The 48,796-nt window shown below is 68.5% G+C and carries 43 protein-coding genes; 17 read left to right on the top strand and 26 right to left on the bottom strand.

What is annotated here, in order from left to right; translation table 11 throughout:
- Positions 1-274: 274 nt before the first annotated feature.
- From K6V06_RS19550 to K6V06_RS19560, 3 genes are all read right to left on the bottom strand, one after another.
- Positions 275-733 carry a nucleoside deaminase gene (locus tag K6V06_RS19550; protein ID WP_222245802.1) on the bottom strand — a complete coding sequence of 153 codons (459 nt, stop codon included), beginning with the start codon at positions 731-733 and terminating at the stop codon, positions 275-277.
- Between the two features lie 66 nt (positions 734-799).
- Positions 800-3,139 (bottom strand): glycoside hydrolase family 55 protein, encoded by a 2,340-nt coding sequence (locus tag K6V06_RS19555; RefSeq protein WP_222245803.1) that lies wholly within the window; start codon positions 3,137-3,139, stop codon positions 800-802.
- 143 nt (positions 3,140-3,282) lie between these two features.
- On the bottom strand, positions 3,283-3,987 hold the full coding sequence (locus tag K6V06_RS19560; RefSeq protein ID WP_222245804.1) for a putative glycolipid-binding domain-containing protein: 705 nt from the start codon (positions 3,985-3,987) through the stop codon (positions 3,283-3,285).
- Positions 3,988-4,176: 189 nt separating this feature from the next.
- On the opposite strand from K6V06_RS19560, the gene K6V06_RS19565 reads away from it, so the two are divergent.
- The gene (locus K6V06_RS19565; RefSeq protein ID WP_222245805.1) at positions 4,177-6,591 is read left to right on the top strand and encodes an ATP-binding protein; all 2,415 of its coding nucleotides are present in this window, start codon (positions 4,177-4,179) and stop codon (positions 6,589-6,591) included.
- Complete coding sequence (locus K6V06_RS19570) at positions 6,591-7,028, top strand: response regulator (protein ID WP_222245806.1); 438 nt, start codon at positions 6,591-6,593, stop codon at positions 7,026-7,028. The genes K6V06_RS19565 and K6V06_RS19570 overlap by 1 nt, the downstream gene beginning before the upstream one ends.
- A gap of 78 nt (positions 7,029-7,106) precedes the next feature.
- Here K6V06_RS19570 and K6V06_RS19575 read toward each other — a convergent pair whose 3' ends face one another.
- The 3 genes from K6V06_RS19575 to K6V06_RS19590 form a co-directional block, all read right to left on the bottom strand.
- Entirely contained in the window at positions 7,107-9,458 is a 2,352-nt protein-coding gene (locus tag K6V06_RS19575; protein ID WP_370637516.1) for an ATP-binding protein, read from the bottom strand.
- Positions 9,459-9,587: 129 nt separating this feature from the next.
- Positions 9,588-10,034 carry an acetyltransferase gene (locus tag K6V06_RS19585; protein ID WP_222245807.1) on the bottom strand — a complete coding sequence of 149 codons (447 nt, stop codon included), beginning with the start codon at positions 10,032-10,034 and terminating at the stop codon, positions 9,588-9,590.
- Positions 10,035-10,086: 52 nt separating this feature from the next.
- Complete coding sequence (locus tag K6V06_RS19590) at positions 10,087-11,046, bottom strand: tripartite tricarboxylate transporter substrate binding protein (RefSeq protein WP_255581981.1); 960 nt, start codon at positions 11,044-11,046, stop codon at positions 10,087-10,089.
- A 256-nt stretch (positions 11,047-11,302) separates the two neighbouring features.
- On the opposite strand from K6V06_RS19590, the gene K6V06_RS19595 reads away from it, so the two are divergent.
- Together K6V06_RS19595 and K6V06_RS19600 are read left to right on the top strand one after the other, a co-directional pair.
- Positions 11,303-11,605, top strand: coding sequence for a helix-turn-helix transcriptional regulator (locus K6V06_RS19595; RefSeq protein ID WP_222245836.1), 303 nt, complete (start codon positions 11,303-11,305; stop codon positions 11,603-11,605).
- A gap of 57 nt (positions 11,606-11,662) precedes the next feature.
- Positions 11,663-12,718, top strand: a complete 1,056-nt coding sequence (locus tag K6V06_RS19600) for an alkene reductase (protein ID WP_222245808.1) — start codon at positions 11,663-11,665, stop codon at positions 12,716-12,718.
- A 180-nt stretch (positions 12,719-12,898) separates the two neighbouring features.
- Here the strand turns inward: K6V06_RS19600 and K6V06_RS19605 are convergent, their stop codons facing one another.
- The 6 genes from K6V06_RS19605 to K6V06_RS19630 all read right to left on the bottom strand — a co-directional run bounded on the left by K6V06_RS19605 (position 12,899) and on the right by K6V06_RS19630 (position 19,856).
- Positions 12,899-14,587 carry a multicopper oxidase family protein gene (locus K6V06_RS19605; RefSeq protein ID WP_222245809.1) on the bottom strand — a complete coding sequence of 563 codons (1,689 nt, stop codon included), beginning with the start codon at positions 14,585-14,587 and terminating at the stop codon, positions 12,899-12,901.
- Positions 14,588-14,686: 99 nt separating this feature from the next.
- Positions 14,687-15,019, bottom strand: a complete 333-nt coding sequence (locus K6V06_RS19610; RefSeq protein WP_222245837.1) for a YnfA family protein — start codon at positions 15,017-15,019, stop codon at positions 14,687-14,689.
- A gap of 205 nt (positions 15,020-15,224) precedes the next feature.
- Complete coding sequence (locus K6V06_RS19615; protein WP_222245838.1) at positions 15,225-17,336, bottom strand: TonB-dependent siderophore receptor; 2,112 nt, start codon at positions 17,334-17,336, stop codon at positions 15,225-15,227.
- 215 nt (positions 17,337-17,551) lie between these two features.
- Positions 17,552-17,911 carry a DUF3325 domain-containing protein gene (locus tag K6V06_RS19620; RefSeq protein ID WP_222245810.1) on the bottom strand — a complete coding sequence of 120 codons (360 nt, stop codon included), beginning with the start codon at positions 17,909-17,911 and terminating at the stop codon, positions 17,552-17,554.
- Entirely contained in the window at positions 17,908-19,560 is a 1,653-nt protein-coding gene (locus K6V06_RS19625; RefSeq protein ID WP_222245811.1) for a PepSY domain-containing protein, read from the bottom strand. Before K6V06_RS19625 ends, K6V06_RS19620 begins: the two co-directional genes overlap by 4 nt.
- Before the next feature lie 2 nt (positions 19,561-19,562).
- Positions 19,563-19,856, bottom strand: a complete 294-nt coding sequence (locus K6V06_RS19630) for a DUF3649 domain-containing protein (protein ID WP_222245812.1) — start codon at positions 19,854-19,856, stop codon at positions 19,563-19,565.
- 316 nt (positions 19,857-20,172) lie between these two features.
- Here K6V06_RS19630 and K6V06_RS19635 point away from each other — a divergent pair, with 316 nt between their 5' ends.
- Both K6V06_RS19635 and K6V06_RS19640 read left to right on the top strand, forming a co-directional pair.
- The gene (locus K6V06_RS19635; protein ID WP_222245813.1) at positions 20,173-21,738 is read left to right on the top strand and encodes a methyl-accepting chemotaxis protein; all 1,566 of its coding nucleotides are present in this window, start codon (positions 20,173-20,175) and stop codon (positions 21,736-21,738) included.
- Between the two features lie 194 nt (positions 21,739-21,932).
- Complete coding sequence (locus K6V06_RS19640; protein ID WP_222245814.1) at positions 21,933-22,748, top strand: TonB family protein; 816 nt, start codon at positions 21,933-21,935, stop codon at positions 22,746-22,748.
- A gap of 161 nt (positions 22,749-22,909) precedes the next feature.
- Here the strand turns inward: K6V06_RS19640 and K6V06_RS19645 are convergent, their stop codons facing one another.
- From K6V06_RS19645 to K6V06_RS19655, 3 genes are all read right to left on the bottom strand, one after another.
- Positions 22,910-23,917 carry a Fic family protein gene (locus K6V06_RS19645; protein ID WP_255581975.1) on the bottom strand — a complete coding sequence of 336 codons (1,008 nt, stop codon included), beginning with the start codon at positions 23,915-23,917 and terminating at the stop codon, positions 22,910-22,912.
- A 350-nt stretch (positions 23,918-24,267) separates the two neighbouring features.
- Positions 24,268-26,643: a cytochrome P450/oxidoreductase gene (locus tag K6V06_RS19650; RefSeq protein WP_222245816.1), complete on the bottom strand. Its 2,376-nt coding sequence runs from the start codon at positions 26,641-26,643 to the stop codon at positions 24,268-24,270.
- Positions 26,644-26,716: 73 nt separating this feature from the next.
- Positions 26,717-27,754, bottom strand: coding sequence for a tripartite tricarboxylate transporter substrate binding protein (locus K6V06_RS19655; protein WP_222245817.1), 1,038 nt, complete (start codon positions 27,752-27,754; stop codon positions 26,717-26,719).
- Positions 27,755-27,905: 151 nt separating this feature from the next.
- Between K6V06_RS19655 and K6V06_RS19660 the strand changes: the two genes are divergently transcribed.
- Together K6V06_RS19660 and K6V06_RS19665 are read left to right on the top strand one after the other, a co-directional pair.
- Complete coding sequence (locus K6V06_RS19660; protein WP_255581976.1) at positions 27,906-28,739, top strand: IclR family transcriptional regulator; 834 nt, start codon at positions 27,906-27,908, stop codon at positions 28,737-28,739.
- A gap of 79 nt (positions 28,740-28,818) precedes the next feature.
- Positions 28,819-29,175: a cupin domain-containing protein gene (locus K6V06_RS19665; protein ID WP_222245818.1), complete on the top strand. Its 357-nt coding sequence runs from the start codon at positions 28,819-28,821 to the stop codon at positions 29,173-29,175.
- 185 nt (positions 29,176-29,360) lie between these two features.
- On the opposite strand, the gene K6V06_RS19670 is transcribed toward K6V06_RS19665, so the two are convergent.
- The 5 genes from K6V06_RS19670 to K6V06_RS19690 all read right to left on the bottom strand — a co-directional run bounded on the left by K6V06_RS19670 (position 29,361) and on the right by K6V06_RS19690 (position 33,157).
- A complete protein-coding gene (locus K6V06_RS19670; RefSeq protein WP_255581977.1) occupies positions 29,361-30,086 on the bottom strand; it encodes a DUF3299 domain-containing protein in 726 nt (241 codons plus the stop codon).
- Between the two features lie 70 nt (positions 30,087-30,156).
- A complete protein-coding gene (locus K6V06_RS19675; RefSeq protein WP_222245841.1) occupies positions 30,157-31,428 on the bottom strand; it encodes an FtsX-like permease family protein in 1,272 nt (423 codons plus the stop codon).
- A gap of 11 nt (positions 31,429-31,439) precedes the next feature.
- A complete protein-coding gene (locus K6V06_RS19680) occupies positions 31,440-32,168 on the bottom strand; it encodes an ABC transporter ATP-binding protein (protein ID WP_222245819.1) in 729 nt (242 codons plus the stop codon).
- 3 nt (positions 32,169-32,171) lie between these two features.
- On the bottom strand, positions 32,172-32,759 hold the full coding sequence (locus K6V06_RS19685; RefSeq protein ID WP_222245820.1) for a DUF2796 domain-containing protein: 588 nt from the start codon (positions 32,757-32,759) through the stop codon (positions 32,172-32,174).
- Positions 32,756-33,157: a Fur family transcriptional regulator gene (locus tag K6V06_RS19690; protein ID WP_222245821.1), complete on the bottom strand. Its 402-nt coding sequence runs from the start codon at positions 33,155-33,157 to the stop codon at positions 32,756-32,758. Before K6V06_RS19690 ends, K6V06_RS19685 begins: the two co-directional genes overlap by 4 nt.
- A 413-nt stretch (positions 33,158-33,570) precedes the next feature.
- On the opposite strand from K6V06_RS19690, the gene K6V06_RS19695 reads away from it, so the two are divergent.
- Entirely contained in the window at positions 33,571-34,335 is a 765-nt protein-coding gene (locus tag K6V06_RS19695; RefSeq protein ID WP_222245822.1) for a Crp/Fnr family transcriptional regulator, read from the top strand.
- A gap of 23 nt (positions 34,336-34,358) precedes the next feature.
- Here the strand turns inward: K6V06_RS19695 and K6V06_RS19700 are convergent, their stop codons facing one another.
- Positions 34,359-35,267: a LysR family transcriptional regulator gene (locus K6V06_RS19700; protein ID WP_222245823.1), complete on the bottom strand. Its 909-nt coding sequence runs from the start codon at positions 35,265-35,267 to the stop codon at positions 34,359-34,361.
- Between the two features lie 129 nt (positions 35,268-35,396).
- Here K6V06_RS19700 and K6V06_RS19705 point away from each other — a divergent pair, with 129 nt between their 5' ends.
- From K6V06_RS19705 to K6V06_RS19730, 6 genes are all read left to right on the top strand, one after another.
- On the top strand, positions 35,397-36,521 hold the full coding sequence (locus K6V06_RS19705) for a muconate/chloromuconate family cycloisomerase (protein WP_222245824.1): 1,125 nt from the start codon (positions 35,397-35,399) through the stop codon (positions 36,519-36,521).
- A 42-nt stretch (positions 36,522-36,563) separates the two neighbouring features.
- Positions 36,564-36,842, top strand: coding sequence for a muconolactone Delta-isomerase (catC, locus tag K6V06_RS19710; RefSeq protein ID WP_222245825.1), 279 nt, complete (start codon positions 36,564-36,566; stop codon positions 36,840-36,842).
- Between the two features lie 79 nt (positions 36,843-36,921).
- The gene (locus K6V06_RS19715) at positions 36,922-37,920 is read left to right on the top strand and encodes a tripartite tricarboxylate transporter substrate binding protein (protein ID WP_255581979.1); all 999 of its coding nucleotides are present in this window, start codon (positions 36,922-36,924) and stop codon (positions 37,918-37,920) included.
- Between the two features lie 35 nt (positions 37,921-37,955).
- Positions 37,956-38,741, top strand: a complete 786-nt coding sequence (gene pcaD, locus K6V06_RS19720; protein ID WP_222245826.1) for a 3-oxoadipate enol-lactonase — start codon at positions 37,956-37,958, stop codon at positions 38,739-38,741.
- 155 nt (positions 38,742-38,896) lie between these two features.
- The gene (locus K6V06_RS19725) at positions 38,897-40,060 is read left to right on the top strand and encodes a zinc-dependent alcohol dehydrogenase (protein WP_222245827.1); all 1,164 of its coding nucleotides are present in this window, start codon (positions 38,897-38,899) and stop codon (positions 40,058-40,060) included.
- A gap of 38 nt (positions 40,061-40,098) precedes the next feature.
- Complete coding sequence (locus K6V06_RS19730; protein WP_222245828.1) at positions 40,099-40,725, top strand: hypothetical protein; 627 nt, start codon at positions 40,099-40,101, stop codon at positions 40,723-40,725.
- A 5-nt stretch (positions 40,726-40,730) separates the two neighbouring features.
- On the opposite strand, the gene K6V06_RS19735 is transcribed toward K6V06_RS19730, so the two are convergent.
- Positions 40,731-41,801 (bottom strand): type II toxin-antitoxin system HipA family toxin, encoded by a 1,071-nt coding sequence (locus K6V06_RS19735; protein ID WP_255581980.1) that lies wholly within the window; start codon positions 41,799-41,801, stop codon positions 40,731-40,733.
- 90 nt (positions 41,802-41,891) lie between these two features.
- Entirely contained in the window at positions 41,892-42,206 is a 315-nt protein-coding gene (locus tag K6V06_RS19740; protein ID WP_370637517.1) for a helix-turn-helix transcriptional regulator, read from the bottom strand.
- A gap of 117 nt (positions 42,207-42,323) precedes the next feature.
- Between K6V06_RS19740 and K6V06_RS19745 the strand changes: the two genes are divergently transcribed.
- Positions 42,324-43,541 (top strand): serine hydrolase, encoded by a 1,218-nt coding sequence (locus K6V06_RS19745; RefSeq protein ID WP_222245829.1) that lies wholly within the window; start codon positions 42,324-42,326, stop codon positions 43,539-43,541.
- A gap of 263 nt (positions 43,542-43,804) precedes the next feature.
- A complete protein-coding gene (locus tag K6V06_RS19750; RefSeq protein ID WP_222245830.1) occupies positions 43,805-45,844 on the top strand; it encodes an alkaline phosphatase in 2,040 nt (679 codons plus the stop codon).
- Positions 45,845-45,854: 10 nt separating this feature from the next.
- Here K6V06_RS19750 and K6V06_RS19755 read toward each other — a convergent pair whose 3' ends face one another.
- The 3 genes from K6V06_RS19755 to K6V06_RS19765 form a co-directional block, all read right to left on the bottom strand.
- Positions 45,855-46,907: a GlxA family transcriptional regulator gene (locus K6V06_RS19755; protein ID WP_222245831.1), complete on the bottom strand. Its 1,053-nt coding sequence runs from the start codon at positions 46,905-46,907 to the stop codon at positions 45,855-45,857.
- Between the two features lie 79 nt (positions 46,908-46,986).
- Positions 46,987-48,198, bottom strand: coding sequence for an MFS transporter (locus K6V06_RS19760; RefSeq protein WP_222245832.1), 1,212 nt, complete (start codon positions 48,196-48,198; stop codon positions 46,987-46,989).
- A 221-nt stretch (positions 48,199-48,419) separates the two neighbouring features.
- On the bottom strand, positions 48,420-48,796 hold a 377-nt coding region (locus tag K6V06_RS19765), incomplete at its 5' end, for a transposase (RefSeq protein ID WP_222245833.1).

Here is a 48,796-nt window from a genome sequence, read left to right on the forward strand (position 1 = left end):
AGCGGGGACCCAGTGGCTTTCGAAGACGCTGGATTCCCGCCTGCGCGGGAACGACCCATTGGTGGTTCAGGCCCTGTCAGCAACCTGACGGCCCGAAGTGCAATGCGGCGGGCGGCTGAACTGCTGAGAACGCGCCGTCATCCCCGCGCAAGCGGGGACCCAGTGGCTTTCGAAGACGCTGGATTCCCGCCTGCGCGGGAACGACCCATTGGTGGTTCAGGCCCTGTCAGCAATCGGTGGGGTCGATCGGACCTTCTCCTTCGGGTCGCCCCCTTCACCCGCCGCCGTACACGCTGTCGGCGCTCACGCCCACATCGAGGCGGATCAGCGGTAGCGGTGGCCGCTCCAGCGTCAGCCGCAGCGCGCGGTAGGTCGCGTCGCTGGACATGCCGTACGGCTCGGCGTCCGCATTGTCGAAGGCGTAGTAGACCGCCTTCACCTTGCCGATGACCAGCGCCGCCAGGCACATCGGGCAGGGATGCCCGCTGGCATAGACCACGCACCCGGACAGGTCGGGCGTGCGCAGCGCGCGGCTGGCCTCCCGTATCGCTTCCATTTCGGCATGGCTGGTCGGGTCGTGGCTCTGCACGATGCCGTTCACTGCGCGGGCGACCGCGCGCCCCTCGCAAGCGATGACGGCGCCGAAGGGCCGCCCACCGTTGGCGCGGTTCGCTTGCGCGAGGCGGACGGCTTCGAGCAGCAGCGCGGCATGGTCGGTCGAGGTGTCTGTCATCCGGAGTATCCTGGTCGGTCGGGGCCCGTTCGCATACTACAGGCGATTGCCTCCGAGGACCGGGGCTCAACGCCCGTTCGGCCGGATCAACGCCCCCGACGGCCCGCTCGAGCCGCCGAACCAGGGCTCGACCGCCGCCTGGTTGTGCTCGACCAGCACCGAGTAGTTGTCCTTGAAGCTGTTGGGGAAGAAGATCCTGCCCGGCGTGGTGACCCGGTTGCCGCGCACCAGGATGCCGGACAGGGCCGCGCCCGGCATCCCCATCACCGCGATGCCGCGTGACACGTCCTGCTTGGCCGTGCGCATCAGGAACGTGCCGTCGCCGTCCTCGACCACGGTATTGTCGATGCAATCGACATTGAACGTCGGCAGGTAACTGTTGATGCCGTACGGACCGTAGGCAGCAACGGCGATGCCATCGCCCGCGTTCTCGTTGTAGTTGTGGTCGATGACGCTGTCGAACACGCCGCCGAAGAACAGCACCGAGTTCAGCGCGTGACCGTGCATGTTGTGGAACTCGTTGTGGCTGACGGTGATGCGCAGATAGCCGGTGGTGATGTCGATCACGGAACTGGAGTCCGGCACCACATCCCACGGCCGCTCCAGCTCCATGATGCGGCCACGAATGGACCGCAACGGCCGGTACTGGCCGACGCCGTGCCCGGCGACGATCGAGATCAGCACGTTCTCGGGATTGCTGGTCCCCACCAGGTCCCAGTTCGGATCGGCCGCGAGGATGACCTGGTTCGCCGTGGCCGAGGCGATCCGGCCCAGATACGCGCCGCCGCCGCCGTCCGTGGTGAAGAACTGATTGGTCGGCGTGTACGTCATGTTGCGGAACAGGTTGTAGCCGACGTACAGATTGCGCGCGGCATTGGCCGTGGTGCCGTTGACCATCGGGCGCGCGGCGCCGATCACCACCCCCTCGTTGATCTCCGTGGGCGATCCGAGCAGATTGCGCGTGATGACGACGTTCTGGCTGTTCGCGATGGCATAGTCGCCGCGATTGGAGCGAAGGCCGGAGAGCAGCACGCCGTCGCCATAGTCGATCAGCAGCGTCTTGGGCGCGTTCAGCGTGGAATTGAGGATGCGCAGGTCGGGACCGGACAGCTTGATCAGCCGGGTATGCTGCCCGCCGCCGGTGTAATCGGCCGACACCTCGATGGTGACGCGATTGATCAGCACGTGGCCATGCCTGTCCGGATCGCTGCCCAGGCTCGCGGCGCGGATCACGGCATCGCGGTGCGGTGCACGAATGGTCAGCGAGGCCACCCCGAAATGGCTGTCGCCGACCACCCACGCCTTGGGCGTGGCGCCCGCCGACGACGCCGTGCCGGTCAGCACGGTGGCAGCCTCGGATTCGCCCACCAGATGCTGGTAGCGGCGCAGCGACAGAGGCCGCGAGATCGCATACTGCCCCGCCGGCAACTGCACCACCACCGGGCCGTCGTTGCTGCGGTTGTTGTCCAGGCACGCCTGCAGTGGCCCGCTGTTGTCGGTGGTTCCGTCGCCGTTCAGCCCGCCACAGGTGACCACCCTCGGCGCCGGCGGCGCCGGCACGATGCGGACCGGCACCGGCAAGGAGGCGGTGGCGTCCTTGTCCGGCGAGCCGATCCACAGGTGATAGGGACCGGGCGGCAGATCCGCCGGCACGCTCGCGGTCAGCGCGGTGTCGTCGGTCTGCTCGACCGGCAATTGCACCTGCCGGTTGTCCGCCGATTGCAGGTAGACCTCCCGGGTACCGTTGATGTTCTTGCCGAACAGTCGCAGCTTGCCGCCGGCCTCGGCGCCGCAATTGACCAGCCGGTGCGCCGGCGCTTCCAGCGGCGCGTCGGTTGCCGGCGTGCCGAGGATCCATTGCGGCTCCGGCCGGTTGACGATCCCTTCGATCGGCGGCACGGCGGGGTCATGATCCTCGATGCGCCACGCGTAGGGCGCGTAGTGCAGCTCCGGCGGAATCTGGAAGATCAGGCCGGTGGAACTGAGCGGAATGGCCGGGGCGGTGATGTTGCTCTGCTGCACGGCAGAGCGCCAGTCGGTGGTGCCGCGCGACAGCGGCGCGATGCGCACGGTCTTGCGGCCGTGGGCGAAGGCGCCGCTCATCAGCACGTTCTGCCCGGGTCGGTTCTCGCGCGAGGTCCAGAACACCGAGTTGCTGCTGTAGACGGGGTCGTGCCCCGGACGCATGTTCTGCACGTCGACGAAGACGGCGGACTTGCCGCTTCCCCGGTCGCCATTGCGCCCGATCCGCGGATTCTCGCAGCCGCTCAGGGTGCCGGTTTCCCCGATCGGCGCCACTGGCGTCTCGGACAATGTGGCGGCCGAAGCCAGGCCGACCGTCTCCGCCTGCAACCACAGCGCCGCCGCCACGGCACATGCCGCCGCCCCAAGAACCTTGCCCTTCATGTTGCCCCCCGATTGCGTCCGACCGCCGCGCCCCCGGGGCACGCATTGCGGCCGGCCGGGGAACCGCAGCGGCCATCTTCACTGAGGCGGCAATCACTTACTGTTCGGCGAGGCACATAAGGCGGTGCGACGCCCCGTTGCAACTACCGTGCGGCTTGCATGGCAAGGGCTTGCGCAGCCGGCATGCGGCGCCAGTACGGTGGGTAATAGAGCACGAGACCGTTCGCGTCGACCACGATCTCGGCAGAAAAGCCGGAATCCTGATCGTGGTACTCCGCCGCTGCCGCTGCCGCACCGCTGCCCTGCCCTGCCCCGGCCTGGCCGTCGGACGCGGTGCCGCCAAGCGTTTCATAGCGGAAGCGGCGAGTGCCGTCCGCATCGTTCGCGAGCAGCGTGTATCGTTGCCGCACCGGCCGCACCTGCAGCTCGGGCAGCCGGACATAGGCCATGGTGAACTCGCGACCCACCCCGGCGGACCATTCCTCCTCCGCCACCGGCAGCGTATTGGTGATGGGCGTCGCCATGATGTCGATGAAGCGGGCCGCGGCAAGGTCCTCGCGGCGCCCGGCTGCGTCGTGCCAGCCCTCATCGTCGCGCCACAGCGACAGCGTCCGCGTGCGCCCGAGATAGACGGTGCAGGCGCGCAGTTGCCGGAAGGCCCAGCGCGGGCCGCAATCGAGGCGATAGGCCAGTTCGAGCGGCCCGTCGTCCCACTGCGCCTGCATGCGGCCGTGCACGGTCACGCCATCGGACGACGGCAGCACGGCGGCGGCATCCAGGCCGGTCTGGGTCATCCAGGACCAGCACACCAGTTCAGGGACGATGGGCTGCAACGTTGGCATCGACATAGGGATCTCTCGCGCGCGGAAACGAGGGCCTGCGCCAGGGCCATCATGGGCGGCCCTGGCTCGCACTGCCCAAGATAGGGCAGATTCGGCCGCACCGCCAACCGTCCGGCGCAAGCGCTACGCCACATCCAGGCGCATCGCCATTCCCCTATGCGAGAATGGCTGCCATAGCACACGGATGGAGCCACGATGCAGCAGTCCTCGAACACCGCCGCACGGAACGACGCGGGCATGGCCGACTGCGCCCGCGAGCCGATTCACATCCCCGGCGGCATCCAGCCTCATGGCTACCTGTTCGCAATCGATGAGGCCGGCACCATCGTGCAGGCGAGCGCGAACGTGGCGGAGCTGGCAGGTGGCGAGGTCCAGTCCGTGCTCGGCAAGCCGCTGCAAGACGTGCTCGGCGACGCCGCCGCTGCGGTGCTGCAGGCATTGCACCTGCCGGAGTCGGCGGGCACGCCCTTCTATGTCGGCTCCATCGAGGCAAGGCGCAATGGCGCGCTGGCAGCGATGGCGGTTCTGGTTCATCGCCATGCGGACGTCGCCATCGTCGAACTGGAACCGGCGCACGGGGCAATCGACGTGTTCCGCTCGATGTACCCGATGGTGCGGGCGTTCATCGAGAGCCTGCAGGGCGCCAGCACGGTCGAGGAGCTGGCGCGGCTGGCGGTGCACGAGGTGCATCGCATCGCCGGCTTCGGCCGGACCATGGCGTACTGCTTCGATGCGGCGGGAACCGGACGGGTGATCGCGGAAGTGGTGGAGCCCGGCTACGACTCGTACATGCATCACCATTTCCCAGGCTCGGATATCCCGCAGCAGGCGCGTGCGCTCTATGTGCTGAACCGCATCCGGCTGATCGCCGACGCCAACTACCGGGCTGCGCCGCTGGTGCCGCCCGTGCACCCGGTCACCGGTCGCCCCACCGACCTGACCTATTCGTCGCTGCGCAGCATCTCGCCGGTGCACGTGCAGTACATGAAGAACATGGGCACGCTCGCTTCGATGTCGATGTCGATCGTGGTCAAGGGCCGGTTGTGGGGCCTGATCTCCTGCCACCACGCCGAACCGCGGCTGCCGCCGTTCGAGGCGCGCAGCGCCTGCGAGCATATCGCCCAGGTGCTGTCGCTGCAGATCGAGGCCAAGGAGGAGCACGCCGAGGCAGCCTACCGGCTGCTGCTGCGCGAGCGGCTGTCGCGGCTGCTGGCGGCGATGGCCAATGCCGAGGATTTCGTCGACGCACTGGCGGGAGAAACGGACAACCTGCTGGCCCTGACGGCCGCCAGGGGCGCCGCGGTGGTGTTCGAGGGGCGCATCGTGCGGATCGGCGCCACGCCCGGGCAGCCGGTCATCGAGCGGCTGGTCAAGTGGCTCGATACGCGCGACGAGGACGTCTACTGCACCGACAACCTGGCCTCGCTGTGGAACGCCGAGGCCGGCGACACCGCGTCAGCTTCCGGGAGCGAGCCGGACCCGGATAGCGCCGGCATTCTTGCCCTGTCGATCTCCCGGTTGTACCGCAACTACGTGATCTGGTTCCGCCCGGAGACAGTGCGGACAATCGAATGGGCAGGCGATCCCGGGCAAAAGCTGGCGGGCCAGGCTTCGACGCTGTCGCCACGCAGCAGCTTCGAGACCTGGGTCGAGACCGTGCGCAATCGCTCGAAACCCTGGCGTCCCGCGGAAATCGAAATCGCGCAGGAATTTCGCGGCGCGTTGCTTGGCATCGTGCTGCGCCGGGCCGAGGAAATGGCCCAGCTGGCGATGGACCTGACCCGTGTGAATCGGGAACTGGAGGGCTTTTCCTACACGGTCTCGCATGACCTGCGCGCCCCGCTGCGCCATATCGTCGGCTTCGCCGACCTGCTGCGCGAGATGGAATGGGCCCGGCTGTCCGAGCGGGGCCGCCATTTCGTCGAGCGGATCACCTCGCAGGCCCGCTTCGGCGGCAAGCTGGTCGACGACTTGCTTGCGTTCTCCCGCATGAGCCGCGCGGCGCTGCATCCGCAGCGGGTGGACATGGACGCGCTGGTGCGCCGGCTGATCGCCGAGGAAGGCCGCGACGCCGCGCATCCGATCGACTGGCAAGTTGCCGAACTGGGCACGGTGACGGCCGACCCGCTGCTGATGGAAATCGTGATGCGGAACCTGGTTGCCAACGCGGTAAAATTCACTGGCCCTGGGCCGGACGGTGCCGCCCCGCCCGCAGCCCGCATCCACATCGGCCGCTCGCCGGGTGAGGGCCAGCTTGCGGGCCAGGACGTCTTCTTCGTGCGCGACAACGGGGTCGGCTTCGACATGCGCTATGCGGACAAGCTGTTCGGCGTCTTCCAGCGGCTGCACCGGAACGAAGAATTTCCGGGTACCGGCATCGGGCTGGCCAGCGTGCGCCGCATCGTCGAGCGGCACGGCGGCAAGACCTGGGCGAGTGGAGAAGTGGGCAAGGGCGCCACGATCAGTTTCTCGCTGCCGCAAGCTTATTCGCCGCAGCAGGTCGACCGGGAAACCTCGGCGAGCGAAACGGCGGCGAGAATCGCGGCTGTCTCCGCGACGCAGTCATACAAACCAGTGTTGAAAGATACCAAGAAAGAAGGGGAGCGGTGATGCTGAGGCCGATATTGCTGGTGGAGGACAATCTTGACGACATCGAGCTGACGCTGATCGCTCTGGAAAAATCGCGGATTGCCAATCCCGTCGTTTCCGTGCGCGACGGCGTCGAGGCGCTCGACTACCTGCGCCGGGAGGGCGAGTGGGCCGGCCGCGAGAAGATCAATCCGGCAGTGATCCTGCTGGACAAGAAGCTGCCGCGGCTGGACGGTCACGAAGTGCTGGCCGCGATCCGGGAGAGCGAGGAGCTGCGCCGGATTCCGGTGGTGATGCTGACGGCCTCGCGGGAGGAGAAGGATCTGCTGCGCAGCTACGACCTGGGCGTCAACGCCTATGTGGTCAAGCCAGTGGAGTTCGACGACTTCATGGGCGCCATCAACGATCTGGGCATGTTCTGGGCGGTGCTGAACGAGCCGCCGCCCTTCGGCGCATGATTGGGGCATGACTGGGCGCACGAGCCCACCGCATCCGTTGCACAGCCGGCGCCGCTAGCGGCGCCCGGCCATCGTCCGTCAGCGGAACCGGGGCAGGCGGACGCGGAAGGTTGCGCCCTTGCCCGGGCCGTCGCTATGGGCGCTCACCGTGCCGCCATGCAGCGCCACCAGGCTCTTGACGAGCCAGAGCCCAAGGCCCAGTCCCGAACTGCGGCGCACGGGGGCGCCACCCCTGGCCTGCTCGAACCGCTCGAAGATCCGGTCCAGGTCCTCCGGCGCAATGCCGGCGCCGGTATCGCGCACGGTCAGTTCCGCGTGCTCCTCGCTGGCGGTGACGGCGATCTGCACCGTGCCGCCTTCGGAGAATTTCACCGCGTTGGTGAGCAGGTTCCAGATAACCTGCTTCAGGCGGCTCTCATCCCCCAGCACGATGCAAGAGGCCAGGGTCTGCGCGACCAGCGTGATGCCGCGCGCTTCGGCATTGACACGAATGTCCTCGGCAACGATGCCTGCCAGCGCGCCCAGGTCGATCGGCTGCAGGTCCACCGACAGTTTGCCGGTGACGATCGCGCCGCTGTCGAGCAGATCGTCCACCATCAGGCTTAGCTGCCGTGCGTTGCGCTCGATGACGGTCACCGCACGGTCGACCAGCGAGGCGTCCGCCGCGCGCTGCAGCAGCGCCGTCCACGACAGGATGGCGTGCAGCGGCGAGCGCAGCTCGTGGCTGACCGCCGCGATGAAATGGTCCATCGCCCGCGTGGTTTCCTCGCTGCGCTCGCGCGCATGCTTCTCTTCCTGCGCCATCGCCAGGTGGCGCAACTCGACCAGCTTGCGTTCGGTGACGTCGAGCGTGAAGCCGACCAGCGACTGGCTGCCGCCGGTGCTGGTACGGGGCGCCCCCCGCGCCAGCAGCCAGCGCACCGAACCGTCCGGCCAGTTCACGCGGTACTCGACCTCGAAATAGCGCCCCTGCTCGATCGCCCCCTCAATCACGCTGCGCACACGCTGGCGATCTTCCGGCTCGATCAGATCGCCGAACAGCCGCTGCTCGGTGACCGGCTCGCCCAGCGACAGGCCGAGATTGCGGTAGCACTGGTCGGTGCAATTGAGCACGCCGCTGGACAGGTCCCACTCCCAGGCGCCGACCCTGGCGAAGCTGAGGACCTCCTGCAGCCGCTGCTGCTGGCTGCGCAGCTCGGCATTGGCCTCGTCGATCAGCACCTGGCGCAACTGCGCCTGCGAGCGCAGCTTGGCCCGCTCGCGCTGGCTGCGCTCGGTGTCGGCGACCGTGTCGGTGACGTCGCTGAGCGTGAAGATGACCAGGTCGGTGCCGCGCCCGGCCAGCTCCCGCCGCCCTTCGCCCACGGTCAGCGGTCCCGGTGAGGGAACGCGGACGGCGCGGGCCTGCCAGTAGCGCTCGGTCCGTGCGGGCTGCCCTTCCCCTTCCCCGTTGCCGTCCTCATCAGGCTTGGGAAGATCGTAGCGGAGCACCGGCGACTGGCGCCGTTCGCCCCGGTTGATCGTGCGCAGCGTGTTCTCTACCCAGGCGCGCCGCGCCGCGCGCTGCCCCTCGGGCACCTGCTGATTGATATCGTAGACAGAGCGACCGCGGATGGCATCGAGCGTTGCGCCCACCAGTTCCAGATACCGGTGGTTCGCCAGCACGACGCGGTCGTGCGCATCGACGATCAGATGCGCCTCGGGAAGGACGTCGAACACCAGCGCCGCCGCCTGCCGTTCCGCGGCCTCGTCATGCACCGTCGTCAGGCTGTGGTCGAGGATCTGCACCGGTTCGCCGGGGACGGATGCGTGCGGCACGACCGGCACCGGCTCGGTGCCGTCATCGATCAGCCGCAGCAGACGATCGAAGGCGTCCTGTGCACCGCGGCAGGCAAGCGCGACCTCCTCGGGCGTACGCACCTGGTCCCGCAGCGCGTGCAGGAACTGCTGCCAGCGCGGCCCCGGCGGGCCGTCGCCGCGCAGGTAGCGCAAGGGATGCGGGTGCAGCGCCTCGGACAAGTTGCGATACAGCAGGGCCCCGCCCAGCTGCGATCCTTCGATGACGTAGCACAGGCCCCAGCGATAGGCCGGCTCGGCCGCCAGCGGCATCCAGCTCGCGGCCCTGCGCTCGACCTCGGCGGGCAGGACGCCGGCCGGCATCGCGGGATCGGCGAGATCGGCATCGATCAGCGCAAGGCGCCAGCGATGAGGCAGCAGCGATGGCGCTTGCGGACCGTCGTCGAAACGACGCAGCCAGCTTTCCAGCGGCTCCAGCCACAAGCGCAGCAACAGCAGGTGGTCGCGATATTCGGTGAGGCCGGGATTGGACCGCGCGAGCGGCATGGCCTTGTCGAGGACGTGATGGCGCTCGCCCGTTGCTTCGCGCAGGGCTGACAGCACGTCCAGGGTGGGCACGGCTGATGCGGTCACGTAAGGCCTCGATGCGCGCGCGGCGGCGATGTTGTTATTCAGAACCTCGACATGGTACAGGAAGTCATGTTGTTGCCGCCTGCAGGACAGCCGTGCGCGAGGCAATCGCCCGCTCTCGCAAGGCCGGTGCTAGCCGGGCGAATCCCTGCGCAGATGGAGCAGCGGATACGGCCTGCCGTCGCCATCCGTTGCGGAGCGGCCAATGCGCACGAAACCGAGCCGCAGGTAGAAGCCGACCGCCTGCGCGTTCTGCTCGTTGACGTCGACCGTCAACGCGCCGCCATCGCGCCCGGCATGGTCGACCAGCGCCCTGCCGATGCCCTGCCCCCGTGCCTGCGGCGCGATGAAGAGACTGTCGATGTTCCGGCCGGTCATGCCCATGAAGCCTAGCGGGCGGTCCTCGCCATCGGGCGCGACCCATACCGTCGCGTGCGGCAGGTATTCAGTCGCCACCAGCCGGTGGATCTCGGCGAAGTGCTCGGGCGCGAGGAAGTCGTGCGTGGCAAGGACGGCCGCGCGCCAGACCTCGACGAGGGCGTCGAGGTCTTCAGCGGTGGATGGACGCAGGCGGATCATGGGCGGACTGCTTCCCTGCCCGGCCGGTCGCTCGCTTCCTTCCGGCGCGCCGTCACTCTACCGTGGCGCCGGACTGGCGCACGATGTCCTTCCACTGCTGGTATTCGGTGCGTACCTGCGCGCCGAACTGCTCCGGCGTCATGGCTTTCGGCTCGGCGCCCTGCTCGTGGATGGCCTGCACGAAGGCCGGCGTCGCCAGCAGCTTGTTGACCTCGGCGTTGACGCGGGTCACTACCTCGCGCGGGGTCTTCGCCGGCGCGAACACGCCATACCAGGTGCTCACGTCCACCTTCTTGTACCCCGACTCGGCCACGGTCGGCACGTCGGGCAGCGAGCTGCTGCGCGCGGCGGAGGTGACCGCCAGCGCGCGCAGCTTGCCGGCCTTGACCTGCGCCAGCGCGGAGGGCACCGAGGCGACCAGCAGATCCACGTTGCCCGCCAGCGCATCCATCATCGCGGCGTTCGACCCCTTGTAGGGCACGTGGCGCAGCTTGATATTGGCGGCGTTGCTCAGGATCTCGGCGGCCAGGTGAATCGTGGTGCCGTTGCCGGGCGAGCCATAGGTGATGGTGTCCGGCGCCTGCCGTGCGGCGGCGATCAGGTCGGCGAGCGTCTTGAAGCGCGAATTGACCGGCGTGACGATCACCACCGGCGTGAAGGCGACATGGGCAATGGCGACCAGATCGCGCGACGGCTCGTAGCTGACCGACTTGTAGAGCCACGGCGCCACCACCAGGTTGTCCTTCTGGCCCATCACCAGCTCATAGCCGTTCGGGTTGGCCCGTACCGCCTCGGCGATGCCGATGGTGCCGCCGGCGCCGGGCCGGTTGTCCGGCACGATGGTCCACTTCGCGGTCTGCGACAGCTGGTTCGATACCAGGCGCGCCAGGATATCGGTGCCGCCACCGGGCGGGAAGGGAATCACCATCCGGATCGGCTTGCTCGGCCAGGCGTCCTGCGCCATGGCCTGGGGCGCCAGCATGGCACAGGCGATCGACGCCCCCGCCAGCATGACCTTCATCGTTGCGCGCACTGCTTGCACATCTCTCTCCAGTTGCTTGGTTTTGGTGCAGCCGCAATCTTAGCCGATGGCCGGGGGAGCCGGCCGGATCGCGCCTGGGCACCGTTGCCGGGACGCCGCACAGAGCGGGAGAGACGAGCGTCCTGCAAGCCTTGCTCATATATCGTATAGTGACGATATTAATCCTGTACAAACCCGATCTATGGTTCGCTCCGAACCGAAACGACCGACGCCGGCGGCGGTGGAAATGGAGGTCGATGTCGACGCCATCCACAAGGCGCTGGCCAACCCGGTACGCCGCAACATCCTGGCGTGGCTACGCACGCCCGAGGCCTATTTCGCCGAGCAGGAATACCCGCTCGACCTGGGCGTCTGCGCCGGGCTGATCGACGCGCGTGCCGGACTGTCGCAGTCCACCGTGTCGGCGCACCTGGCGACGCTGCAGCGCGCCGGGCTGCTGAGCTCGCGCCGGATCGGCCAATGGGTCTTCTTCAAGCGCAACGAGGAAACCATCGCGGCCTTCCTCGACCACGTGCATCGCGAGCTTTGAATTTTTTGCGCTTACGGGCGCACCTCATCCCGTTCGACTCACCAAAAGACAAAACAGATGCCTACTCTCTTCGATCCCATTCGCATCGGCGATCTCGATCTGCCCAACCGCGTCATCATGGCGCCGCTGACCCGCTCGCGTGCCGTCGGCCCAGGCCGCGTGCCGAACGCGCTGATGGCGCAGTACTACGTGCAGCGCGCCTCCGCCGGCCTGATCCTGTCGGAAGCCACTGCGGTCACGCCGCAGGGCGTCGGCTATGCCGATACGCCGGGCATCTGGAGCGACGAGCAGGTGGCGGGCTGGAAGCAGGTCACCGACGCGGTGCATGCCGCGGGCGGCCGCATCTTCCTGCAGCTGTGGCACGTGGGCCGGATCTCCGACCCGATCTTCCTGAACGGCGACCTGCCCGTGGCCCCCAGCGCCATCGCCGCCGAAGGCCACGTCAGCCTGGTCCGTCCGAAGCGCGCGTATGTCACCCCGCGTGCGCTCGAAACCGATGAAATCCCGGGCATCGTCGCCGCCTTCCGGCGCGGCGCCGAGAACGCCAAGGCAGCCGGCTTCGATGGCGTCGAAGTCCATGGCGCCAATGGCTATCTGCTCGACCAGTTCCTGCAGGACAGCACCAACAAGCGCACCGACGCCTACGGCGGCCCGATCGAGAATCGCGCCCGCCTGCTGCTGGAGGTGACCGACGCCTGCATCGACGTCTGGGGCCCGGACCGCGTCGGCGTCCACCTCGCTCCGCGCTGCGACTCGCATACGATGGGCGACTCGAACCCGGCCGCGACCTTCGGCTATGTCGCCAGGGAACTGGGCAAGCGCCACATCGCCTTTATCTGTGCGCGTGAGGCGGTCGGCGAGGGCCGCCTGGGACCGGCCTTGAAGGCGGCCTTCGGCGGCGTCTATATCGCCAACGAGAGCATGACCAAGCAGACCGCCAACCAGCTGCTCGCCTCGGGCGAAGCCGATGCAATTGCGTTCGGCAAGCTCTTCATCGCCAACCCGGACCTGCCGCGCCGCCTGGAGCTCGACGCACCGCTGAACGAGCCGAAGCCGGAAACGTTCTATCACCCGGGCGCGGAAGGCTATATCGACTATCCGGCGCTGGCCTGAAGCGCCACGTCGCGAAGCGCGCCGCATGACGCGGCACGAGCACCGTCATCCCGGCGAACGCGGGGACCCAGTGGCTTTTGAAGGCGCTGGATTCCCGCTTTCGCGGGAATGACGGGGTGGTGGTCCAAGCTCGTCAGCAATCCGGCGGAGCCAATCGGCTCCGCGCTGTCTTTGTCCGGATCAGCGCAGGCGAAGCGCCGACGCTGCCGTGCCGGTGCTCGTGCTGGTGCCGATGGTGGCGTTCGCCGCCGGCGCGCGGCACAACGCGTCCTCCCAGACTGGCCTGGGCACCGCCGGCGTGCCGGCCAGCCATTGCGGCAGCATGCCGCGCCACGATGGCTGCCGCGGTGCCGTCACGGTGCGCATGCGTGCAGGCGCCATCGCCGTCTGCCCGGGCGGCAACACCACGATATTGGCCATCATGCCGCCGTCCTCGTGCTCGACGATATGGCAGTGGAAGACGAAGCGACCCACCATCAGCGGATTGGTGAAGGGAATGACCACCTTGACCTCGCCCGGCACGCCATTCTGCTGGTAAGGCAGATCGATGACGTCGCGCAGGCCGGTCTCGTCGACATCGTTCTGGTTGATCGACTGCACCAGGAAGTCCAGCTGGTGGATATGGAAGACGTGCCGCTCGCCGCTGACGTTGAGCAGCGTCCATTCCTCGACATCGCCCAGATTGACCACCACGTCGTCGCGCGCGGGGTCGTACTCCTTGCCATCGATGAAGAAGGTATTGCCGTCCTCGGTTTCGGAAAACACGACGGTGCGCCGGCGCGTGATCGGCAGCGCTTCGACCTGGGCCGGCGTCAGCGTATCGACGTTGACCGCGGGCCGGGTCAGGCCGGCGCGCAGCTGGGCGGCGATGTCGGCGGAATACGGCCGTTCGCCCTCGACAATCAGTGTCGCCAGCTGGATCTCGGGATTCGGGTCCCCCTGTGGGCCGGTATCGACGTTCAGGGTCCGGATCGCATAGGAGCCGGCGGCGTCGGGCGCCTGCAACACCACGGTGGAACGGGCGCCGGGCGGCAGCAGAATCGACTCGTTCGGCTCCGGTGCGGCACGCAGGTTGCCGTCGCGGCTCAGCTCCCATAGCGGCACGCCGTCGATCGACAAGTGGAAGTAGGCATCGGCGCCGACGTTGGCCAGATGCCAGACCTGCATCTCGCCGGGACGCAGGCGGATGACGCCGCCCAGCACGCCATTGATGGTCTTGGTCAATGGGTCACCGTCCTGCGCGCCCGGCAACTGGATGTCCTTCAGCAGGTAGTAGCGCTCATCCAGTCGCGCGAACGCCGGGAAGTGATCGAGCACGCCGTCGATCAGCAGCATGCCGGACATGCCGCTGAGGATCTGCGGCTCGACCAGGCCGTGCGGATGCGGGTGGTACCAGTGCACGCCCTGCGGATGGGTGTCCGGCACCTGCCAGGTGTACTGGTAGTCAGCCCCGTTGGCGATGTGCAGGAAGATGTCGTCCGCCGGCGCCAGCGGCGAGATCGACATGCCGTGGTAGTGCAGGTTGGTCTCTTCCGCCGCGTCGATTTGCACGTCCGCGGGGCCGATGCGGTTCTGCAGCGTCAGGTCCAGCCGTTCGCCGCGCCGCAGCTTCAGCACCGGGGGGGCGTAGCTGTCGTTGAAGACGTTCGAGCGAAAGGTCTGGCCGGCGACAGTGATGGTGGCGGGCGCCTGCCGCAGCGTGATGCGCAGCACACCGTCCCGGGCCGTGGCCACCTCCGGCTGCGGAATCGACCGGGGACGGCTGCCTCCACCGCCGCCATCGCCGCCCCCGCAGGCGGCGAACAACGCCAGCACCATTGCGGCACCGGCGACATGACCGGCTCTCGATGCAGTGTGGGACAGCGCCATGGTGACCTCCCGCCGGTTCGCCTGCCCGCACGACGCGTCGCAGGTGCAACTCGTTGCAATGGTAGGACATCGGACCGGTTGTGACGGCGCTTTATGTGGTCAGGAATGTTGCGGTTGCAGCACGATCACCGACATGCCGAGCAACGCCACGCCCGCGCCGACCACGTCCCAGCGCGTCAGCGGCACGCCATCGACCAGTGCCAGCCACGCCAGCGCGACGGCGATATAGACGCCACCGTAGGCGGCATAGGTGCGGCCCGCCGCGGTGGGATGCAACGTCAGCAGCCAGGCGAACAGCGCCAGGGACAGTGCCGCGGGAATCAGCAGCAGCAGGCTCTTGTGCTGCTTCAGTACGAGCCAGGGCAGATAGCAGCCGACGATCTCGGCGAGCGCGGTGAGCACAAACAGGCCGACGTAGCCGAGGAAGGACATCGCTGTCAGGGAAGTCTTTGGGAAGGAAAGCGATTGTCGCATGGGCGCTATCGCGATGGCCATTGCCCTCTCCCCCCCCGCCCCTCTCCCACAAGTGGGAGAGGGGAGAACATCGAAGTTCGCTCCCCTCGCCCGCTTGCGGGAGAGGGGCCGGGGGAGAGGGCACAGCTGCGCGGAAACTCGCGCCGCGGCAACCCAGGACGGATCAGAAATCGACCGTCATCGCCACCTTGAACGTGCGCGGCGCGCCCTGCACCAGATAGCCGCCGAACGACGACGCCCAGTATTCCTTGTCGCCCACGTTCTCGATCCCCGCCCGCAGGGTGTAGCGCTGCTGCCCCGACTTGAAGCGATAGCGCGCGCCCAGGTCGAAGCGGTTCCACGACGGCAGGCTGGTCTGGTTGGACAGGTTCTGGTACTGACGGCCGGTCTGCAGATAGCGGCCCGACAGCGTCAAACCCTGCATCCACGGCAGGTCCCATTCGGCGCCGACGTTCAGCGTGTAGTTCGGCACGCCGACGGCCTTGTTGCCTTCGGTCGCCGGATTGCCGGTGCTGGCCATCTTCGCGTCGATATAGGCAATGCCGGCCAGCAGGCGCACTCCGTGCACGGGTTCGCCGAAGCCGCTGAGCTCAACGCCGCGGTTTCGCTGCTCGCCAGCGATCGAGAAGATGCCGTTCTGCGTCAGGCCCGAGGGCTGCTCGATCTGGAACACGGCCAGCGTAGTGCCGAAATTGCCGCCGTCATACTTGATGCCGGCCTCGTGCTGCTTCGACTTGATCGGCGCGAACACCTCGCCGTAGTTCAGCGCGGTGGTCGGCGCGGTCGGCCCCTGTGCCAGGCCTTCCATCCGGTTCACGTACAGCGAGACATTGCGCACGGGCTTGACGACCAGGCCGAAGGCCGGCGTGGTGGCCGACTCGTTGTAATCGGCGTTCTGCACGCCGGAGTACGCATAACCGCGCACCTTGATGTTCTGGTGGCGCACGCCCGCGGTGAACAACACGCGGTCGTCGAAGAAGGACATGGTGTCCGACAGCGCGACGCTGCTCAGCAGCACGCGCTCGGTCACGCCGGGGTCCGACATGTTGCCGCCGGTCACCGTGGCGGCGGGCCTGGGCACCGACGGCGTATCGAACAGATCGGTGGGGAACGAGCCCGACAGCTCGTACGCGGTGCGCTTGCGCGATTGCATGCCGGACCAGGCGAGGTTCACCTGATGGCCGACCGGGCCGGTCTGGAAGGCGCCGCGGATGCCGACTTCCTGCGAGGTGGTGTCCTGCTTGTAGGGCACGGCCATGCGCGACGCCGTGCCGGCGCCGGTGCCGTCCACGGTCGGGGTCGAGTAGTTGCCGAACTCGTTGGTATGGCGCGCACCGAAGGCGGCATAGGTCGTCCATGCCGGGGCGAGGTCGTATTCCGCGCGGATGGTGCCGTAGGTGTCCTCCAGCATCGTGCCGGCCCAGGGCTGGCCGTAGTTGTGGCGCGACGATGGCACCGCGGGCAACGTGGTGCCGCGCAGGTTCACGTTCGGGCGGCCCTCGCGGATGGTCTGCTTCTGGTAGCCGATGTCGGCGTTGACGCGGAACTTGTCGCCCTGGTAGTCGACGCCAGCGGTAAACAGCCGCTGCTGGCGCGATTCTCGATCGATCGGGGCGTCTCCGCCGCGCGCCAGCGCGTTCACGCGCAGGCCGAAGCGGTTGTCCGGGCCGAAGCGGCGGCCGATATCGACGTGGCCGCCGACCTGCGCATCGCTGGTGTAGTCGAGGGTCGCCTGCGTGATCGGCTGCGCGGTGGCGAACTTCGGCACCAGGTTGATGCCGCCGCCGATGCCGGTGCCGGTCGGCGAGACGCCGTTCAGGAACGCGCTGGCGCCGCGGAATACCTCGACCCGGTCCACCCCCTCGACGGCGATCAGCTGACGCGGCGCCACGCCGTACAGGCCGTTGTAGCCGATGTCGTCGCCGGTCAGCGGAAAGCCGCGCACCACGAAGGACTCGGCGTAGTTGCCGAAGCCGCGCGTGGTGCGGATGCCGGGGTCGTTGGCGAGCACGTCGCCGAGGCTGCGGGCCTGCTGGTTCTGGATCAGCTCGGCGGTGTAGGACGTGATGCTGAACGGCACGTCCATCATGTCCTGGTTGCCGAGGATGCCGAGCCTGCCGCCGCGCGCGACCTGACCGCCAGCGTAGGCGGGGGGCGGCTGGTCGGGGGTGGTTTCGGCGCGCACGGTCACCGCGGGCAACTCCGCCTCCGCGTTGGCGCCGCTGGCGGCGCCAGCGGCATTCTGCGCTGGCGCGGATTGGGCCTGCGCGGCCATGGGCAGCAGCCCGCCCAGCGCGAGCGCGGCGACGAGGGGCCGCAAGGCGGAAACGGAACGGTTGGCGCGAGGCGAGTGGGCCCGGCGATTCGACGAGGACAAGATTGGACTCCAGGAAGAAATGCGTGCGCCACGCGCAAGCGCGATGGCTGACAGCGAAAGTGCAAGAAAACCAGGGCCCGCGGCGGTCGCCGCCACGGTGACAATCGGTCGGGCTAGAGCGAGAACCGCATGAACGCCAGCAGCAGCACGCCAACGGCGGCGCTGGCCTTGGCCAGCGGCGTGGCGCGCAGCGGCATCCAGCCAAGCACCGCGACGACCGCGAGCGCGGCGGCGGTCATCACGCCGATCCAGTAGACGGTGCCTACGGGCCAGCCCTGCGCGTCCGCCTGCGTCAGCCAGCACAGCAACAGCGCCGACCAGCCGAGTACATGGAGCCGGCGCGCGAGCCGGGGCGACGGTTCCCGGCCGCGGCCGTGGATGTCGGCATAGTGCCGGTCGATCGTCAGCGCCAGCGCGGTGAAACCGCTGAAGGCGAGTGCGAAGCCGGCGATCAGGGCGAAGCCGGGGCTCATGCGGTGGGCTCCGCGGCGTGGGCCGGCGAAGCCGAAGCACCGGCCCTGCTGCGTGCTGTTCGCGTCCCCCCCGGGGCGGCACAGGCGCGCTGCCGGCACAGTCGCCAGCCCGCGTAGCCGAGCCCGGCGCCAAGGGCGAGCACGACCAGATCGAACCCACCGACCGCCAGAGGGCCTGCCCCGGACAGCGTGACGCCGAGATGCGCGCCACCGGTCGCCCAGTTGAGCAGCGGCAGCGAGCAGAACAGGGTGGCAGCCAGGCCCAGCTGTACGGTCCACATGCCGCGCGAGGGGCGCATCAGCGCCAGCAGTGCCGCCACCGCCCAGGCAATGAAGAACGCGCGGATCTCCAATTCGGTACGCAGCGGCATGCCGACCGGCAGCAGGCGGTTGGCCCAGAAATAACTGGCGAAGGCAATCGGCAGGCCCGCGATCGCGCCGATGTTCAGCGCTTCGACCAACCACAGGCCGGGCGAGGGACGCGCGCCTGCCGCGATGGCCCGGGCCTGTTTCTGCCGCGTCTTGACGGCCCACAGCAGCGCACCCGTCGCCACCATCGCGCAACCGGCAAGACCGCACAGGAAGAACAACCAGCGCAGCGCCGGCTCGGCGAACTGGGCGACATGCAGGCCCACCATCACGCCGCGGGTGTGGTCGCTCGGACCGGGCGCCTCGCCGAAGGCGGCGAGCCGCTTACCGGTCGCCCCCTCGAACAGCAGCGACGGGGCATCGGCCGACATCGAGCGGCCCTTGTCCCGGGTCAGCGTGATCGTGGCACTGGCATCGCCGGGCTGCTCGATTGCCAGGCGCTGCACCGGCGCCCCGTCCCAATGCCGGCGGGCTTCCTCCAGCAAGGGCGCGAGCGGCACCAGCGGCGCGGCTTCCCCGGAGGCGGTGACGCGCGGCGGACGGCGTTGCAGTTCCGCGGCGAAGGTCTGATGGTCGCCCTGGTAGGCACTGTGCACGCCCCACGGCATCAGCATGAACAGCAGCGTCACCAGCCCCGTGTAGGTAATCATCAGGTGAAACGGCAGCGCGAGCACCGCCGTGGCGTTGTGCGCGTCCAGCCAGGAGCGCTGGCCCTTGTTACGGCGGAAGGTGAAAAAATCCTTGAAGATGCGGCGGTGCGTGACGATGCCGCTGACGATCGCCACCAGCATGAACATCGCGCAGAAGCTGACGATCCAGCGCGCCCAGATCGCCGGCATGTAGTGCAGGTCGAAGTGCAGGCGGTAGAGGAACTCGCCGCCGCGCGTCTCCCGGGCATCGGCAAGGACTTCGCCGGTGGCCGGATCGAGCAGCCGGGTCTCGAAGCGCCGCCGCTTGCCGCCCTCCCCGCCCGCCGCCTGCTTGGGCGGCAGGGTCCAAAGCACGCTGACCACCGGGCGGCGTTCGTCCGGCAGGCTGATGAACCAGCGCGGGGCGCCCGCGGCATGCCGTTGCAGATAGCCGATTGCCTGTTGGGTGGCCTGGGTGTCGGACACCGTGACAGGGCCGCGCCGGTGCAGCTCGGGCTTCATCCACAGGCTGATCTCGTCCTTGAAGTAGCTCGACGTGCCGGCACAGAAGACCAGGAACAGCACCCAGCAGACCAGCAGTCCCGCCCAGGTGTGCAGCCAGGCCATCGACTGGCGGAATCCCTCGCGCATCGTCAGCCTCCTGCAGCGGCGCCGCGCTGCGCCCACAGCGCCACCGCCAGCGCCAGCGCGGGCATGGCCAGGCCGGCCCACGCACGCCAGGCGGTGCGGGCGGCGAACACCCACATCACCGCGCCGGCATAGATGGCGAAGGACAGCAGCGTCGCCGCGGTAACCGCCTCGGCGCGGGGACCGGGCAGCGCCACCGCCAGCCATGCGGTGGCGAGGGCAGCGAGTCCGTAGCCGCCGGCGATCCCCGCTACGGCACGGGACGCGACACCAAGACGATAGAGCCAGGGACGGAGCATGGGAGACGCAATGGAATAGAAGTGCGCATGATAACGATTCTCATTACCTTATGAAAGGGCACGGTATTTTCGCGTTGCGCCGAGGCCACTTCCATCGATCGCCACGACGGCCGCGGCACCGCCGCTTCGGTAAGAGCAGCGTGGATAACATTTCATCCTGGGCACGAAATATTTCTGTCACATTGGCTGCAGACGCCGCAGGGCCGGCCGATATACGAGCTGGCATTCCCTCGGTCCTTCGGTCGAGGGATACGCCGGTGCCGGGCGCGCGGGTCGTGACCGGCTCCTCCTCACAACCGGCCCTTTCAAGATCGACATGACCCTTCGCACCCGAACCCTGCTGCTGTGCGGCGCTGCCCTGCTGGGCATGCTGCTGCTGGCGGCGATCTCGCTGTCCACGCTTCGGCAGACCATGATGCAAGAGCGGGTATCGCAGCTGTCCACGCTGGTGGAACTGGCGCATGCCTCGCTGGACAAGCTGCATACGCAGGAAAAAGCCGGCGAGCTCTCGCGCGAACAGGCGCAGCAGGAAGCCCGGCGCATCCTTGGCAGCCTGCGCAAGAACGAGCTGTACTTCTGGGCGCGCGGCTATGCCAACGACGTCAACTACATCCACCCGAATCCGAAACGCATCGGCATCGTCGACGCCAAGGGCGGCAAGGAAGCCGGCGAGCGCTACCGCGCCGCCCTGCAGGGCCAGCGCGTCGGCACCCTGACCGCCATGGGAACCCGTCCGGGCAGCAAGGACGAAGTGCAGAAGCTGTATGCGGTGATCCGCTTCGAGCCGTGGGACTGGATCGTCGGCACCGGCGACTATATCGACGACATCGACACCGCCTTCTGGCGCAGCACGTCGATCCTGCTGGCGATCGGCGGTGCGCTGATGCTGGTGGTCGGCGCGATGGGCTGGCGGATGGCGCGCAGCCTGTACCGCCAGCTGGGCGGCGAGCCGGCCTACGCGTCCGAGATCGTGCGCAAGATCGGTGCGGGCGACCTGCGCGTGCAGGTCGAGGTCGCGCCGGGCGACCAGCACAGCCTGCTGGCCGCGATGCGCGACATGCAGCGCAACCTGCAGCAGACCGTCGGCAACATCCGCGTCAGCGCGGACACCATCGCCATGGCGTCCGCCGAGATCGCCGCCGGCAACCACGACCTGTCCAGCCGCACCGAACAGCAGGCCAGCGCGCTGCAGGAAACCGCCGCCTCGATGGAAGAGCTGACGGCCACCGTGCGGCAGAACGCCGACAACGCCCGCGAGGCGCAGAGCCTGGCGGTGTCGGCCTCGGGCGTGGCCGGCAAGGGCGGTGACGTGGTCGGTCAGGTTGTGCAGACCATGGCCGCGATCAGCGCCTCCTCGCAGAAGATCGTCGACATCATCGGCGTGATCGACAGCATCGCCTTCCAGACCAACATCCTCGCGCTCAACGCGTCGGTGGAAGCCGCACGCGCGGGCGAGCAGGGCCGCGGCTTCGCGGTGGTCGCGTCCGAGGTGCGTGGCCTGGCGCAACGCTCCGCCGGGGCGGCAAAGGAGATCAAGGCGCTGATCGACGAGTCGGCGCGCAATGTCGAGGCCGGCAGCCAGCTGGTGGACGTGGCGGGCCGCACCATGAACGACGTGGTGGCGAGCGTCCGGCGCGTGACAGATATCGTCGGCGAGATCGCGGCCGCCAGCCACGAGCAGAGCGACGGCATCGAGCAGATCAACGGCGCCGTCACGCAGATGGACCAGGCTACCCAGCAGAACTCGGCACTGGTCGAGCAGGCCAGCGCCGCAGCCGCCTCGCTGCGCGAGCAGGCCGGTCAACTGGTGCGCGCCGTCAGTTCGTTCTCGATCGACGAGGGCGCGCCGGCCCGTCTTCGGGCCCCGGTCGCCGGACGCTAGCGGCACCGGCCGCCCCCTTGGCGGGGGTGGCAGCGCCGGTCGCGGCGCGGCATACTTGCCGCGCTCGACACGGCGCGAGCGCGGGGCGGGCGCGCGGTGCAGGCGCAAACCGCCGGCACGGCGCCCTCACGTATCCGTCCATCATGACAGGCCCACTCCATCGCTTGCGGCGCCGCTGCGCCATCCCGGCATTCTTGTCCCAAGCAGCGGCAGCCGCGCTCGCAACGCTCGCCCTCGCGGCGCCGCCGGCGGCGGCCGCTGAACCGGACGAGCCGCCGGCCGACGCCCAGGTTCGGCGTGTCGTGCAGACCTTCCACGGCCCTGCCGTGCGGGGCCGGCTGATCGCCGCCGCGCGGGACGCTGGCTATACCGGCGCCAGCGGCCAATTCGGTTGTGTCGCCGCCGTGCAGCGCGAAGAGGTGGTCGATGCCCTGATCCCCGCCGTGACGGCGACGCTCGGTCCCGACCAGCTGGAGCAGGCCGGCCGCTTCCTCGATTCGCCCGTCGGGGCCCTGCTGCGCTGGCGTGCGGCGACGCCGACCGAGCGTGCCGGCATGACAGCGCCAGCGGCGGTGCCGGACGCCGCCCAGGCGTGGCGCGACTTCGCCGCGACCGAGACGGGCGCAACGCTCGCCACACCGCCCGCCGCCGTGCAGGCGGCCGTCTCCCGGTTCGAGCGCGAGGTGCTGGGCCGCTGCGGCGGCATGCAGGGGGCCAGCGCGATGACTGCGGCACGCCCCGGCAACCTTTGCGTTCCACCGCGCCCCGTCTATCCCGCCTCGGCCAGACGCGAAGCCCGGACCGGTGCGGTCGAGGTATGGCTGATGCTGGACGACGCAGGCAAGGTCGCCTCGACGGCGGTCTATCGCTCGTCCGGCGTCGCGGCACTGGATGCGGCGGCGGAAACCGCGGTCCAGGCCATGCAATGCAAGGCTTATCGGGACCAGCAGGGCGCGCCCGCAGCCGCCGTCGCCCTGCAGCGAATCGAATTCAAGCTGGCCCCTGACTGACAAGTGGAGGGGGCGCTCCGCCCCCTGCCCCTCTACAACTCCAGCACCAGCTTGCACCCGCCCGCGGCCCGCGAGCAGCATGCCATCATCGTGCCGTTGGTTTCGCCCTCCGATGGGCCGGCGTCCCCCGACGACTCGTTCTGGCACGCGCAGCCAATCCCTTACCGCCCCAGCATGTCGCCTTGCCCGGACCCGCCGTCTCGCTCTTCCGGAAACGCCGCCCGTACTGCCGCGATGACATCACTTGCGACTTGCTCCTGCTGGAGGATGGGAAATTCTTTGGCCAGCTTGTTGCTCACCCGCCCCTGGTTCTCGCGTAATGCGCGGATGATGCGGTCGATGTGCTCGTCGGGGCCATCCAGCGCGTTCTTCACCGCTAACCTTGCCCGATGCCAGTTGCGCAGGTAGGCCGCCTCGTTGCGCATTTCTTCCGTAATGGTCAGGTTCACTAGACGGCCTACGTACTCGACCTGGGCAGTCAGATCCGGGTACCGCCATGTGTGGAGAGCATCTGCCTCGTCCGTAAAGACCAGGTTCGAACGTATGCCGTCGGAATAGGAGATTGCATCGCCGGAGAAGGCATACTTGCCTGCATACCGCGCCATGAACGGCCTGGAAAACGCCTCCAGAACATGGTCGTAGGCCGCGATATGCTGAGGCTTTGAAACAATGGCCGGGGAGACTGGCAGGACAAACGGTGGCGGCACTGCCCCATCTCGCCTGAGAATGTCGTTGATCAGGAAGCGGTGGATGCGGCCGTTGCCATCTGCAAGCGGATGGATGAACACGAAACCAAAGGCCACCGTACCGGCCCGGACAAGCGCCGACAGCCGCTCGGTCCGGTGAAGGAACGTGGAGAGCCCCTCGATCATTCCGGCCAGCTCGCGCGCAGGCGGCGCGATGTAGTGAACGACGTCGCGCCACTCGCTGCGGGCGCCCACGAACACCGGGGATTCCCGCAAGCCAAAGCGCAGGATCGTGGTGCGGTCTCCAACGATCTCGCGCTGCAACTCTTCGAGCGCATCGGCCTTGAGCGGATCGGCATAGGCGCCAACCCTGGCTTCCATCACCGCTGCAAAGCGCCGCACCCTGTCGCGCTGGTCCTGCTCATGCTCGATCCTGAACGAACTGAGCGATTCCTTGATGGTCAGCCATACTACGCTGCGCATCAGAACGTGAGACCCAAACTCGGCATTCAGCTCGTCCAGCCGAGCTCCACAGTCGTACTGTTCGACCGTCCGGACAGCTTCTGTCCGACGGATAACGGGGCAGAAGTGCCGGTTCCCGGGGTCAGGCATGACGCCGCCGAAGGCGCGGGCATCAAGTAAAAACGTGTAGGCGGATTCAAAAACGTATAGATACTACTCCGTTCGCTTAAAAACGTGTAGGAAAGGCCGGTGTACCGGCCAACGGGAGGAACACGACCACGAAAAGCCGGATGGAAACCGGCAGTCTCCGCCTGTCCGGGTCGGCGCGCCGGACCTGGAAGGAAAAAGCGGTCGCTCCGCCCCCTGCCCCTCTACAACTCCAGCACCAGCTTGCACCCGCCTGCGGCCCGCGAGCAGCATGCCATCATCCTGCCGTTGGTTTCGCGCTCGGCGCGCGTGAGTACCACGTCGCGGTGGTCGATCTGTCCCGACAGCACGTGCACCTCGCAGGAGCCGCACAGTCCTTCCTCGCAGTCGCTCTGCACATCGATATTGGCCGCGCGCAGCGTGGCCAGCAGCGTGCGGTCGGCGGGCACGGTCAGCGTCAAACCCGAATCGCGCAGCTCGACCTCGAACGGTGTCTCGCGCGAAGGGTCGAGCGTGCCGGCGGTCGAGGCGAAATGCTCGACGCGCAGGGCGTCCTCGGGCCAATGGGCGGTGCTGTCCTTGAGCGCATCCAGCATCCGCGTCGGTCCGCAGGCATAGATGTGCGTCTCTACGCGGGGCTCGGCCAGCAGCGCGGCGAAATCGTTGCGGCGGCCTTCGTCGCTGCAATACAGATGCAGCCGGTCGCCATGCAAGGCGCGCAGTTCGTCCACCAGCGCCATCGAGGACCGGCAGCGGCCGCTGTAGTGCAGCGTGTAGTCAATGCCCAGCTCGCGGGCGCGCCGCGCCATCGCCGCGATCGGGGTAATGCCGATGCCGCCGGCAATGAAGATCGCATGCCGGTCGGCCTCGTCCAGGCGGAAGTGGTTGCGCGGCCCGCGGATGCGCAAGCGGTCGCCCGGTCGCAACTGGCCGTGGACCCAGGCGGAGCCGCCGCGGCTGTCGGGGTCGCGCAGCACGGCGATCTCGTAGGTGCGCGCGTCGGCCGGGTCCCCGCATAGCGAGTATTGCCGCGAGAGCCCGGTGTCGCCGCACTCGATGTCGATATGGGCGCCGGGCGCCCAGCGCGGCAACGCCCTGCCATCGGCGGAGGCGAGGCGCACGCGCACGATCTCGTCGGCCACGCGCTCCACGCCTTGCACCACCACCGGACGGCTCGATGCGTGGCCGGCCGGTTCGCCGATCCGCGCGGGAATCGCCCGCGTCAGCAGCGACGGGTCGCTGCGTTCCGGGTTGCGCGACGGGTCCCACTCGACCCACAGGTGCTCGGGACCGCGGAACGAGGTGTTCGGCACATAGGTGAAGGTTTGCTCGGCGAGCCGCATATGCGGCAGCCGCCGCGTCAGCTCCTCCAGGAAGATCTGCATCTCCATGCGCGCCAGGTTCTTGCCCATGCACTGGTGCGCGCCGTAGCCGAAGGTCAGCTGGTCGGTAGCATTGTCGCGGCGGATATCGACGCTGTCCGCATCGGGGAAATGGCGCTCGTCATGGTTGCCCGACGAGGACACGATCAGCAGCTTCGCGCCGGCCGGAATCGGCACCCCACCCACCACGGTGTCGGCGGTGGCGATGCGGCGCCAGGCGGCCACCGAGCCGTTGTGCCGCAAGCACTCTTCCACCGCGTTCGGAATCAGCGAGGGGTCTTCGCAGATCTCCTGCCAGACCTCCCGATTCTCCAGCAGCAGCTTTACGGCATTGGCAGTGGCGTTGGCGGTGGTCTCGTGGGCCGCGACGATGCCGGCCATCATCATCGAATGCAGGTACGAGTCCGTGACGACGTCGGGCATCTCCTTCTGCTTGCGGATGCCGTACTGCATCCAGCCCGGGCCGGACGGGTCCTGCCGCATCTTCTCCAGGATGCGGCCGGCAAGCTGCCAGAAGTTGCCCACGGCATGGGCGACGGCGACCTGCTCCTCGGGCTTGGGCCGGCCCCAGGTGTTGACCGTATGCGCGATCGAATAGCGGCGCAGCAGGTCCATGTCTTCCTCGGGCACGCCAAGGAAATGCAGCGCGACGGTCAGCGGCACCTCCCACAGCATCTGGTCGACCAGATCGGCGCGGCCGTCGTCGATGAAGCGGTCGACATACTCGCGCGTGAGCCGGCGCACCAGCGGTTCGTGGTGCTTCAGCTCCTCCGGCGTGAAGGGCTGCATCAGCGCGCGGCGCCGTGCCATGTGCGCGGGCTCGTCCTCGTTGACGAGCGTCCGGTTCAGCGCGAAGCCATAGGAGGCGAGCACTGCATTGGCTTCGGGTCCGGTCGGGGTGATCTTCTCCAGCGCGATCGATGGGCTGAAGGTCCTGTTGTCGCGGAAGATCGCCTTGATGTCATCGTAGCGGGTCACCACCCAGTAGCCGAGCTTCGGGCTGTAGAACACCGGCTCCTCGTCGCGCGACCAGCGCAGATACCCGGGCGGGTCCTGTTGATAGCCATCCTCGAAGGGGTCGAACGCCGCCGCCCGCGGGCTGACCGGGCAACCCCCCGCTTGCGCCTGCTGCGCATGAAATGGACAGCCGGCCGGCACCGGATGGGCCGGGGCCGGTGCAGCCGATGGGAGCGAGGGGGCGTGGGTGGATTCGGACATGCTGGGACTTCCTTGCTTGATGCCTACCATGCGGGCCCGCGGCTCCCCGGGCGGGAGCCGGCGCCCGCGCCGCTCAGTCGAGCGTGATGTTCAATTCGCGAATCAGGCGGGTCCAGCGCGCCGATTCGTTCTTCAGCAGTTCGCCGTACTGCGCTGGCGTGTTGCCGACCGGCTCGACGCCGAAATCGACCATCCGCTTGTTGACGCCGGGCTCGCGAATCGCCGCGACGACATCGCGGTTGAGCCTGGCGATCACTTCGGGCGGCGTCGCGGCCGGCACCACCATGCCCACCAGCGCGGCGGCCTCGACGTTCTTCAGCCCGACCTCGGCGAAGGTCGGCACATCGGGCAGCTGCGGCAGCCGGGTGGCGTTGGCCACCGCGAGCGGCCGCACCTTGCCGCCCTTGATGAAGCCCGCGCCCGCCGCGTAGTCGACCATCATTGCCGGCACCTGGCCGGCGGCCACGTCGGACAGCGCCGGCGCGGCGCCCTTGTACGGCGCGTGCGTCAGCGTCAGGCCGGCCTCGACCTTGAGCAGCTCCATTGCCAGATGGTGCGGGCTGCCGGCGCCGGCCGAGCCGTAGTTCAGCCCACCCGGCTTCCTGGCCTGGGCAATGAAGTCCTGCACGGTCCTGGCCGGGCTGCCGGGACCGACCACCAGGATCATCGGGAAGCGGCCCAGCAGCGTGACCGGCGCCAGGTCCTTCGGGTTGTAGGCCAGCGACTTGTACAGCGCCGGGTTGAAGACCATCGTTCCGTTGTCGGCCGACAGCACGGTGTAGCCGTCCGGCGCCGCGCGCGCCGTCTCGGACGCGGCGATGGCGGTATTGCCGCCCGGCTTGTTGTCCACCACGACCGGCTGCCCGATGCGTGCGGACAGGCCCTGCCCGATGGTGCGGGCGAGGAAATCCGAGCCGCCACCGGCAGCGTAGGGCACGATCCAGCGGATCGGCTTGGCCGGATAGGCGTCTGCCGCGTGGGCCTGCGTCAGTGCGCCCAGCGAGCAGAGCGCGCCGGTGGCGCCGAGCACCAGCGTGCGCAGCAGCCGGACCGGCGTGGAGGAAAGACGGGAGGCGCCGCGGCGATGCGTGGCACGAAGGGCGAGCGACATGGGGTCTCCGATATTCGTTGTGTTGGCGACGGCGTGTGGCTCGGGCGCCGTCGTTTGCGTAAAGGATATACGCATTGCGTAAATAGGCGATCAGGGTTAACGTGAGAACGTGTTCGCCTCGCCGCGATCCCTTCCGCTTATCTGCTACGACATGCGACCTTCCCTGCCCACCCCCTCCGACGACGCCGTTCCTCGCCTGCGTGAACGGCGCCAGCGCGTGCAGTCGGCCGTCACCGGCATGGCCGTGCTCAAGGGGCTCGCCGCGCTCGGCGGGCGCGCCAGCCTGACCGCGCTGGCCGGGCGGATCGGCGAGAGCCCGCCCAAGGTGCACCGCTACCTGGTCAGCCTGATCGAGGAAGGGCTGGTCGCGCAGGAGGCGAACAGCCAGCAATATCACCTGGGGGTGGAGGCACTGCAGATCGGCCTGGCCGCGATGCGGCAGGGGGACCCGCTGCGGGTGGCCGAACCCGCGCTGGCGCAGCTGCGCGAAGCACTCGAGGTGACCTGCTTCGTCGCGGTGATGGGCAACCGCGGGCCGACCATCGTGCGCATCGAGGAGCCGGCGTTGCCGGTGATCGTCAACGTGCGGGCGGGCTCGGTAATGCCGCTGCTGTGGTCGGCGACCGGGCGCGCCTTCCTCGGCTTTGCCGACGATGCAACCGTGCGCTCGCTGGCGGAGGCGGAACTGGCCGCCACCACGCCGGCCGCCCGGGCGACGCTAGATCCGCGCGACCCGATCGGCGAGCTGCAACGGACCGTGCGGGCGCAGGGTTGCGCCGCGGTGCGCGATACCAATCTGAAGGGCATCAGCGCCATCGCGGCACCGGTGTTCGACTACACCGGGCGCGTCTGCGCGGTGCTGACTGCACTGGGGGCCACCGGCGGCTTCGATGCATCCGTGGACGGGTCGATCGGACTGGCCGTGCGGCGGCACGCGCGGGCGCTGTCGGTGCAGCTTGGCCAACCGGCGCGGCCGGGGGATTGAGCACGGCACGGCGCTGCCGTGGCGATCCGCTTCCGATTTGCTATCGTTCGGCCTCCGTCCCAATCGAACGACAGCGACCATGACCGCATTGATCGACTTCCGCTCCACGCCCACCCCGGCCCACGATCGCCCTCGCCCTGACCGGCTGGTGCAGGGCAACCCGGCGCGCACGACCTGGACGCACTACAGCGCCGCGCAGGGCGACTTCGACTGCGGGATCTGGGAATGCGAACCGGGCGCGTGGCGCATCGCCTTTCCGGCGGGCAAGGAAGAGTTCTTCCATGTCATCAGCGGGCGGCTGCGCATCGCCGATGCGGGCGGCAACGCGCGGGAATTCGGTCCTGGCGATGCCTGCGTGATTCCGGCGGGGTTCGAAGGCACGTTCGAGGTGCTGGAGCACGTGCGCAAGCATTTCGTGGTGGTGGACAGGGGATAGGTGGAAGGCGGTGGCTACGGCGCAAGCCGGGCTGCCCTCTCCCCCGGCCCCTCTCCGGCAGGGCGGGAGAGGGGAGAAAACCGGCGGCCTGTCCAATGCCGTGAGGTTGCTCCCCTCTCCCACTTGTGGGAGAGGGGCCGGGGGAGAGGGCCCCACGCCGCTTGCCTTTCTCCAGTGGCGCCCCGCTAGCGCCCCTTCTCCACATAAGGCTCCACCCTTGCCGCGCGCATGACGTAGCCGCTATCGCCCATCGGCGTCTGCGCGCGCTCCACCTGCAGCACGCCCTCGATCCATACCGGATCCATGGTGCGCGTGCCCTGCAGCGGCGCGCCGGCTTGCACATGCACCACCTGGTTGGCCGGCGGCGGCGGAACGTGGATACAGGCGCCGAAATACGGCACCAGCAGGAATTCGCGAATCGCCTCGCCCTCGCCGCCGAGCGAGACGACGAAGCCCGGCAGGCGCACCCGGGCGCCGTCCATCGACGGCTCGACCGGCGCTTCCTGCCAGTAACGCTTGGCCGTTTCCAGCGCCTGTTGCGCGCGCGGGTCCTCGTCCTGCATCTGGGCCAGGTCCAGACCCTTCAACGGCGCCAGCGGGTCCCACCCCTTGGGCACCAGCGCATCCCATTCGATCTCGCGGAAGCCGCCGCCCGCGTCGGCACCCGGCACGGGCGCGTTTGCCGACAGCGCCTCGCCGATCGCATATTCAGGCCGTGCCGCCGCGCCGGCGTCGCGGCCACGTTCGGCGGTCCTTTCCGCGTCCGCCTCTACGCGCTCGCCGCCCTGCTGGTCCAGATACCACCAGTATCCGCCACCGGCCAGTAGCACCAGGGCTGCCGTCGCGAGCATGCGGTTCCGGCGCGCACGCTTCTGCAAGGCGTGGGCCGTCCTGTCCGAGTCCATCTGCATATCGTCCTTTCCCTGCGCATCGCGCTCGTGGTCCCCAGTGCCGTCTTCGCGCCGTCGCGGCGCCGTGGCGCTATATCCGCGGGTTGAGCCCATCGGCGAGGCTCAAGCGATAAGCGCGCCACGCCGGCAGCAGGCTGGCGAGAAAGCCGGCGAGCAGCAGCGCGCCCAGCACCGGCAGCTCCTGCGGCGAGGGCCAGGCCACCGGCAGCGTGACACCCAGCCTGCCCTCGATCCAGCCCCCCAGCATGCCCGAGGCCGCCCACAGCAGCACCACCCCCGCTGCCGTGCCGGCCAGCATCAGCAGGATGCCCTCGATCGCCAGCAGCGCCAGAATATCCGCGGGCCGGGCGCCGGCCGCGCGCAGGATCGCCAGCTCCCGGCGGCGCTGCCCCAGCGCCGCGAGAATCGACGACGCCAGCCCGGCAAGGCCGACCACGGCGACCATCGCGGACACCGCCCGCAGCGCGTTCTCCCCGATGCGCACCACCTCCCACAGCGAATCGAGCGCCACGCCAGGCAGCACGGCCATCAACGGTTCGCGCGTATCCTGCGCGATCTCGCGCTGCACGGCGAACACCCGCGAGCGCAGCTTCAAGCCGACCAGCACCGCGGTGACGCTCGCCGGCGTCAGATCGAATCGGCGCACGTGCTCCGGCGCGATGCCCGCGCCGGGCAGGCGCACCCCGCCCTGGAAGTCGAGGTGGATGGCCTGCATCGCCTCCAGGCCGATATGAATGGTGCGGTCCACCGGTGTGCCGGTCGGCGCCAGGATGCCCACCACCGTGAACGGCTTGTCGTCATGCCCCTGCGCCAGCGCCGCCGGGCCGCCGCCCTCGCCATGCGTCAGCACGATGCGCTGGCCTGTCGTATAGCCGAGCCGGCGGGCGACCTCGGCGCCCAGCACCGCCTCGAACAGGCCGTCGAAGCGGCGGCCTTCGGCCAGCGCGAGGGTACGGGCGTCGCCGTAGCGGAAATGTTCGAAATAGCGCGCGTCGGTCGCCAGCACCGGAAAACCGCGATGCGAGTCCCCCAGCGACAGCGGGATGATCCAGTCCACCTGGGGATGCGCGGCGAGCCGTTGCACGCTGTCCCAGGTCATGTTGTTGGTCGCGCCGCCCAGCCGGAAGACGGCATAGAGCACCAGTTGCACGGGACTGCCGCGCGCGCCGACGATCAGGTCGGTGCCCGACACCGATTGCGAGAAGCTGCCGCGCACCTGATGACGCACGCGCTCGATGCCCAGCAGCAGCGCGGTGGACAAGGCGATCGCGATCACCATCCAGACCAGATTGGCGCGGCGGTTCCAGGCGCTGCGCGCCGCAATGCCAATCAGCGCGACCACAGGACTGGACATCATGGCAGCGCCTCCGAGGGCAGCGGCGCCATGTCCAGGCGCCGGTCGAAGCCCTCGGCAAGCCGTTCGTCATGGCTGACCATCACCAGCCCCGCGCCCGACGCCCGGCACTCCCGCCGCAGCAGCGCCATGAAGGCCTGCTGCCGTGCGGCGTCCAGCGCGGAAGTCGGCTCGTCGGCCAGCACCAGGTCCGGACGGCCCAGCAAGGCGCGTGCGGCGGCGACACGCTGCTGCTGCCCGACCGACAGCTCGGCCGCCGGCCGGCGCCACAGGTCCCGCGCCATGTCCAGGCGCTCCAGCAGCATGCCGGCCGCCTCGATCTCGCTGCCCGCCTGTTGCCGGGCGTGCAGCCGGCGCCGGCTCGAAAAGCGGCATGGCAACAGCACGTTCTCCAGCACCGACAGATACGGCAGCAGATTGAGCTGCTGGAAGATGACGCCGACATGATCCGCGCGGAAACGGTCGCGCCGCGATGGCGCCAGGCTGCGCAGATCGGTCCCCGCCACTTCGACACGGCCTTGCCGCGGCATGATGACGCCGGCCAGCAGCCCGAGCAATGTCGTCTTGCCGCTGCCACTGGGGCCCGACACGAACAGATGCTCGCCGCGCGCCAGCAACAGGTCGGGCAACGCCAGGGCAGTCCCCTGCCTGCCGGGCCAGCGAAACGCGATATCGATGGCGCGCACCAGCGGCGGCGGCGCCGTCGCGTGCGATTGCTGCTCGCCCATGCGCTACCAGCTCAGCCGCGGGTTGGCCGGCGTCAAGGTGGCGCCGGACTGCCGGCGCTCGCTGGCCAATTGCGCGCCGATCCGGGTCACCCCGGGAAAGGCGCGGAACAGCCGGACCTCCAGCGAATCGAGCGCCTGCGGACGCTCGCAGCGGAACCGGTAGCCGGCGTCCAGGTCCGCATGCTGGTGCTGGTGCGCGCCGGCGGCGGGCGGCTTGCCCTCCCCGGTCAGCCCATGCTGCAGGGCGCCGAAATCCAGTTGCGCCGCTTCCAGCCGGCAGCCGGCCTGCGCGGCGGGCACAAACAGCGCGCCACCATTGCGCAACCTCTGCAGCGCGGCCTGCACCTTGCCGCGCTCCTGCTCGTTGCGCGGCAAGCGCTCGAACCCGAGGATGTTGTCCAGCGGCGAGGCGAAGCGGATCGACAGCACGGGGCCGTCGAGCACCACCTCGAGCGTCGCCTGCCCGTGCACATGCGGGTCGGCGGCGTCCACGCCTCCTGGGTGTGCCAGCAGGCACAGCGAAGCGGCAAAGCCGGCAGCGGCGCGATATCGGCGCCCGGTTGGCATCGGCACCTGGCGTTTCCTCGTCATGTCGGCACGGCGGCTGCCGATTGCGCGCCGCAGGCGCAGTCGGCGCACAGGCCGTAGAGCATGAGTTCGTGCGCCTGCACCTGGAAGCCGCGCGGCGCCAGCCGCTTCATGTCCCCGGGGCAGCCGTGCACCTCGAACACGCGGTCGCAGGCGCGGCAATAGAAATGATGGTGATGCTCGCTGCCGGCCAGTTCGTAGCGCGGCGCCTCGCCGGGCAGCGGCACGGCAACGATCTCGCCAGCTTCGACCATGGCCTTCAGGTTGCGATACACCGTCGCAATGCCGATGCCGGCGACATGCGAGCGCGCGGCGTCCAGCAATTCCTGCGGCGTCAGTGGCCTGCCCGCTTCGGCGAGCACAGTGTGGATGGCGTCACGTTGACGCGTCAGTCGTTCCATTCTTTTCGGTGCGCAACCGGCGCCGCGGGCGGCCGGCGGCGGCTTGTGGGAACAAGGAATAGGAAAACGGGGCGAAGCCCGTTGCGGCGCAGCGTCAGCCTCGCCCCTGCATCGCCGCCCGAGGCTTCGCTGCCCCGTCAATGCGGCGTAAGACCAAAGTCGGAGTTAATGATACGACATTCTCAATAGATCGGCGCAGCCGCCGGCCGATTCCCGCTGCTTTGGAGGCGTGGCGCACCCCTCGTCTCCGTCAAAGGTTCTAATCGCCGATTGCCGCACCCCGGGCCTCGCCACGGATACGCCACCGGGTTAAACCGTTCGGCCAATGTTGCCTCGCGGCGAGGTCGGGCCTAATGCGTTGCAACGCTGGCACAAGGCAATCTCGCCCCCTTTCGCCGGCATGGGAGGATCCGATGAACGCAAGCTTCGATACGGTGATCGGCAATCACCTGATCCGGCAACTTCCCGAGGTCGAGCGGGCCTTGCTGGCGCCTTCCCTGGAGCCGGTGGCGCTGCGCGATGGCCAACTGCTGATCGACGCGGGACACGCCGTGCGGCACGTCTATTTCCCGACCACGGCGATCGTGTCGCTGCTGTCGCTGCAGGAGGACGGCGCCACCGTCGAGCTGGCTGCGGTGGGCAACGAGGGCGTGGCGGGCCTGCCTGCGCTGACGGGTGGCGAACCGATGGCGCTGCGTTGCGAGGTGCAGCGCACCGGCCGGGGGCTGCGCATCTCCGCGGCGGACCTGCGGGCGCTGCTGCCGCAGTTGCCGGGCCTGCAGCGGCTGACCATGCGCTACATGCAGTTCCTGCTGACGCAGATCGGCGCCACCGCGGCCTGCATCCGGCATCGCCCGCTGATGGAGCAGCTGTGCCGCTGGCTGCTGCTGTCGCTGGATCGCGTGCATGGGGACGAGCTGACCGTCACGCAGCAGCGCATTGCGAACATGCTGGGCGTGCGCCGCGAAGGGGTCACCGAGGCCGTCGCGCGGCTGGAAAGCCTGCACCTGATCGAACATAGCCGCGGCCGCATCCGCGTGATCGACCGGCACGGCCTCGAAGAGATTTCGGGCGAGTCCTACCGCATCGTGCAGCACGAGATCCGCCGGCTGGTGCAGCCGCGCGGCGCGGACGTCGCGCCCATGGTCCTCAAACGCGCCGCCGCCAGCGCGCACTGACCTGGCGGTTTGCCGCCTGGCGGCTACGCGGCGGACGGCGCGCCACCCTGCGCCGGCGCGTGCCTTGCCACCCATGCCAGCGCGCTGGCGAGAAACGCCGAGCTGTCGCCCGCCCGGTAGCTCATGATCATCGGCGAGACGAAGCCGGGCGCCTGCAACGGGGCGTAGCGCAGGTCGTCCCGGTGCAGCCGCTGCACCGAGGCTGGCACCAGCGCAATGCCGATGCCCGCTGCCACCAGCCCCAGCGCGGTCTGCAGCTCGTTTGCCTCCTGCACCACGCGCGGTTGCAGGCCCTGCGCACGGAACAGCGCCAGCACGTGGTCGGCATAGCTTGGCCGCGGCCTGGCCGGATACAGGATCAGCGGCTCACGCGCCAGCGCCGCCGGCGTCAGCGCGCCGCGGTCGCCGGCGCGTGCATTGACTGGCAGCGCCGCCACCAGCGGCTCGGTCACCACCACCTGCTGCACGATGGCCGGATCGTTGAGCGCGATCCGGCCAAAACCCAGGTCGATCCGGCCGGATTTCAGCGCCTCGATCTGCTGCACGGTGATCATCTCCGCCAGACCCACCTCGACCTCGCTGTCGTCCTCCCGCAATTTGCGGATCAGGCCGGGCAGCACGCCATACAGCACCGACGGGACGAAGCCGATGCCGAACCAGCGCTTCTCGTTGCGGCCGATCCGGCGCGTGCCCTCGACCATCTCTTCCAGCCGCTGCGTCAGCTGCAGCGACTGCTGCTGCAGGAAGCGCCCCGCCTCAGTCAGCCGGATGGAGCGCCCCACCCGTTCGAACAGCGGCACGCCGATCTCCTCCTCCAGCTGACGGATCTGCCTCGACAGCGGCGGTTGCGCCATGTGCAGCAGTGCCGCCGCCCGCGTCACATTGCCTTCGCGCGCCACCATCTGGAAGTAGCGCAGGTGCCGGAATTCCATCGCTCGTGCCTCTCGCCTCGGGATTTCATACCCTGAAGGTATCAATTGAGACATCATCGGTCTTGGACACGGCGCACGTCAAGCCTCCATACTGGCTTCACTCTCACCCCGCTCACCAACCTACAAAGTATGACTGCAACGATTCAGGCCGTGGAAGCCGTGCTGGTCGATCTGCCGACCATCCGCGCGCACCAGCTCGCCATGGCGACCATGCAGCGCCAGACGCTGGTGATCGTCCGGCTGCGCTGCAGCGACGGCATCGAAGGTATCGGCGAGGCCACCACCATTGGCGGGCTGTCCTACGGCGACGAGAGCCCGGAAGGCATCAAGCTGACCATCGACACCTACCTGGCGCCCGCCTTGATCGGCGAGGACGCCGCCAATATCCATGCCGCCATGGCGCGCCTGAACAAGGTCGCGCGCGGCAACCGCTTCGCCAAGTCCGCCCTGGAGACCGCCTTGCTGGACGCACAGGGCAAGCGGCTGGACGTGCCGCTGGCCACGCTGCTGGGCGGCGCCGTGCGTCCCGCGCTGCCGGCGCTGTGGACCCTTGCCAGCGGCGACACCGGCCGCGACATCGAGGAAGCGCGGCGCCTGCTGGACGAGCGCCGTCACGATACCTTCAAGCTGAAGATCGGCCGGCGCGCCGTGCGCGACGACGTGGCACACGCGGCGGCAATCAAGCGGGCGCTGGGCGACCGCGCCCGCGTGACCGTCGATGTCAACCAGGCGTGGAACGAGGCCGAGGCCGCCACCGGCATCGCCATGCTCGAAGCGGCGGGCATCGACCTGATCGAGCAGCCGGTGCCGCGCGAGCAGCGCATGGCGCTGGCCCGTCTGGCCGCACGCTTTGTCGTGCCGGTGATGGCCGACGAAGCGGTCTGCGGCCCGGAAGACGCAATGGAACTGGCACGTCTTGGGGCGTCGGACGTCTTCGCGCTGAAGATCGCCAAATCCGGCGGCATCTTCGGCATGCTGCGCACCGCCGCGGTCGGCGACGCCGCCGGCATCGCGCTGTACGGTGGCACCATGCTGGAAGGCAGCGTCGGCACCATCGCCGCCGCGCATGGCTTCTGCACGCTGCCGCAGCTGGCATGGGGCACCGAACTGTTCGGCCCGCTGCTGCTGACCGACGATATCGTCGTCGAGCGCCCCACCTACCGCGACTTCCACCTTCACCTGCCGCAGGGACCGGGGCTGGGACTGGCGCTCGACGAAGACAAGCTCGCGCACTATCGGCGGGATCCGCGCTGAGCGCCGGCCCGTCATCCACACAACAACACCCGGGAGACCGTCATGCTGTATCTCGTCAGAATGGATGTGCACCTTCCCTACGACATGCCCGCGGCGCAGGCCGACGACATCAAGGCACGCGAGAAGGCGTACGCGCAGGACCTGCAGCGCCAGGGCAAATGGCAGCAGCTATATCGGGTGGTCGGCGAATACGCCAACTACAGCATCTTCGACGTGGACTCGCACGACGAGCTGCACACCCTGCTGTCGGGCCTGCCGCTGTTCCCCTACATGACGCTGCACGTCACGCCGCTGGCCAGGCACCCGTCGTCGATCCGATAGCAATCCCGCCGGGGACCGGTCGCCCCGGCGCATCACCGCATCACCGCATCACCGCATCAACAAGGAAGGAACGGAGACAATGCACTCGTACAAGATGTCGCTGCCCGCGCGCAGCCTGGGAACCTTGCTGCTGACGCTCGCGGCCGCCGCACTGCCCGCCGCCGCATCGGCCCAGGGCAACTGGCCGGAACGGCCGATCCGCTGGGTCGTGCCCTTCCCCGCCGCCGGCGCGATGGACAGCATCGCGCGCACGCTCGGCGAAGAGATGTCGCAGACCCTGGGCAAACCGGTGGTGGTGGAGAACCGGCCCGGCGCGGGCGGCAACATCGGCGCCGAAGCCGTGGCACGCGCGCCCGCCGACGGCTACACGCTGCTGATCGTCGCCAACGGCATGGCGGTCAATCCGGCGCTGTACCGCAAGCTGAACTACGACCCGGTGAAGGACTTCGCCCCGGTATCGCTGCTGGCCGTCGTGCCCAATGTGCTGGTCGCCAACAAGGCGAAGACCCAGGCCACCACCATCCGCGACGTCATTGCCGCCGCGAAGTCGCAGCCCGGCAAGTACACCTACGCCTCCGCGGGCAACGGCACCTCCATTCACCTCGCGGGCGAGCTGTTCACCTCGATGGCCGGCGTCCAGCTGCTGCATATTCCCTACAAGGGCAGCGGCCCTGCCGTCACCGACCTGCTTGGCGGTCAGGTCGACTACATGTTCGACAGCATCACCTCGGCGAAACCGCATATCGACGCTGGCAAGCTGACCCCGATCGCGGTGACCACCAGCAAGCGCTCCTCCGCGCTGCCCAATGTGTCGACGGTTGCCGAAGCCGGACTGCCGGGTTACGAGCTGTCGCCGTGGTTCGCGGTCTTCGTGCCGGCCGGCACGCCGCCGGCCATCATCGAGCGGATTCATCGCGCGATGGTCGAGGCGCTGCGCAAGCCCGCGGTGCAGAAGCGGCTGGAGGGCATCGGCGCCGAAGCGATCGGCAGCACGCCGGCGGCGCTGAAGGACCACCTCGCCCGCGAGACTGCCAAGTGGGGCGAGCTGATTCGCACCCGCGGCATCCGCGCCGACTGACCGCACTCGTCCTCGACTTGTCCCTGGAAACCGCCATGCCATACGCCACCATCGACGGCCTGTCCCTGCACTACACCCTCGAGGGCGACCCTCAGGCGCCGGTCCTCGTGCTGTCCAACTCGCTCGGCACATCGCTCGGCATGTGGGATCCTCAGATGCCGGCGCTGCTGCGCCGCTACCGCGTGCTTCGCTACGACACCCGCGGTCACGGCCACTCCGGCATCGCGCAGGCACCGTTCGGCATCGACACCCTGGGCAGGGACGTGCTCGCCGTGCTGGAGCATGCGGGCATCGCCACGCCGGCGCACTTCTGCGGGCTGTCGATGGGCGGCATGACGGGGATCTGGCTGGCCGCGCACCACCCGGGGCGCTTCCGCAGTTTCGTGCTCGCCAATACCGCCGCAATGATCGGGCCGGCCTCCGTGTGGGACAACCGTATCGCCACGGTACGCCGGGACGGCATGGCAGCCATCGTCGATGCGGTGCTGCAGCGCTGGTTCACCCAGCGCACGCTCGACCACCAGGGGGACGGTCTCGTCGCCGTGCGCGCCATGCTGCAGCGCACCGATCCACACGGCTATGCCGGCAACTGCGCCGCGATCCGCGATGCCGATCTGCGCGCGTCGCTGCAAGGCATCCGTGCGCCGGTCCTGGTCATCGCCGGCAAGCACGACGCGGCGACCACGCCCGCGCAAGGTCGAGCGCTGGCCGAGGGGATCAAGGGCGCCCACTATGTCGAGCTGGACGCCGCGCATCTGTCCAACTGGGAGCGACCCGCCGAATTTACCGCGGCGCTGCTGGACTTCATCGAGCGCCACTGACAGCAGCCGGACGACAAAAGTTCCTCGTCACATGCCCCTTCGCGCAATTCCACCGATGGTGCGCATCGAGCGTGAAAAAGTGCCTTGAACAGCCGCGCCCGAGCAAATAAGCTGGTTGGAACGCTTGCTTCGAGCGCCTGCCCAGGAGGCCAGCCATGCTGGCGATGAACTATCGCGGTCCGTATCGCGTCCGCGCGCAGTACAAGCCCGAACCGGCCATCGAGCACCCCAACGATGCCATTGTTCGCGTCACGCGCTCGTGCATTTGCGGATCGGACCTGCATCTGTATCACGGCCTGGTGCCGGATACCCGTGTCGGCACCACCTTCGGCCACGAGTTCACTGGCGTCGTCGCCGAGGTCGGTCCCTCGGTGCAGAACCTGCGCGTGGGCGACCACGTGCTGGTGCCCTTCAACATCTTCTGCGGCTCGTGCTTTTTCTGCCAGCGCGAGCTGTACGGCAACTGCCACAACACCAACCCCGAGGCAACCGCGGTCGGTGGCATCTACGGCTACTCCCACACCGCCGGCGGCTACGACGGCGGCCAGGCGGAATACGTGCGGGTACCCTTCGCCGACATCAATCCGACAGTGATACCGGACGACCTGCACGTCGACGACGCGGTGCTGCTGACCGATGCCTTGCCGACCGGCTACCAGGCCGCGGAGATGGGCGACATCGCCGAGGGCGACACGGTGGTGATCTTCGGCGCGGGGCCGGTCGGCATCTTCGCGGCCAAGTCCGCGTGGCTGCTCGGCGCGGGCCGCGTCATCGTCGTCGATCATCTCGAATACCGGCTGGACTTCGTGCGCCGCTACGCGCAATGCGAGGTGGTCAATTTCCGCGAAGTGGGCGACATGGCCATCCATATCAAGAAGATGACCGACTGGCTCGGCGCCGATGTCTGCATCGATGCCGTCGGCTGCGAGGCGGCCGGCAGCGCGGCGCAGCAGCTGACCGGCCGCTACCTGAAGCTGCAGGCCGGCGCGGCCACCGTGCTGCACTGGTGCATCAACTGTGTGCGCAAGGGTGGCAACGTCTCCATCGTCGGCGTCTACGGTCCCACCTTCAATGCCGTGCCGCTAGGCAACGCGGTCAACAAGGGCCTGACGCTGCGGATGAACCAGGCCAGCGTCAAGCGCCATCTGCCACGGCTGATCGAGCATATCCGCGCCGGTCATCTGTCGCCGCGCGAGATCATCACGCATCGCATCCCGCTGGAAGAGGTATCGGACGCCTATCACCTGTTCTCCAGCAAGCTGGACGGCTGCATCAAGCCGGTGCTGATCATGCCGGGGACCGACAGCCTGGCGCACTGACTCGTCCGCGTGCGGCGCGCGCGCAAGGAGCACGATTCATGGAAGAGCAACGAGGCAGCGGCGACACGCCCTCCCCGAAGCCGGCGGGAGCCGGCGGCACCGGCGGCACCGGCGGCACGGGCACCGCCTTGACCGCAGGCGGCAGCGCGCCGCAGCCACCCGCGCATCTGACCCATATCAAGGGATGGGGCGCGGACCTCGACCACCGCAACCGGCCGGCCTACCCGATGGAGCGCAAGCCGCCGCGGCTTGGCGACGTGCAGCTGTGGACCAATCCCCCGCAGCAGCAGTCGCACATCGAGGTGTTCCATTCCACCGAGCGGCCGGGCATCACACCGGTGTTCGGCACCAGCGCGCCGCCCTGGGGCCTGAGCGGCCTGATCCGGCGGTTCGCCTACCGGCTCAGCGAGAACGACATCCGGCATTGGCTGCTGCTGCTCTTCGCCGACCGCGTCAATGTCGTCGAAGGCATCGGCGACGACCTGGTGCGCGGCCACGTGCCCAACGTGCTGTCGGAGATGGGCATCAAGGCGGAACTGCAGCACAACCGCGCGGGCTTCGTCACCAAGGTCGCCGTCGCGACGGCGGTGGTGGGCGTGGCATGGTGGCTGTTGCGGCGGCGGGAGCCGGCGCCATTGCTGCAGGAGGATTGGGAGGAGGATTGATGAGGTCAGATCGACTTGGGCCGTGAAGGGCCGCGCTTCCCTGGAGTCCCCTGAAAGACCCGATCCGGCGCCATCGAGCGCCGTCCGCCATCCCACTCCTGCCTCAGCGCGTCCAGCAACGTCGGCTCCATGGTAGGTCCGTGCAGATGCAAGGTGTCCGCCATGGCGTCACCGATGCGCTCCAGCACCTCCTCCGGCTTGCTCACTCCACACACCTGCCGGCCGAAGGCGAGCAACGACTTTCTATCGGGATAGCCTCGGGTCTTTTCCAGCTTCAGCGCCAGTTCCCGATCTACCAGCTCGACCCCGTGGCGATTCTGGTATTTGTAGATCGTCGTGGTGACCACATCGAACAACGGGGACAGCGCAGGCGCGCTTGAGATCGGGTCCGTATATAGCAGCCCGAAGTTCTTCAGATGCGCGTCTCCATTGCGCACCATCACGGTCAGCGTGAGGTACTCGAAGAAGCGTTGACAGCTCTCCGGCGCATTCGCTCCGCAATAGAGCCGGATGGCCGTGACGATATTCTCGTACGATCCGGTGTACTTTTCCTCGGCAGTGCGATTCATCAATACCGCCATATCCTCGAATCCCAGTTGCCGTCCCTGAGCCAGATCGAACCGGGCCATCACAAAGAGCTGGCGCGTCTCCGACAGCCAGAACTCGGGAACCGAGAGACCGGCACGGCGGGCGGCTTCCATGCAAAGGAACTCGTTTTGGGCCAGATGCGGGTAGTCATCGCCGCTCGCCTTCACGATCAGGTCGGGCGCGACCAGGGTGGCTCGTTCGTTCAGCGCAGAGCCGGGTCTGTCGGCATTTGGCACCATTACCTTGGGCTGGAACCCGCTGATACCTGACTGAAGATATCGGTCGACCAGGTATTCGAAGAGCTCGTTGGACGCGTCGCTGCCAAGCAGCAGCGACAGCCCGACGTCAGCACGCTTGCCGGCTTCATACACCGACCCCGGCAAGGTATAGCGCAGACGTCCGATCTGATTGGTGCCAGTCAAGGCGAGCAGCCGCATATCGTCGAGACGGACAACCTTGCCGAACCGATGCCGTATCCGGTCGAGCAAGTAGCCCTCGGGCCGATTACATAGCGCGACTCCTTGTGGAGCACGCCGGACGGCCCTTGCGGCGTGTTGATGTCCAGTCGCTTCAGCTTGTCATTCCTCATCTTCGATCATCGCCCTGAACTCTTCTGCGGTAGGCCGAGTGTCAACGATTGCCACGCCCTTGCCCAGATAGGCAAGGCCATTGAGCAGCACATGCATGCCGACGTTGGCGCCCCGTTCCAGCTCCGCAATGGTCTGCCGCCGCACATTCAATGCGCCGGCCACCTCGGCCTGGCTTCTTCCCAAGGCCTTGCGTGTTTGACGAAACAATTTCCCCAAGTCCCGAGGACTGAATGCAGCGCGCATTTTGTTCGGAATAGCGAACGAAGACTTTCCCAGTTTAGGAGAAAGTTCGAAATTTCGCACGTTCGATCCCAAGCCGCGCCAAAGAGAGTTACAGGCGTTACGTTGAAACGGTATGAGCGCAGCCGCCCCTTCCTTACACTCCCTGGACGCTTCCAACCCGGCACGACGACCGACGTCATGAGAACACCATCGCTATCGCTGATCCTGGCTTGCTGTACCGCAACCCTGCTTCCCCCGGCAGCCGCAGCGGTGCCGGCCATCCCGAGTGCCGCCGCCGAGGCGCCGGCGCTGCTGCCCCGGGACGCGGCGCGCGTCCGCCAGATCGTCGACGCCGCGATTGGGCCGGCGATGGCCAGGGAAGGCATCCCCGGCATGGCGGTCGGGGTAACGATCGACGGCCGGCAGGCGGTCTTCCTGTACGGCGTTGCCTCGCGCAAGGACAAGCAACCGGTCACCGAGCGGACCTTGTTCGAGGTCGGCTCGATCAGCAAGACCTTTGCCGCGACGGTCGCTGCCTATGCCGACGTCACCGGCGCGATGTCGCTGTCGGATCCGCTGAGCGCGTATCTGCCCTCGCTTCAGGGCACGCCGGCGGGTGCCGCCACGGTCCTGCAACTGGGCACGCAGACCAGCGGCCTGCCCTTTTCCGCGCCGCCCGGCGTCACGGACAGCAAGGCGCTGGTCCGCTATCTGGCCGCGCTGGCCCCCGCCCGGCCCCCCGGCAGCCTGCGCATCTACTCCAACGCCGGCATCGGCCTGCTGGGTGACATCGTGGCGGCGCGAATGGGCATGCCGTACGACAAGCTGGTGAAGGCGGTCGTCCTCGATCCGCTCGCACTGCTCGATACGTTGCTGGAGGTGCCGAAAGAGCGCATGCGCGACTACGCGCAGGGCTACACCGCGACCGACGCCCCGGCGAGGCTGCGGCCCGGTCTGTTGTGGCAGCCCGCCTACGGGGTCCGTGCGACTGCCGGGGACATGCTGCGGTTCGCCGAAGCGAACCTGAGCGCTTCCCATGCCAATCCGGCCGAGCCCGGCCCACTTGCCCGCGCCCTTGCGCAAACCCATCGGCTGCGCGTGCGCGCGGGCCCGGTGCGTCAGGCGCTGGTGTGGGAGCGCTACCCCTGGCCCGCGCCGCTGGCCTCGCTGCAACAGGCGAGCGACGCGGCGCTCGAGCACCTGCCGGCGCAGACCTTCCCGGCGGGAAGCCGTGACGAGGACAACGTGCTGATCCACAAGACCGGCGGCACCAACGGCTTCTCCGCGTATCTCGGTTTCCTGCCGGCCCGGCGCATCGGCCTGGTGCTGCTGGCGAACAAGGCCTATCCGCCGCAGCAACGGATGGTACTGGCCCACACCATCCTGACCGCGCTTGACAAGACCCAATCGCGATAGACCGCTGCCGGCGCGGCGGCGAAGCAACGCGAGGCAAGTCGTCCTTGAAATTCGCCGGCATCGGCACTTCAATCGCTCAGAGGGCCGCCAGAGCCCCGCCGTCCCCGTTGCCCCCGTTGTCGCGCCCATGCAGCCATTGACCTGCCGCCAATGCGCCCGGCGGGCGCCAGGTGGGCTATGGGTGCCATGGGCGCGATGCACGCAATGGGCATCGCCTACGGCGGCTGGCTGGCCCATCCCCCAACCATGCAAGGGAGAAGCCAATGGATCGCCGCAGGTTCCTGAAGTGGGGCAGTTTCCTTACCGTATCGATCGCCACTGGCGGCATTGCGGGCTGCGGAGGCGATGACGACGACCATGGCAGCAATGGCGGCCCGCAACCGGAGCCCCCGCCCAACGCCGGCGCGAACTTCCGCTTCCTGCACGGCGTCGCGTCGGGCGACCCGCGTGCCGACAGCGTGGTGCTGTGGACCCGCATCGACGGCGACAACGGCGGGCAGCCGGTACCGGTGCGCATCCAGGTGTCCGCGCAGGCCGATTTTGCCGCGCTGCTGGTCGACAACACCGTGCAGGCACTGCCCGACTGGGACTACACGGTGCGCAACAAGGTCATGGGTCTTGCGGCCGGGACCACCTACTACTACCGCTTCCTGCTCGGCGACCGCGCCAGCCCGACTGGCCGCACCCGTACCGCACCGCTGCCCGGCACGCCTGTGGCCAGCCTGCGCTTCGCCTTCCTCAGCTGCCAGGACTGGGGCATCAACCACTGGGCCGGCATGGAAGAGCTGGCCGCGCAGGAGCTGGACTTCATCGTCCACACCGGCGACTACATCTACGAGACCGTCAGCGGCGGCACCAACCCGGTGGGACTGGTCGAGCCGCAACACCCGGCGCTGGTGCTGCCCGATGGCGAGGCACAGGCGGACGGCGCCATCCATGCCGTCTCGCTGGCGGACTACCGCTACCTCTACCGCACCTATCGCAGCGATCCCCGCCTGCAGGCCCTGCATGCCAGCGCGCCGATGATCGCGATCTGGGACGACCACGAGTTTTCCAACGACTGCTGGCAGGACCGCGAAACCTACGAGCCGTCCGATGACCAGACGCCCAATACCGCGCGGCGCCGCTTCGCCAACCAGGCCTGGTTCGAGTTCATGCCGGCCGATGTCACGCTGGATGCGAACGACCCGTCGTTCCAGAATATCCGCATCTACCGTGACTTCACCTTCGGCGACCTGGCCACGCTGGTGTTGACCGACGAGCGGCTCTACCGCGCCGACCACGTACTGCCGGAGACCGGCACCGACAGCGCGATCGGCAGCCGTTTCCTGGTCCGGCAGGCCGAGCTGGCCGACGCGGAAGCCCGGAAGATCGCCGCGGCCGGCGGCGCGCTGACACCCGTGTCGATGCTTGGCGACGCGCAACGCGCCTGGTGGCAGGACCGGATGGGCAGCGCCACCACGACCTGGAAGCTGTGGGGCAACCAGGTGTCGCTGCTGCGCATGCAGCTGGACGGCCTGCAGGCATTCAGCGAACTGGTGGCGCGGCTGGTGGTGACGATCTACCCCAGCCTGTCCTCCGTGCGGGACCAGATCAGCGCGGCGCTGGTGACCGACCTTGGCACCGCCCGCAACAACGGCAGCTACCCCAACGTCAGCTACGACGCGCTGAAGGCGGTGCTGTCGCAGGCCGGGGTCGACGTGTCGCGCTTCGACGCGGTCATCAAGCCGCAGCTGGACAGCCGACTGCCGAACGCGTCGCTGCTCGAGCGCTACATCGCCAACGCCGACCAGTGGGATGGCTACGACGCCGAGCGCCGCGCACTGATGGCGTTCCTGCGGGACTACGGCATCCGCAATGTGGTGGCCCTGACCGGCGACATCCACTCCTTCTTCGCTGGAGTCGTGATGGATGACTATGATGGCGCCACGCCCACGCCGGTCATGGTCGATCTGGTCACGGCCGGGCTGTCGAGCAATTCCTTCCAGAACGCGTTCAAGCAGGTCGTCGATTCCGATCCGCGCTTTGCCGATGCCAAGGCGCTGGTGTACGAGGAGGTCAATGGGGTGCTGATGAACACGCTGAACCGCACGCTGGAGCGGTTCAACCCGTGGCTGGCCCATACCGATACCAGCGTGCAGGGCTACAGCGTGGTGACGCTGACGCCCGAGCGGCTCAGCTGCACCTTCCATGTGATGAAGGAACTGGAGGGCGGCAACACGCCGGCGCAGCCGGCTACCGCCCGCACGGTCACGGTGGAGGTGCCCGCCGGGGCCGCGGCGGTCAACGTGATCGACGGCTGACGCCAGCGCGCTACGCCGCCAGCCCCGCCGGGCTGTTGGCGGCAGCGCGCGAGCCCTGCGCGCGAAACGCCGCGCGGTAGCGTTCGGGCGTGGTCTGCAGATGGCGCAGAAAGACCTGCCGCATCGCGTCCGCACTGCTGAATCCGGCCAGGCGCGCTACCGCGTCCAGCCGACGCTCGCTCTGCTCCAGCATCCGGCGCGCCGCTTCCAGCCGCTGGATTTCCACATAGCGGGCCGGGGTCAGCCCGACCTGACGGGCGAACACGCGGGCGAAGTTGCGCGGGCTCATCGACAGCCGCTCGGCCAGCGCATTGACCGACAGGTCGCCGTCCAGATGATCGGCGATCCAGCCCTGCAGCTCGCGCAGACCCGGGCTCTGCGCCGCCTGCGCCTGCAACGCGCTGGAGAACTGCGCCTGGCTGCCCGGCCGGCGCAGGAACAGCACCAGTTCCCGTGCCACCGCCAGCGAGGTGGCGTGACCCAGGTCGTCCTCGACCAGCGCGAGCGACAAATCCATGCCGGAGGTCACGCCGGCCGACGTGTAGATGCCGCCGTCCTCGATCCAGATCGGATTGGGGTCCACCTGCACCCTCGGATACCGGCGCGCCAGCTTGCTGGCATGCTGCCAGTGGGTGGTGGCGCGCTTCGCATCGAGCAGGCCCGTGCTGGCCAGCACGAAGGCGCCGGTACAGACGGCGCCGACGCGGCGCACCGTGGGCGCCAGTTCGCGCAGCCAGTGAATGAGCGCCGCGTTGCCGGCGGCGGCGGCGTGGCCCGCGCCACCGGCAATCAGCAACGTGTCCACCGGGCCGGGAAGCTGCTCGGCGATGCGGTGAAACGGCGCGTCCGCCAGCAAGCGGATGCCGCTTTCGGTGCGAACGATCGCATCGTCGGCGACGCTGGCGATGCGGATCTGATAGGCGGCACCGGGCCGGCCGGACAGCCGGTTGGCCTGCCCGAAGACGGCCGTCGGTCCGCTCACGTCGAGCTCCTGCGCCGGGTCCGGTGCGACGATCAGCACCACGCGCGGCGCATCGGGAGCGGCAGGGACGGAGCGAATCATGGCGATGGCGATGGCGATGGCGATGGCGATGGCGGTGGCGGTGGCTATGGCGATGGCAGTGGAGGAACGCGCGGGCGGCTCATGATACCGCCGCCGCCGTGCGCGCGCCCCGCTGCCAGGCGAGCGTCATGACCAGCGCCAGCGCCAGCGCGGGCAGCGCCGCCAGGTTGATGGCTTCCCAGCCGTAGCGGTGCAGCACTTGCCCTGCCGCCAGCGTGGCAATGGCGGTCACGACCGCCGCCGCAAATTCGGCCACCGCCTGCGTACGGGCGCGTTCGCTGTCCTGATAGCAGCTGGCGAGCAGCGTGGTGCCGCCGACGAACATGAAATTCCAGCCGATGCCCAGGCACAGCAGGGCGATGAAGAACGCGGGCAGCGCAGTCGACGCCAGGGCGACCACGCTGGCCAGCGCCGACAGCGCGATGCCCGCCATGAGCATCGCCGGGGTGCCGTAGCGCTGCAGCAGCAGGCCCGCGACAAAGGACGGCGCGTACATGCCGACCAGATGCCATTCGATGATCTGCGCGCCCTGCGCGATGGTGTGATTGCAGGCCACCGCGGCAATCGGCGTGGCCGTCATCACGAACATCATCACTGCGTTGCCGATGCCATTGTTGGCGAAGGCGGCGAGGAAGGCCGGCTGGCGCACGATCTGCGCCATGGGCCGGGGCGGCAGCGTGCTGGCCGGCATGCCGGCCGCCGCGGCGACCGACGCCGGCGGCTCGCGATAGGCCAGCAACAGCACCAGCACGGTGGCAATGCCGAACGCCGCCACCACGGCGTAGGCGCCGGCGAAAGGCAGCGGCGGCATCAGCAGGTCCATGCTCCACGCGGCAATCGCCGGCCCGCACACCGCGGCCGCCACGCCGCCGGTCAGCACCGCGGAGATGGCGCGCGGCTTGTCCGCGGCGGGGGCGGCATCGGCTGCCGCCAGCCGGTAGTAGCGGGCGAACGCCTGGAACACGCCGACCAGCGCCGTGCCCACGCAGAACGAGACGAAGTCGTGCCGGGCAATCGCCCACACCGACACCGCACCGCCGGCGGTGCAGGCCAGCCCACCGATGCAGAAGGCCAGCCGGCGCCCCAGCCGCCCGATGACAAAGGCGGCGCCAAACGCGGTCACGGCGGCGGCCACCGTGATCAGCGCGAACGGCAAGGTCGCCAGCGCCTTGTCCGGCGCCAGGGTGTAGCCGACCAGGCCCGTCAGGGTCAGGTCCACGGACAGGGCGGAGGTGAACAGCGCCTGGCAGATTGCCAGCACGCGGGCATGGGACATCGGCGTCGCGGCCATGGGTTTCCGGAGTGGCTTGGGAACGATGGCCACAGACTAAGGCGGCGTGCAGTCGTCCTTCGGACAACGATCCGAGAAATCCTGCCACGCGGCGACCGCATGGACGCTCGTTGCCCTCTCCCCCGGCCCCTCTCCCGCAAGCGGGCGAGGGGAGCAAACCGCCAGCTTGTCCACGACCTCTGGTGTGCTCCCCTCTCCCGCACCGCGGGAGAGCAACCGTGTCAAGCGGGCGTGTTGTCCTGCCATGGCTGCCCGGATTTCATCATGGCGTTCAGCACGGTGAGCAGCTTGCGCATGCAGGCGGTAACGGCCACCTTGAACGGCTTGCCGGCCGAGCTCAAGCGCTCATAGAAGGCGCGAATGGCAGGATTGTGGCGGATGGCGGTGATGGTCGCCATGTAAAGCACATTGCGCACCTCTGCCCGTCCACCGCGTATATAGCGCTGCCCGCGACGTTTGCCGCTGTCGTCGTTAAAGGGGGCCACACCGACCAGCGCCGCAATCTGCTGGCGGCTGAGCTTGCCCAGCTCCGGCAAGCGGCCCAGCAGCGTGAACACGCTGACCTTGCCGATGCCCGGCATGCTATCGAGCAAGTCGA

It is taken from the genome of Cupriavidus sp. AU9028 (assembly GCF_019795295.1).
In the GTDB taxonomy this organism is placed as follows: domain Bacteria; phylum Pseudomonadota; class Gammaproteobacteria; order Burkholderiales; family Burkholderiaceae; genus Cupriavidus.

Bases quoted from the DNA above. Each gene is read 5' to 3' on its own strand.
- K6V06_RS19570 (WP_222245806.1), top strand. From the start codon at position 6,591: ATGCTGAGGCCGATATTGCTGGTGGAGGACAATCTTGACGACATCGAG.
- K6V06_RS19655 (WP_222245817.1), bottom strand. From the start codon at position 27,754: ATGTCGCTCGCCCTTCGTGCCACGCATCGCCGCGGCGCCTCCCGTCTT.
- K6V06_RS19755 (WP_222245831.1), bottom strand. From the start codon at position 46,907: ATGATTCGCTCCGTCCCTGCCGCTCCCGATGCGCCGCGCGTGGTGCTG.
- K6V06_RS19760 (WP_222245832.1), bottom strand. From the start codon at position 48,198: ATGGCCGCGACGCCGATGTCCCATGCCCGCGTGCTGGCAATCTGCCAG.
- K6V06_RS19685 (WP_222245820.1), bottom strand. From the start codon at position 32,759: ATGACGAGGAAACGCCAGGTGCCGATGCCAACCGGGCGCCGATATCGC.
- K6V06_RS19550 (WP_222245802.1), bottom strand. From the start codon at position 733: ATGACAGACACCTCGACCGACCATGCCGCGCTGCTGCTCGAAGCCGTC.
- K6V06_RS19680 (WP_222245819.1), bottom strand. From the start codon at position 32,168: ATGGGCGAGCAGCAATCGCACGCGACGGCGCCGCCGCCGCTGGTGCGC.
- K6V06_RS19730 (WP_222245828.1), top strand. From the start codon at position 40,099: ATGGAAGAGCAACGAGGCAGCGGCGACACGCCCTCCCCGAAGCCGGCG.
- K6V06_RS19605 (WP_222245809.1), bottom strand. From the start codon at position 14,587: ATGGCGCTGTCCCACACTGCATCGAGAGCCGGTCATGTCGCCGGTGCC.
- K6V06_RS19715 (WP_255581979.1), top strand. From the start codon at position 36,922: ATGCACTCGTACAAGATGTCGCTGCCCGCGCGCAGCCTGGGAACCTTG.
- catC (WP_222245825.1), top strand. From the start codon at position 36,564: ATGCTGTATCTCGTCAGAATGGATGTGCACCTTCCCTACGACATGCCC.
- K6V06_RS19565 (WP_222245805.1), top strand. From the start codon at position 4,177: ATGCAGCAGTCCTCGAACACCGCCGCACGGAACGACGCGGGCATGGCC.
- K6V06_RS19670 (WP_255581977.1), bottom strand. From the start codon at position 30,086: ATGCAGATGGACTCGGACAGGACGGCCCACGCCTTGCAGAAGCGTGCG.
- K6V06_RS19630 (WP_222245812.1), bottom strand. From the start codon at position 19,856: ATGCTCCGTCCCTGGCTCTATCGTCTTGGTGTCGCGTCCCGTGCCGTA.
- pcaD (WP_222245826.1), top strand. From the start codon at position 37,956: ATGCCATACGCCACCATCGACGGCCTGTCCCTGCACTACACCCTCGAG.
- K6V06_RS19745 (WP_222245829.1), top strand. From the start codon at position 42,324: ATGAGAACACCATCGCTATCGCTGATCCTGGCTTGCTGTACCGCAACC.
- K6V06_RS19750 (WP_222245830.1), top strand. From the start codon at position 43,805: ATGGATCGCCGCAGGTTCCTGAAGTGGGGCAGTTTCCTTACCGTATCG.
- K6V06_RS19700 (WP_222245823.1), bottom strand. From the start codon at position 35,267: ATGGAATTCCGGCACCTGCGCTACTTCCAGATGGTGGCGCGCGAAGGC.
- K6V06_RS19615 (WP_222245838.1), bottom strand. From the start codon at position 17,336: ATGGCCGCGCAGGCCCAATCCGCGCCAGCGCAGAATGCCGCTGGCGCC.
- K6V06_RS19645 (WP_255581975.1), bottom strand. From the start codon at position 23,917: ATGCGCAGCGTAGTATGGCTGACCATCAAGGAATCGCTCAGTTCGTTC.
- K6V06_RS19625 (WP_222245811.1), bottom strand. From the start codon at position 19,560: ATGCGCGAGGGATTCCGCCAGTCGATGGCCTGGCTGCACACCTGGGCG.
- K6V06_RS19560 (WP_222245804.1), bottom strand. From the start codon at position 3,987: ATGTCGATGCCAACGTTGCAGCCCATCGTCCCTGAACTGGTGTGCTGG.
- K6V06_RS19705 (WP_222245824.1), top strand. From the start codon at position 35,397: ATGACTGCAACGATTCAGGCCGTGGAAGCCGTGCTGGTCGATCTGCCG.
- K6V06_RS19635 (WP_222245813.1), top strand. From the start codon at position 20,173: ATGACCCTTCGCACCCGAACCCTGCTGCTGTGCGGCGCTGCCCTGCTG.
- K6V06_RS19725 (WP_222245827.1), top strand. From the start codon at position 38,897: ATGCTGGCGATGAACTATCGCGGTCCGTATCGCGTCCGCGCGCAGTAC.
- K6V06_RS19600 (WP_222245808.1), top strand. From the start codon at position 11,663: ATGCCTACTCTCTTCGATCCCATTCGCATCGGCGATCTCGATCTGCCC.
- K6V06_RS19610 (WP_222245837.1), bottom strand. From the start codon at position 15,019: ATGTCCTTCCTCGGCTACGTCGGCCTGTTTGTGCTCACCGCGCTCGCC.
- K6V06_RS19585 (WP_222245807.1), bottom strand. From the start codon at position 10,034: ATGATCCGCCTGCGTCCATCCACCGCTGAAGACCTCGACGCCCTCGTC.
- K6V06_RS19650 (WP_222245816.1), bottom strand. From the start codon at position 26,643: ATGTCCGAATCCACCCACGCCCCCTCGCTCCCATCGGCTGCACCGGCC.
- K6V06_RS19665 (WP_222245818.1), top strand. From the start codon at position 28,819: ATGACCGCATTGATCGACTTCCGCTCCACGCCCACCCCGGCCCACGAT.
- K6V06_RS19555 (WP_222245803.1), bottom strand. From the start codon at position 3,139: ATGAAGGGCAAGGTTCTTGGGGCGGCGGCATGTGCCGTGGCGGCGGCG.
- K6V06_RS19620 (WP_222245810.1), bottom strand. From the start codon at position 17,911: ATGAGCCCCGGCTTCGCCCTGATCGCCGGCTTCGCACTCGCCTTCAGC.
- K6V06_RS19590 (WP_255581981.1), bottom strand. From the start codon at position 11,046: ATGCTGGCGGGGGCGTCGATCGCCTGTGCCATGCTGGCGCCCCAGGCC.
- K6V06_RS19695 (WP_222245822.1), top strand. From the start codon at position 33,571: ATGAACGCAAGCTTCGATACGGTGATCGGCAATCACCTGATCCGGCAA.
- K6V06_RS19690 (WP_222245821.1), bottom strand. From the start codon at position 33,157: ATGGAACGACTGACGCGTCAACGTGACGCCATCCACACTGTGCTCGCC.
- K6V06_RS19660 (WP_255581976.1), top strand. From the start codon at position 27,906: ATGCGACCTTCCCTGCCCACCCCCTCCGACGACGCCGTTCCTCGCCTG.
- K6V06_RS19595 (WP_222245836.1), top strand. From the start codon at position 11,303: ATGGAGGTCGATGTCGACGCCATCCACAAGGCGCTGGCCAACCCGGTA.